This window comes from Nocardiopsis sp. B62 (genome assembly GCF_018070675.1).
GTDB lineage: Bacteria > Actinomycetota > Actinomycetes > Streptosporangiales > Streptosporangiaceae > Nocardiopsis > Nocardiopsis prasina.
On record NZ_JAGPXK010000037.1, the window covers coordinates 1 to 44,386 of the forward strand.

Here is a 44,386-nt window from a genome sequence, read left to right on the forward strand (position 1 = left end):
GGGGATGCTCCCCGGCCCCGCCTCTCAGTCCCCGGTCACCTGTGGGCATCCAGGTGGTAGACGGGCGCCCGTCCCGGGAAGGTGCGCAGGTTGGGCACCGAACCCGGGCTGTGGTTGCTCGGGGTCTCCGGTTCCGGCCGGGGTCCACGGGTGCCCCGATAGCGCAGGTAGCCGCCCACCGCGATCGCGAAGGCGGCCACGGCGAGCAGCCCGGCCACCACCCAGACCATCGGCACCACCCGCTGGACCTCGTGGACGGCGGAGGCACAGGAGGACAGCGACGCGTCCGCGGCGGGGCGCAGGCAGACGGTGGAGACCGGTTGCTGGGCACCCTCGGGCACCTCGGTGAGTTCGCCGACCACGGTGAGGGCCGCGCGCTCCCCCGGCTCGAGGGGCTGGACCCACTCGGCCCGCCCCTCCTCGACCCCCTCGGGGGCACCGGAGACGTAACGCATCGAGGGGGGCAGGAACTGCACCACACGCGCGTCCGGAAGCGCCTCGACTCCGGCGTTGCGCACCTTGACGGTGTACTCCACGCGGTCGCCCGGGCGCAGTCGATCCTCCGACCGCTCCTGGACGGTGACGTGCAGGCTCCCGGCACCGGGTACCGGCCCGTCGTCCGTCTGGACCGGCTGTCCGGGCAGCGCGATCAACGCGGCCAGGCCCAACGCCGACACCGCAGCTGGCACGGCCATGGTGTTCCCCCTCCACATGGCACCATTAATGACTTTCTGTGCATAATTAATAACACAGAGTAGTCAAACGGTGCGTAGGGCATGCGGCGGGTCCCGGACACGGCCGAGGGCGGGTGGCCCACGGCCACCCGCCCTCGGTACTGGTACGTCTCCTAGGCGCCGACGAACGAACGCAGCGCGGCGGCGCGGTCCGTGCGCTCCCAGGTGAACTCCGGCAGCTCACGGCCGAAGTGACCGTAGGCGGCGGTCCGGGAGTAGATCGGACGCAGCAGGTCCAGGTCGCGAACGATCGCGGCGGGACGCAGGTCGAAGACCTCCTTGACCGCCTTCTCGATCAGCTCCGGCGCCACCCTCTCGGTGCCGAAGGTCTCGATGAACACACCCACCGGGTGGGCCTTGCCGATCGCGTAGGCCACCTGGACCTCGGCGCGCTCGGCCAGCTCGGCGGCGACGATGTTCTTCGCGACCCAGCGGGTGGCGTAGGCGGCGGAGCGGTCCACCTTCGACGGGTCCTTGCCCGAGAAGGCGCCGCCGCCGTGGCGGGCGTAGCCGCCGTAGGTGTCGACGATGATCTTGCGGCCGGTCAGACCGGCGTCGCCCATCGGGCCGCCGATCTCGAAGCGGCCGGTCGGGTTCACCAGGAGGCGGTAGTCGTCCGCGTCCAGACCGTAGGCGGCGACCATGGGCTCGATGACGTGCTCCCGGATGTCCGGGGTCAGCATCTCCTCCAGGTTGATGTCCGCCGAGTGCTGGCTGGAGACCACGACGGTGTCCAGGCGGACCGGGGTCTGGCCCTCGTACTCGACGGTGACCTGGGTCTTGCCGTCGGGACGCAGGTAGGGGACGGTGCCGTTGCGGCGGACCTCGGAAAGGCGCTCGGAGAGCGAGTGCGCCAGCTTGATCGGCAGCGGCATGAGCTCGGGGGTCTCACGGTTGGCGTAACCGAACATGAGGCCCTGGTCGCCCGCGCCCTGCCGGTTGAGGACGTCGTCCTCGTGCTCGACGCGCGCCTCGTAGGCGGTGTCGACGCCCTGGGCGATGTCCGGGGACTGCGCGTCGATGGAGACGTTGACCCCACAGGAGTCACCGTCGAAACCCTTGGCGGACGAGTCGTACCCGATCTGGAGGATCTTCTCTCGCACGATCGCGGGGATGTCTACGTAGGTCTGAGTGGTGACCTCACCCGCGATGTGGACCTGACCAGTGGTGATCAGCGTCTCGACGGCGACCCGGCTGCCGGGGTCGGTGGCGAGCATCGCGTCGAGGATCGCGTCACTGATCTGGTCGGCCATCTTGTCGGGATGGCCTTCGGTGACCGACTCGGAGGTGAAAAGGCGGCGGGACACGTTAAGTGACTCCTTGCAGCGGCTGCTGGCTGACATGTGTCGGGACGGCAATACCGACCGACGCGGTTGGTTATCGGTCCACTGTAACGGGACTGGTGGGGGCGGATGCGCGGCGGCGGGCCTCCTCAGCCGTTCGTCGGCACCCGAACGAGTCTGTCGTACTCAGCGGTAGGAATCCAGCGCGCCGAGCGGAAGTTTTGCCGAGGTGACGGTGACGCTCACCCGGATCGCGCTGTACGGCGGGGTTCCCTCCCCGACCGTGACGCTCATCCCGGAAGTCGTTCGACCACGAGGTCCCACACGCGGTCGGCGAGGTCCTCCTTGGGCCCTGTGGGAATGTCCACGGCGCTTCCGTCGGAACCGAGCACCGTCGCCTGGTTGTCGTCGGTGCCGAAGGCGCGCCCGCCGCCGACCTGGTTGACCACGAGCAGGTCGCAGCCCTTGCGGGCCAGTTTGGCGCGGCCGTTGTCGATCACGTCGTCGGTCTCGGCCGCGAAGCCCACGATGGTCTGCTCTGTGCCCTCACGCGTCCGGGAGGCCACCAGACCGGCGAGGATGTCGGGGTTCTCCACCAGTTCGATCGGAGCCGGGGCGTCACCGGACTTCTTGATCTTGGAGGCCGCGCTGGTGACCGGACGGAAGTCCGCGACGGCCGCGCTCATGACCACGGCGTCGGCGCCGGTGCGCTCGGCCTCCATGGCCTCGGCCAGCTCCACCGCGGACTCCACGCGCACCAGGCGCACCCCGGCTGGGTCGGGAAGGGAGACGTTGGCCGCGACCAGGGTCACGTCGGCTCCCCGGGCGGCGGCGGTGCGGGCCAGGGCGTATCCCTGGCGGCCCGAGGAGTGGTTGCCCAGGAAGCGGACCGGGTCGATGGCCTCGCGGGTGCCGCCCGCGGAGACGACCACACGGCGGCCCGCCAGGTCGGAGCGGGTGGCGCCCCGCCGCAGGACCAGGCGGGCGGCCTCGAAGAGTTCGGCGGGGTCGGGCAGGCGCCCCCGTCCGGTGTCGGCGCCGGTGAGACGGCCCACGGCCGGGTCCAGGACGACGGCTCCCCGCGATCGCAGGGTGGCCACGTTGGCCTGGGTGGCGGAGTGCTCCCACATCTCGGTGTGCATGGCGGGGGCGAACACGACCGGGCACCGCGCGGTGAGGAGGGTGTTGGTCAGCAGGTCGTCGGCGAGTCCGGCGGCGGCCTTGGCGAGGAGGTTGGCGGTGGCCGGGGCGACGAGGACGAGGTCGGCCGACTGGCCGATGCGCACGTGCGGGACCTCGTGGACCTCGTCCCACACGCCGGTGGCGACGGGCTGGCCGGACAGGGCGGCCCAGGTGGGCTCACCGACGAAGCGCAGGGCGTCGGCGGTGGGCACGACCCGGACGCGGTGGCCGGACTCGGTCAGTCGGCGCAGCAGCTCGCACACCTTGTAGGCGGCGATACCCCCGCCGACGCCGAGGACCACCTGGGGAACGGATTCTGTGTCACTCACACATGGAGTTCTACCAGGCCGCGCCCGCCGCACGCCCCGGGTGGGGGGTGCGACGGGCGCGGTCGGTGTCGCCCGGACAGGGCGTGCCCCGTCGGGGCGCTGAGTCAGTTGCCCTCGTACGGCTCGGCGGTGAGCAGGCCGGACTTGACCTCGCGCAGGGCGATGGACAGGGACTTCTCCTGGACCTGGGTCTCGACCAGCGGGCCGACGTACTCCAGCAGGCCCTCGCCCAGCTGTGCGTAGTAGGCGTTGATCTGGCGGGCCCGCTTGGAGGCCATGGTGACCAGGCTGTACTTGCTGTCGACGCACGCCAGCAGGTCGTCGATCGGCGGGTTGGTGATGCCTTCGGCGACGGGCTCGGTACCAGCCACTTCGTTACCCCCAGGGACGGTCTCCGGCTCGTCGAAAGCCGTGACGTTGATTGGATGAAAAGGTTCTAGAGGCCCGGAACGGGGCGGATGCGGCCGCCGCCGGAGATCGGCGCGGCCCGATTCGCACCCGACTATCACACCTTGGGCGCTGTCATCAACGCTAGCAGCTCGTCGCACACTTCCTGTACGGACGTGTTGACGAGGGTGGTGTCGAACTCCTTCTCGGCGGCGAGCTCGACCTTGGCGACCTCCAGTCGGCGCTGGACCACCTCGTCGGACTCGGTGCCCCGGCCGGTCAGTCTGCGGACCAGCTCGTCCCAGGAGGGCGGTGCGAGGAAGACGTGCAGGGCGTCGTCCATGGACTCGCGCACCTGGCGGGCTCCCTGGAGTTCGATCTCCAGCAGGACGGGGACCCCCGCGCTGAGGCGCTCCTCGACGGGACCGCGCGGGGTGCCGTAGCGGTTGCCCGCGAACTGGGCCCACTCAAGGAGCTGGTCCTCGGCGACGAGGCGGTCGAACTCCTCGTCGGTGACGAAGTGGTACTGGACCCCGTCGCGCTCGCCGGGGCGGGGCGCGCGGGTGGTCACCGACACCGAAAGCCACACGTCGGGGTTGACCTGGCGCAGGTGGGCGACGACCGTGCTCTTGCCCACGCCGGAGGGGCCGGACAGGACGGTCAGTCGTTTCTCGGCCGGTCGGGTCTGGTCTGCGGTCTGCGCAGGCATGTGAGTATCAGGCTTCCATTCGGCTCTCCGCCACGCGGTGGGCCGTGGGCCTCGTGGGCGCTGCCCGGGCCGGACCCGAGGTCCGGCGAGCACCGCGCGGGCGGCTCGTGCTGGCGTACTGGCGCGCAGCGTACGGTCGCGGGAAGCTCCCTTTATATCACCGAGCCACGGTGGGGGCGGACGGGGTGTGACCTGGGGTCCACCCGCCCGCCCCACCGTGGCGTCGAGTTGTTGCTCACCGCTTGCCGTGACCATTGGTGCGGCGGCTCCGAGCGACTGTGGGGGACGCGTCGGGGGCGGTGCTGGCCGGTGTCTCCACCGGACCGGTGTTACTTGGTGAGGTCGCCGAACTCGCTCTCGAGGGCGGCACGCTGGTTGGTGCCCAGTCCTCGGACACGGCGCGACTCAGCGATGTTGAGCCGCTCCATGATCTGCTTGGCACGCACCTTGCCGACACCGGGGAGGGATTCCAGCAGAGCCGAAACCTTCATCTTGCCGATGACGTCGTCCTTGAGTCCGTTGGAGAGGACCTCGGACAGCGAGATGCCGCCGTTCTTGAGCTTGTTCTTGACCTCCGCACGCTCTTTTCTGGCCTTGGCGGCCTTCTCAAGAGCCGCGCTGCGCTGCTCGGGTGTGAGGGGAGGAAGGGCCACGCCGGGTCACCTCGGTTTTCTACTCGTTTGTAGAGGGCGGACGCCTGCGCAAGTTAGTAGGTCTGACCCCTGTTAGGCAACGTAAAGTGCCCTTTCAAGGGCTATTTCATCGAAGGAACTACCCAGAGTCACGATCCAATTGCGGTCGGACACGAAAATCAGGACTTTGGTCCCGATTGCCGAGCTGGGAAAGCGCACCACCTGCGCAGGTCACCCTGCGGTGACTCGGGTCACTCTTCGCCGTGGATTACCGGTTTCGGACACGCCTAATTGGTGACCGTCCGTGATCCACAACTGTGAGTGATGGGACAGATGCGACAAATGAGACGTTCCCGCCCTCACCTCCCCCGAGTCCGGGCAGCCCACGGGTGCCCGGACCCGACCCCGGGTTTCAGACACGGGCCCCGGCGCGCCGCACGGCCGCCGCGATCGAGGCCGCCGCGGCACCCGGGTCCGGGGCACGGGTGATGGGTCGTCCGATGACCAGGAGGTCCGCCCCGGCCTCGATCGCCGCCTCGGGGGTGGCGACCCGCGACTGGTCCCCGAGGTCCGCCCCGGCCGGACGCACACCCGGGGTGATGAGCGTGACGCCCGGGCCCACCTCGGAACGGACCATCGCGACCTCCTGGGGCGAGCACACCAGCGCCCGCGCGCCCGCGCCCACCGCGAGCACCGCCAGGCGCCGCACCGCGTCCCGCGAGGGACCGAGCAGCCCCACCTGCTCCAGGTCCGCCTCGTTCATGGACGTGAGCACCGTGACCGCCGCGATCCTGGTGTCCGGCGCGGCCTCGACCGCCGCGCGGACCATGTCCGCTCCCCCGGACGCGTGCACGGTCAGGATCGAGGGCCGCAGTCCCGCGACCGAACGGGCCGCCCCGGCGACCGTGGCGGGGATGTCGTGGAGCTTCAGGTCGAGGAAGACCCCGACCCGGTTGGCGCCCCGCACGGCACTGATCACGTCGGGGCCGTAGCGCAGGTAGAGCTCCAGCCCCACCTTCACCGTGCTCACGTGTGGCGCGACCGCGGAGGCCCAGGTGGCCGCCGTCTCGATCTCGTTGGCGTCGATCGCGACGGCGATGGGCGCTGAGGGCGCGGTCATGTCGGTATCTCCAATCGTGTGCCACCGGCGCCGGGCCGGTGCCGGAAAAACATCCGTTCGTGCCTTACGTCCGTACTTACGCCCGTGCTTACACACGCACCAGCCGATGCACGTTCGCTGTCATGTGCACACCACCATGGTGTGCGGTTCCCCGGATCGGGCGCTTCATGCGCCCAACCCGCGTCACTTCCCCGTAACGGCCGCTCAAACGGACGTAGGCGCACGTTCTCCGCGAACCCACCCACGTATCCCCGCAGCACGCGTTCGGGCACACAGAGCCATCTCAGCGCCGTTCAGGCCGGTCAGGGGCCCTGCGGGTGTGTGAACGGGCGGTCACAGTCCCGTTCCGGGACGGTGGGCGGCCCCCACCACCTCCGAGACCTTGGAGACGCCGCGCGCGTCCAGTGCCTCGGTGAACTCCCGCAGCACCCGCGTGCAGGCGGACGGATCGGAGAAGTTGACCGTCCCCACCGCCACCGCGCTGGCACCGGCGGCCATGAACTCCAGGACGTCCGTACCGGTGCGCACCCCGCCCACGCCGACGATCGGCACCTCGGGGAAGGCCTCGTGCACCCGGTAGACGCACCCCACCGCCAGGGGGCGGATCGCCGGACCGGACAGCCCGCCCATCCCCCCGGCCACCGCCGGGCGCAGCGTGCGCGTGTCCACGCTCATCCCCCGCAGGGTGTTGATCATGGTCAGCCCGTCGGCGCGGGCCGCCACACAGGCGCTGGCCAGCTCGACGACGTCGGGGACGTCGGCGGCGAGCTTGGCCAGGACCGGCACGTCGGAGCGGGCGTGCGAGCGCACCGTCTGCACCACCGTGGCGGCCTGGGCGGCGTCGTCGGCGAAGTACCGCCCCGTGGGGTCGGCCGGGTTCGGGCAGGACAGGTTGACCTCGATGGCGCCCACGCCCTCCGCCTCGGAGACGCGCCGCGCCAGCTCACCGAACTCACCCACGCCCGACCCCGCGATGGAGACGATCGCCCGCCCTCCCCTGGAGAGCAGCCAGGGCAGGTCCCGCTGGAGGAACACGTCCACCCCCGGGCCCTGCATGCCCGTGGTGCTGAGCATCCCGCTGGGGGTCTCCGCCATGCGCGGGGCGGGTCTGCCCGCACGCGGTTCCAACATCAACGACTTGGTGGTGACCGCGCCGATCTCCCCGATGTCGAAGAACTGCGACAGCTCACGCCCCGAACCCGCGCACCCGGCGGCGGTGACCACCGGGTTCGGGAGTTGGAGGGAGCCGAGCCTGGTCCTGAGGTCTGCGTTCACTGGCCTTCGCTCGCTCGCGGCCCGGCGCGGCACCGCGCCGGGCCCTCTCATGGCTCTGATGGGTCAGGCGATGTCGCGGGCCGACTCCGCCGCACGGGCCGCGCTGGACCCCTTCCACCCCGGGGCGCCCAGGGCGTCGAAGGGGATGGACCCGACGTCGTCGAAACGCACCTGCTCTCCCCGGAACACGGGGCCGTCCACGCAGGAGCGCACCATCCGGGTGATGCCGTCCTCGCCCACCACCGGGATCACGCAGGTCATACAGATCCCGATCCCGCACGCCATGGTCTCCTCGACCGCGACCTGCACCGGGACGCCGTGGGTGCCCGCCACCTGGGTGACGGCCCTGAGCATCGGCATGGGGCCACAGGCGTAGACCGCGTCCGAACGGGCCTCCTCGATCACGCGGCCCAGGACGTCGGTGACCCGTCCACGCGTGCCGAAGGAGCCGTCGTCGGTGGTGAAGGCGGCCGTCTCCGCGATGCGGCGGGCGGTGATGGCGCTGAACACGCGGTCGGCGGAGGCCGCGCCCAGCACGAAGTCCACCCGGCAGCCGCGCCTGCGCAGGGACTGCGCCAGCGGGAACAGCGGCGCGCTCCCGGACCCGCCGCCGACGAGGACGCAGTTGACGGGGTCACGGGGCAGGGGGAAGGGCCGCCCGAGCGGGCCCACCACGTCGAGCAGGTCGCGTGATCTTCGTTCCGCGAGCCAGGCGGTCCCGGTGCCGCGCACCGCGAACAGGAACTCGACGGTTCCGCCGTAGTCCGGCTTGACGTCGTGGATCGCGAAGGGACGGCGCAGCAGCGTGCTGGAGTGGTCCCCGCCGACCGCCACCGAGACGAACTGCCCGGAACGGAACCGTTCGGCTATGCCCGGTGCGACGACGGTGATGGCGTAGTAGGCGTCCACCCTGCGCACGTTCAGCACGGGGCACCTGGTCTGCACCGGTCCGTTGTCGCTCATGTCTGGTGGTGGCCTCTCTGGAACTCGGCTTCACTGTCCGGGTGCCGCGCGGTTCGCGCGGCACCCGGACAGTGCCTGCTGTGGGCCTCCGCTCCGCTTCAGCCCGTGTCCGGGTACCCGGAACTGCCGGGGATGTGGGTTGAGGCGAGCACAGCATCCTCGTCCACGCCTGGCTCGTTCCTCGCCGACGGCTCGACTCGTCCCGCACTTGCTGCGGGAGGTCGGCCCGGCGGTACCCGGACTTCTACAGCCTAGGAGTTCCGGCGGCTCTCCGTGAGCGACTGGGAGTGCTCCTGGAGGGAGCGCACCCCGAGGTCGCCGCGAACGCGGGCCTCGATCGCCTGCACGGCGGCGGCCAGGCCCTGCACGGTGGTGACGCTGGGCACCCCGCGGGAGATGGCCGCGGTTCGGATCTCGTACCCGTCCAGACGAGGACCGGACTGGCCCGCGCTGCCGAACGGGGTGTTGACGATCAGGTCCACTCCGCCGTCGTGGATGAGCTGCACGATCGTACGTTCGCCGTTGGGTCCGGTGCCCGCGCTGTGCTTGCGCACCACGGTGGCGTGGACGCCGTTGCGGCGCAGCACCACGGCGGTCCCCTCGGTGGCCAGGATCTCGAAGCCGAGGTCGGCCAGGCGCTTGACCGGGAAGATCATCGAGCGCTTGTCCCGGTTGGCGACCGACACGAACACCTTGCCCTGGGTGGGCACGTCTCCGTTGACCGCCAGCTGGGACTTGGCGTAGGCCGGGCCGAACCCGGTGTCCAGGCCCATGACCTCACCGGTGGAGCGCATCTCGGGGCCGAGGACGGTGTCGACGCCCTCGCCCTCCTTGTTGATGAACCGGTTGAAGGGCAGCACGGCCTCCTTCACCGACACCGGGGCGTCGGCGGGCATGTCGCCGCCGTCGCCCTTGGCGGGCAGCATGCCCTCGGCGCGCAGGTCCGCGATGCTGCTCCCGGCCATGACGCGCGCCGCGGCCTTGGCCAGCGGCACGGCCGTGGCCTTGGAGACGAACGGGACCGTGCGGGAGGCGCGCGGGTTGGCCTCCAGGACGTTGAGGACTCCGGAGGCCAGCGCGTACTGGACGTTGAGCAGGCCCCGGACCCCGGTGCCCCGCGCGATGGCCTCGGTGGAGTAGCGGATCCGCTCGATGTCCTCGCTGCCCAGGGTGATGGAGGGCAGGGTGCACGCCGAGTCGCCGGAGTGGATGCCGGCCTCCTCGATGTGCTCCATGACGCCGCCCAGGTACAGGTCCTTGCCGTCGTAGAGGGCGTCGACGTCGATCTCGATGGCGTCGTCGAGGAAGCGGTCGATCAGGACCGGGTGCTCGGGGCTGACCTCGGCGTTGCGCTCGATGTAGTCGGCGAGCATCCGCTCGCTGTAGACGATCTCCATGCCCCGGCCGCCCAGCACGTAGGACGGGCGGACCATGACCGGGTAGCCGATCTCGTCAGCGGCGACCTTGGCCTGCTCGAACGAGTAGGCGGTGCCGTACTTGGGCGCGGGCAGTCCGGCCTCGGCCAGGACCCTGCCGAACTCACCCCGGTCCTCGGCGAGGTCGATGGCCTCGGGGCTGGTGCCGATGATGGGCACCCCGGCGTCCTTGAGGCGGCGGGCCAGTCCGAGCGGGGTCTGGCCGCCCAGCTGGACGATGACGCCGACGACCGGTCCGGCGGCCTGTTCGGCGCGCACGACCTCCAGGACGTCCTCCAGGGTGAGCGGCTCGAAGTAGAGCCGGTCGCTGGTGTCGTAGTCGGTGGAGACGGTCTCGGGGTTGCAGTTGACCATGACGGTCTCGAAGCCGGCCTCGGAGAGGGCGAAGGAGGCGTGGACGCAGGAGTAGTCGAACTCCACGCCCTGGCCGATCCGGTTGGGGCCCGATCCCAGGATGATGATCTTGGGCCGGTCTCCGGTGGGGACCTCGGTCTCCTCGTCGTAGCTGGAGTACAGGTACGGCGTCTCCGCCTTGAACTCGGCCGCGCAGGTGTCCACGGTCAGGTAGACGGGGTGGATGCCCAGGGCGTGGCGGAGTTCGCGGACGACGTCCTCGGGCCTGCCGGTGATCTCGCCGATCTGGACGTCGGAGAAGCCGAGGCCCTTGACCTCGCGGAGCAGGGCGGCGTCGAGCTTGGGCGCGCTGGCCAGGGCGCGGGCGGTCTCCTCCAGACGCAGCATCTGGTCCAGGAACCACGGGTCGATCTTCGTGGCCTCGTGCAGCTCCTCGACGGTCGCACCGGCACGGAGGGCCTGCTGGACCTGGCGGAGGCGGTGCTCGGTGGGCTGGGCGGAGCGGCGCAGGAGCTCGTCCTTGTCGCCGGGGTCCCCGGCCCAGGTCAGGCCGACACCGGCCTTCTCCAGCGACCGCATGGCCTTCTGGAGCGCCTCGGGGAAGGACCGGCCGATGGCCATGGCCTCGCCCACCGACTTCATGGTGGTGGTGAGGGTGGGGTCGGCGCCGGGGAACTTCTCGAAGGCGAAGCGGGGGACCTTGACGACCACGTAGTCGAGCGTGGGCTCGAAGCTGGCCGGGGTCTCCTTGGTGATGTCGTTGGGGATCTCGTCCAGCGTGTAGCCGACGGCCAGCTTGGCGGCGATCTTGGCGATCGGGAAGCCGGTGGCCTTGGAGGCCAGGGCCGAGGAGCGGGACACCCGGGGGTTCATCTCGATGACGATGACCCGGCCGGTGGTGGGGTGGACGGCGAACTGGATGTTGCAGCCGCCGGTGTCCACGCCGACCTCGCGGATGACCGCGATGCCGATGTCGCGCAGCTTCTGGTACTCGCGGTCGGTGAGGGTCATGGCCGGGGCCACGGTGATGGAGTCACCGGTGTGCACGCCCATGGGGTCGAGGTTCTCGATGGAGCACACGACCACGACGTTGTCGTTGGTGTCGCGCATCAGCTCCAGCTCGTACTCCTTCCAGCCGAGGATGGACTCCTCCAGGAGCACCTCGGTGGTCGGGGAGAGCGCCAGGCCCTGGCCCGCGATGCGGCGGAGCTCGTTTTCGTTGTGGGCGAATCCGGAACCGGCGCCGCCCATGGTGAAGGACGGGCGCACGACGACCGGGTAGTCGAGATCCTCGGCCGCGTCCAGGCACTCCTGGAGGTCGTGGCAGATGCGCGAGCGGGCGGACTCGCCACCGATGCGCTCGACGATCCCCTTGAAGACCTCGCGGTCCTCGCCGGACTGGATGGCGTCGATGTTGGCGCCGATCAGTTCGACGTCGTACTTGGCCAGGATCCCGGCCTCGTGCAGGTCGACGGCGGCGTTGAGCGCGGTCTGCCCGCCCAGGGTGGGCAGGAGCGCGTCGGGGCGCTCCTTGGCGATGATCTTCTCGATCATCTCGGGGGTGATCGGCTCGACGTACGTGGCGTCGGCGATCTCCGGGTCGGTCATGATCGTGGCCGGGTTGGAGTTGACCAGGATGACCCGCAGGCCCTCGGCCCGCAGGACACGGCAGGCCTGGGTGCCCGAGTAGTCGAACTCGGCCGCCTGCCCGATCACGATCGGGCCGGAGCCGATCACGAGGACGGATGAAAGATCACTACGGCGCGGCATGCTCTGTTCCTCTTACTACTTGGCAGCCGGTGCGGGCTGGGCGGACATCAGGTCGACGAACTCGTCGAAGAGCTCGGACGCGTCGTGGGGGCCCGCGGCGGCCTCCGGGTGGAACTGGACGCTGAACACGGGTCGGTCCAGCAGCCGCAGGCCCTCGACGACCTGGTCGTTGAGGCCGATGTGACTGACCTCGGCCCGGCCGTAGGGGGTGTCGAAGGGTGCGTCGAGCGGGGCGTCCACGGCGAAGCCGTGGTTCTGGCTGGTGATCGCCACCTTCTTGGTGCGGGTGTCGATGACCGGCTGGTTGACGCCCCGGTGGCCGAAGGGCAGCTTGTAGGTGCCCAGGCCCAGGGAGCGGCCCAGGATCTGGTTGCCGAAGCAGATGCCGAAGAGCGGCTTCCCGGCGTCCAGGACCCCGCGCATGGCGTCGACCGAGCGGTCTGCGGTGGCGGGGTCTCCGGGGCCGTTACTGAAGAAGACGCCGTCCGGGTCCAACGCGAGGATGTCCTCGGCGGTGGCGGTGGCGGGCAGGACCGTGACCCTGCACCCGCGCTCGGCCAGCCGCTGGGGCGTCATGGCCTTGATGCCGAGGTCGACGGCGGCCACGTGGAGGCGGGTCTCGACTCCCTGGGGCGGCAGGACCTCGTAGGCGGCGTCGGTGCTGACCTCGGCGGCGAGGTCGGAACCGGCCATGCGGGGCTGCTCGAGGATGCGGGCGAGCAGCGCCCTGGGGTCGCTCTCCACGCTGCTGACCGCCGCGCGCATGGCGCCCCGGTCGCGCAGGTGGCGGGTGAGGGCCCGGGTGCCGGTCAGCGCGATGCCGACCACGCCCTGGCGGCGCAGCTCCTCGTCGAGGGTGCGCTGGGCGCGCCAGTTGGAGGGGATGCGCGCGGGCTCGCGGACGACGTAGCCCGCCACCCAGATCCGGCCGGACTCGGGGTCGTCGTCGTTGACCCCGGTGTTGCCGATGTGCGGGGCGGTCATCGCCACGATCTGGCGGTGGTACGAGGGGTCGGTGAGGGTCTCCTGGTAGCCGGTCATCCCGGTGTTGAAGACGGCCTCCCCGAAGGTCTCGCCGGTGGCGCCGAAGGAGCGGCCGTGGAACACACGACCGTCCTCAAGCACCAGGATCGCCGGACCGCCGGTCTCCTCGGACACGTTTTCCCCCTCTGCCGCACCAGGCTCGGCCTGGGCGTTCACTGCGTTCGGTGTACTCAATTGATCTTCCCCTCCAGGACGGTGGGCGCGCCGCGCAGGAACGTGGCGCGGACCCGACCGGGCAGGGTCATGCCCCGGAAGGGGGTGTTGTCGCTCTTGGACGCCATGGCCGCGCCGTCGACGTCGACCGGCGCCGCGGGGTCGTACAGGACGACGTTGGCGGGCTCGCCCACGGTGAGCTCACGGCCGTGTCCGCTGACCCGTCCGATGCGGGCGGGTGCCGTGGACATGCGATCGGCGACCTCGGCCCAGGTGAGCAGGCCGGTGTCGACCATGGTGCGCTGCACGACCGCCAACGCGGTCTCCAGCCCGACCATTCCCATGGCGGCGTTGGACCACTCGGTCTCCTTGGCCTCCGCGGGGTGGGGGGCGTGGTCGGTGGCGACGATGTCGATCGTGCCGTCCGCCAGTCCCTCGCGCAGCGCCTGGACGTCCTCGGCGGTGCGCAGGGGCGGGTTGACCTTGTAGATCGGGTCGTAGCCCTCCACCAGTTCGTCGGTGAGGAGCAGGTGGTGGGGGGTGACCTCGGCGGTGACGTCGCAGCCCCGCGCCTTGGCCCAGCGGATGATGTCGACCGAGCCCTTGGTGGAGACGTGGCACACGTGCAGGCGCGAGCCGACGTGCTGGGCGAGCAGGCAGTCGCGGGCGATGATCGCCTCCTCGGCGACCGCGGGCCAGCCGGGCAGGCCGAGGCGGTCGGAGACGCAGCCCTCGTTCATCTGGGCGCCCTCGGTCAGGCGGGGTTCCTGGGCGTGCTGGGCGATGACGCCGTCGAACGCCTTGACGTACTCCAGGGCGCGCCGCATCAGCAGGGCGTCGGAGACGCAGATGCCGTCGTCGGAGAAGACCCGGACCTGCGCGGCGGAGTCGGCCATGGCGCCGATCTCGGAGAGCTGCTGACCGGCGAGTCCGACGGTGACGGCACCGACGGGGCGCACATCGCAGTACCCGGCCTCGCGGCCCAGGCGCCAGACCTGCTCGACCACTCCGGCGGTGTCGGCGACGGGGTCGGTGTTGGCCATGGCGTGTACGGAGGTGTAGCCGCCCATCGCGGCCGAGCGGGAGCCCGAGGCCACCGTCTCGGCGTCCTCTCGGCCCGGTTCGCGCAGGTGGGTGTGGAGGTCCACGAGTCCGGGCAGGGCGACCAGACCGGTGGCGTCCACGACCAGGGCGTCCTCGGGGGCCTCCAGGTCCGGGCCGATCCCGGCGATACGGCCGTCGACGAACAGCAGGTCGACGGGGTCACCGCCGAGCGGGCGGGCGCCCCTGATCAGGTACGGTCCGGTGTTTTCGGGCATGAGGGTGTCGGCTTTCTCGTGTTTCGTGAGTTTCGTGGGGCGGCCTGGGCGGGGCCCCGAACAGCGCGGCTCGCTCCGGCGGCTCTCGCGTGCTCGGGGGCCGGTGCTCCTAGGAGCCGCCGAGCAGCAGGTAGAGCACGGCCATGCGCAGGCTGACACCGTTGGCGACCTGCTCGGTGACGGTGCAGCGCGGGGAGTCGGCGACCTCGGCGGAGATCTCCATGCCGCGGACCATCGGACCGGGGTGCATGACGATCGCGTCGGAGGGCATCCGGCCCAGGCGCTCGCCGTCGAGGCCGTAGTTGCGGCTGTACTCGCGGACGGAGGGGAAGAACGAGTCGCGCATGCGCTCGGCCTGGACCCGCAACATCATGACCACGTCGGACTTGGGCAGGACCTCGTCGAGGTCGTAGGAGACCTCGCACGGCCAGGTGTGCACCGAGACCGGCAGCAGGGTGGGCGGCGCGACCAGGGTGACGTGCGCGCCCAGGGTGGTAAGCAGCAGCACGTTGGAGCGGGCGACCCGGCTGTGCAGGATGTCGCCGACCACGGCCACGCGCAGGCCGTCGAGACGGCCCAGGCGGTCACGCATGGTGTAGGCGTCCAGCAGGGCCTGGGTGGGGTGTTCGTGGGTGCCGTCGCCCGCGTTGAGGACGGAGCCGTCCACCCAGTGGGCCAGGCGGTGGGCGGCGCCGGAGGCGCTGTGCCGGATGACCACGGCGTCGGCCCCCATGGCCTGGAGGGTGAGCGCGGTGTCCTTGAGGCTCTCGCCCTTGGAGACGCTGGAGCCCTTGGCCGAGAAGTTGATGACGTCGGCGGACAGGCGCTTGGCGGCCAGTTCGAAGGAGGTCCGGGTGCGCGTGGAGTCCTCGTAGAAGAGGTTGACCACGGTGCGCCCGCGCAGGGTGGGCAGCTTCTTGACGGAGCGGTCCCCGACCTGCGCCAGTTCGGCGGCGGTGTCCAGGATGAGCGTGGCCTCGTCGCGGCTGAGGTCGCCGGTGGAGAGCAGGTGGCGCATCAGGCGTCCCCTTCCTTGGTGTCGGCCGAGGTCGCGACCGCGCCGGAGCGCGGCTTCGAGGGACCGAGGAGGACCGCGTCCTGGCCGTCGGTCTCGGACAGAAGGACCGTGACGCTCTCGCGCAGGGAGGTGGGCAGGTTCTTGCCCACGTAGTCGGCGCGGATGGGGAGTTCGCGGTGGCCCCGGTCGACGAGGACGGCGAGCTGGACGGCGCGGGGGCGGCCGAGGTCGCCGAGGGCGTCGAGGGCGGCACGGACGGTGCGGCCGGAGAAGAGGACGTCGTCGACGAGGACGACCACGCGGTCGTCGAGGCCGCCCGTGGGGATCGCGGTCCGGCCCAGGGCGCGGGCCGGGGCCAGGTGCAGGTCGTCGCGGTACATCGTGATGTCGAGCGAGCCGTGGGGAACGCTGAGGTCCTCGACACGCTCGATGCGGCGGGCCAGGCGCTCGGCGAGCGGTACGCCCCGTGAGGGGATGCCCAGGAGGGTGACGTGTTCGCCGCCCTTGGTGCGTTCGAGCACCTCGTGGGCGATGCGGGTCAGGGCCCGGTTGATCTCGTTGCCGTCGAGGACGGCTCTGGTGCCTTCGGGTACGTCGGGGGTTTCCGGTACCTCGGGTGAGGGCGCGGGGACACCAGTACCCGTGTCACCCCTGGTTGGTTTTCGCGCACGCAAAGTAGTGACCCCTTCCCTGCCTCACAGAACAGGTCGTTAAAGGATGTCGATCGGAGCCACGCTACCAGCGCGGACGGTGAGGCCCTCTGGCGCGTTCCACGCTCCGAGACTGTAAGTGTGATGCTGACCACAAAGACCGTCGATGATTGCCCAGCTAAGAGTATCCGTATCATGACACTCCGGATTTGCACACCATTCGGATGAAACGCGAAATTCCCTGTAGGGACGGGCTTTCCGCCCTCCGTGCGTGCCCCACTCGCCCCCACTTCTCCCAAAATGAGAGGCGTCTCACCTACGCACGGTTTGGCCACTGATTAGTCGCGTTTCACACCAACAGCTTGACCTGGACACCAGCCCCCCTCTACCGTCACTGTCTGTAACCACTACCGGGTGGGGTTGCACCCCGTGACCATCCGCTGGACCGCTCAGGCGGCCCGCCGAGTACGAGCGGACGTCTCCCCACTCACGCCAGCCACCGTCACGGCCGGGAGCGACAAGAAAATGCCATCCGAATACGCCAAGTCCCTCGGTGCGCGACTGCGTGCCATCCGCACCCAGCAGGGCCTGTCCCTTCACGGGGTGGAGGAGAAGTCCCACGGACGCTGGAAGGCCGTCGTGGTGGGCTCCTACGAGCGCGGTGACCGTGCCGTCACCGTTCAGAAGCTGGCCGAACTGGCCGACTTCTACGGGGTGCCGATGTCGGAGCTGCTGCCCGGCGGCGCCGCCCCCACACCCCTTGGGCCCACACCCAAGCTGGTCATCGATCTGGAGCGCATGCAGCAGCTCCCACAGGAGAAGGCGGGCCCGCTCTCCCGCTACGTCGCCACCATCCAGAGCCAGCGGGGCGACTACAACGGGCGGGTGCTGTCCATCCGCCAGGAGGACCTGCGCTCACTCGCGGTCATCTACGACAAGTCGCCCGGCGACCTGACCGAGGAACTCATCAACTGGGGCGTCCTCGACCCCGAGGCGCGTCGCGCAGTCGACGCCTTCTAGGAATCTCCGGCTCCGGGAACCCCCGGAACGGGAGAAGGCCGGGTGCCCCCTTGGGGGAACACCCGGCCTTCAGTGTGTCCGGACACGGGAACGCCGCACGGCGCTCCCGCGTGAACGCACGCGGCCGGGCAGGGGCTTCCCCTCCCCGACCCGGCCGCGCCGTGCCCCGTCGGACGAACCGACGGAGCCAGTCGAACTCGTGTTCGACAGAGCACAGTTAACACTCCACCCGGGGGACTCGTCAAGGAGCGGCGCGCACGGCGCACGCCAGGACCAGCGGCGACCGGTGGACACGCCCTAGTGTGGGGGCGTGGCAGCCCGTACCGAGTTACGCGAACTCGCTCCCCCCGCCTTCACCCACTCCGTGCCCGCCCTGCTGGAGATCTACGAGGCGGCCATGCGCCCACCGCCCGACCAGCTCCCCGGGCGGGCCGCCGTGATGGCCTCCCACGCCGGTTACCCCGGGTTCGGTTGCGTGGTGGCCATGGACGGCGAGCGCCCCCTCGGCTTCGCCTACGCCTTCCACGGCCGCGAGGGCCAGTGGTGGCACGACGTCGTCACCGAGGGGCTGAGACTGCATGGGCGCTCACGGCACGCGCGCCGGTACCTGACGGACCCGCTGGAGATCGCCGAGGTCCACGTGCTCCCGGACGCGCAGAACCGGGGACTGGGCCGTTCCCTGCTGCACGCGCTGTGCGCGCGGAGGCCGGAGCGCACCGCCGTGTTGTCCACCCGCACGGGACCCACCGCGGCGCGCCACCTCTACCGCTCGTGCGGGTTCGTCGAGGTGCTGGAGTCCTTCTCCTTCCCCGGCTCCCCCGAGCAGCCCTTCTCGATCATGGCCGCTCGACTGCCGCTCCTCGGACCCGGTGCCCGGCGACCTCGCGGTAGATCTCCCTTGTGGCCGTGGACTGGTTGAACGTGATGAAGTGGATGCCCGGGGCGCCCTCGGAGAGGAGCCGCTCGCACATGCGCTGGGCGTGCTCGATCCCGAAGGCGCGCACCGCCTCCTCGTCGTCGCCGAACCGCTGGAAGCGCTCGGCCAGCGCGGAGGGGAACGGGGCTCCGGAGAGCTTCTCCGAGCGCGGGATGGAGGCGAGCTTCACCACCGGGAAGACCTCGGGGATGATCGGCACCTCACAGCCGCGCGCGGCCACCCGGTCGCGCAGGCGCAGGTAGTCGTCGGCGTCGAAGAACATCTGGGTGATGGCGTAGTCCGCCCCGGCCTCGCACTTGCGCACGAAGTGGTCGGTGTCGACCTCCACGTCGGCCGAGCGAGGGTGCTTGTAGGGGAAGGCCGCCACTCCGACGCAGAAGTCGCCGCTCTCCTTGAGGAGCCGGACCAGCTCCTCGGCGTAGGTGAGCCCGGCGGGGTGCTGGACCCACTCGCCGTCGGGGTCGCCGGGCGGGTCGCCGCGCACGGCCAGCATGTTTGACACGCCCGCGTCGGCCAGGCGGCCGATGAGGTGGCGCAGTTCGGCGACGGAGTGGTCCACCAGGGTCATGTGGGCGACCGGCATCAGGGTGGTGTCGGTCGCGATGCGCTCGGTGGTCTCCACCGTGAGGTCGCGGGTGCCGCCTCCGGCGCCATAGGTGACGGAGACGAAGGACGGGCCGAGGGCCTCGATCTCGCGGATCGCGCGCCAGAGTCGTTCCTGGGCCCTGGCGTTGCGGGGCGGGAAGAACTCGAAGGAGAACATCGGCTCGCCCGAGTCGAGGAGGTCGCGGATATGACGCGGCCTGGAAGCCGGGGTTCGGGGCGCCACGGGGCGGGTCGGTGCAGCCAACATGGCATCAACCTTAGGCGAGACCCCCTCGCAACCGGACGCCGCGTCCCACTTTCTGAGACAAAAACTGGAACCCGACTCCATTTCTCATAATGCGAGACAACAAATGCCACAATGGACAACACTGTCTCCCATTATGGGCAAAGTGGGTCTCACTCGCCCCCTCTGCCGGGACCGGACCCCATTACCTCGATCCGGGGCATCCTCGCGCGGACCAGCCGCTAATGTGCAGGGTATGGCCGTCTCCACATCTTCCTCAGCCACCTCAGCCGTGTCCGTCATCCGCTCCGACGTGGACCGCGAACTCTCCTCCTTCTGCGCCTCGCACCGCGAACGGCTCCTGGAGATCGGGGAGGAACTGGCCCCGGCCATGGACTCCCTGGAGGTGATGGTCTCCGCGGGCAAGCGCCTGCGTCCCACCTTCGCCTACTGGGGATGGCGCGGCGCGGGCGGCACCGCCGGTGACGAGCGCATGGTGCGGGCCGCGGCCTCCCTGGAGTTCCTCCAGGCCTGTGCCCTGGTCCACGACGACGTGATCGACAACAGCGACACGCGGCGCGGGCGGCCCGCCACGCACAAGCGCATGGCCGGCCTGCACGCCGACCACGGCTGGAACGGTGACAGCGAGGGGTTCGGCGAGGGCGCCGCGATCCTCATCGGCGACCTCTGCCTGGCCTGGTCGGACGAGATGTACCAGGGCAGCGGGTTCTCACCGGACACGCTCCAGGCCGGGCGGCCCCCCTTCGACGCGATGCGCACGGAGGTGATGGCCGGTCAGTACCTGGACACCCTGGAGCAGGTGCGGGGCACCGCCACCCGCGAGGCCGCCCTGCGCGTGATGCGCTACAAGTCGGCCAAGTACACGGTGGAGCGGCCGCTGCACCTGGGCGCCGCGCTGGCCGGGCGCCACGAGGAGCTGGCCGGCGTCTACACCGACTACGGCATCCCCCTGGGCATCGCCTTCCAGCTGCGCGACGACGTGCTCGGGGTCTTCGGCGACCCGGGCACCACGGGCAAGCCCGCCGGTGACGACCTGCGCGAGGGCAAGCGCACCCTGGTCGTCGCCGAGACCCTGGCCCGGTCCGGCGCGGCCGACGCCGAGCGCTTCCGGAGCCTGCTGGGCGCGCCGGACCTCGCCGTGGAGGCTGTGGACTGGATGTGCGCCCTGATCGAGTCCTCCGGGGCTCTGGCCGCCTGCGAGTCGATGGTCTCCGAGTACGCGGACCAGGCGCTGGCCGCACTGGAGAGCCCCGAGCTGGACTCGTCCGCCCGCGGGCCGCTCGGCGACCTGGTGGTGGCGGCCACGCGACGCTCGCACTGATCCGCCTCGGGTGGGTCGAACCGACCCACCCCCGGCGCTCACCCTCGAAGCCCCTAGGGGTCAACCCTGGCGACTTCGGGGGTTTTCTCACGCCTGGTACCTGTTGCGGCTTCTGCCTGACTCCCGATTGAATCGAGACTCACGATACATCTCGACACCGGAGTCCTCCCCATGTCCCGACAGACCCCCGTGCTCGGTCCGACCGGTGCCACGGACCGGGCGTTGGCGCCCGACCTCGCGCGCGGCTTCATGCTGTTGTTCATCGCCCTGGCCAACACCGTCTGGTACCTGTGGGCGGCCCCGAGCAACGGCCCGACCATGCATCCCACCCCCGAGGGCGGCCTGGACTCCGTCGCCCAGTTCTTCACGATCATGGCCGTGGACATGCGCAGCTATCCGATGTTCGCGTTCCTGTTCGGCTACGGGATGATGCAGCTGGCCCGCCGCCAGGAGGCGGCCGGAGCCGACGTGAGGAGCGTCAACGCCCTGCTGCGCCGCCGGAACCTGTGGCTGATCGTCTTCGGCTTCTTCCACGCCCTGCTGCTGTGGATGGGCGACGTCCTGGGCGCCTACGGCGTGGCCGGACTGGTCCTGGGCTGGCTGTTCTTCCGGCGCAAGGACGTGACCCTGATCGTGTGGGGCGCCGTGCTGACCTCGCTCATGACGTTGGTCAGCGCGTTCAGCCTCCTGGCCCTGCCGTTCGTCAGCGAGACCGACGGCGGCTCGGGCGGCTTCGACATCAGCGAGATGGCGGGCAACATCGGTGACCCGTCCATCGCCTCCGCCGCCGTGGACCGGGTGGCGAACTGGCCGCTGGTCAGCGTCGGCCAGGGACTGCTGGGCCTGGTCGTGCCCACCGCGATCCTGCTCGGTTTCTGGGCCGCGCGCCGCGGGTTCCTGGAGGAGCCCGGTCAGAACCTGCGGGCCCTGCGCTGGGTGGCGGTCCTCGGCATCGCCGTCGGCTGGATCGGCGGCCTCCCCGAGGCGCTGAACCAGGTCGGTGTCTGGGACCTGAACGCCGCCCAGGGCCTCATGCTCGCCTTCCCGCACATGCTGACCGGGCTCTTCGGCGGCCTGGGGTACGTCGCGCTGATCGCGCTGATCGCCCACCGCCTCCAGGAGCGCGGCCGGACCGGTGGGGTCGTGGTGACCGCTCTGGGCGCCACCGGCAGGCGTTCCCTCAGCGCCTACCTGGCGCAGTCCGTCCTGTGCGCGCCGATCCTGGCCGCGTGGGGTCTGGGCCTGGCCGCGTACCTCACCTCGTGGACGATGTTCCTGTACGCGGTCGCGGTGTGGCTGGTCACCGTGGCGGGCGCCTACGCCATGGAGCGCGCCGGACGACGCGGACCGGCCGAGGTGCTGCTGCGCAAGCTGTCCTACCGGCGTTCGACGAGGGCGGTCGCGGAGCCCTCCGGACCGCCCCGGGCGGACGAGCACCAAGAGCGCACCAGCGCCTGACCGGGGGGCGCAAAAAGGGGCGCGCCGGTCAGCGACCGGTGGACACTCGTACCCCAGGATGGGTTTCCATGGGCGACGATCACATGACAAACCACACCATAGGGGTGACCGGGGCCACCGGTGCGCTGGGCGGGCGTGTGGCCGCCCGGATCGCACGGCTCGGACTGGCTCAGCGCCTCATCGTGCGCGACATCAACCGGGCTCCGGAGTACCCGGAGAGCAGCGCGGCGATGGCGGTCTACGAGGACACAGCCGCCTTCGAGAAGGCCTGTCGTGGCGTGGACACGCTCTTCCTGGTCTCGGCGACGGAGTCCGAGGACCGGGTGGAGGCCCATCTGAGCGCCGTGGACGGGGCGGTCCGCGCCGGTGTGTCACGGATCGTCTATCTGTCGTTCCTGGGCGCGGGCCCGGCGTCCACGTTCACGTTCGCCCGCACGCACTTCTACACGGAGGCCCACATCCGGTCGACGGGTGTGTCCCACACGTTCCTGAGACCCAGCCTGTACCTGGACCTGCTGCCCCGTTGGGTGGACGAGAAGGGCGTGGTGCGCGGCCCGGCCGGGGAGGGCCGGGTCGCGTGGGTCTCGCGCGACGACGTGGCCGACGTCGCCGCGGCCGTGCTGACCGATCCGGTGGTGGCGGCGGCCTCGGAGGGCAGGACACACGACGTGACCGGGCCGGAGTCGTTGTCGGTGGGCGCCACCGTGGAGAAGCTGGGCCGGTTGACCGGGCGGAGCGTCCGGTACGTGCCCGAGACCTGGGAGGAGGCCCTGGAATCGCGTCGTCCGAGCGGGGCCGCCGAGTGGGCGATCGAGGGCTGGGCCTCCTCGTACGCCGCCATCGCCGCCGGGGAGCTGGACGTGGTCTCGCCCGTCGTTCCCGACCTGACCGGGCACCCGGCGCAGTCCATCGAGGGGTTCCTGCGCCGCCATCCGAGCGCCCTCTCCCACGTCGGGGGCTGACCGCCCCCTCCCCCGCCACCGCCGTGCCCCCGGCGCGGCGGTTCCCCTTGTCCGGGACGGCGGCCCTTGACCTCAACATTCGTTGAGGAACCAGTCTTGGCTCCGGGGGACACTCCCCCGCCGAAGGAGAGTGGTGGAGATGCGCGCGGTGCGAGTGGACGAGTTCGGTGGCCCGGAGGTCCTGGTGACGCGGGAGCTACCCGACCCCGAACCCGGCCCCGGCGAGGTGCTGGTCGAGGTCGGGGCGGCCAACGTGATCTACCTCGACACCCTGATCCGCAGCGGCGCCGCACAGGGCCACTTCCCCCAGGCCCCGCCCTACGTGCCCGGGGGCAGCGTGGTCGGCCGGGTCACCTCGGTCGGCCCCGGCAGCGACCCGGCCTGGACGGGCACGCGGGTCCTCACCCGCACGGACGACGGCGGATACGCCGATCGCGTCACCGTCCCGGCCGAGGGGCTGCTCCGGGTCCCCGAGGAGCTGCGCCCCCTCGACGCCCTGGCCCTGATGGTCGACGGGGCGACCGCGATGATGCTGGAGCGGGCCGCCCGCTTCGGTCCGGATGCCTGGGTCCTGGTCCTGGCCGCCACCGGCGGGGCGGGCAGCCTGGTCGTGCAACTCGCCCGTCTCGCGGGGGCCCGGGTGATCGGCGCCGCCCGGGGCGCGGAGAAGCTGGCGCTGGCCCGGTCCCTCGGAGCGGAGGAGGCCGTGGACTACTCGCAGCCGGGCTGGCTGGACCGGGTGCGCGGGATCACCGGCGGCGCCGGGGCCGCCGTGGTGATCGACGGGGCCGGCGGTGAGCTGGGATCGGCCTCCTTCGGGGCGGTGGCCGACGGCGGCCGGTTCCTCAGCTACGGCACGGCCGGAGGCTCGTTCGCCGAGGTGGACACGGCCGAGGCCGAGCGGCGCGGGATCACCGCCATGGGTCTGAACGAGATGCAGGCGCGGCCGGGAACGGACCGAGGCGACCTCACCAGGCTCGCACTGGAGGAGGCGCGGGCCGGACACCTGCGGCCGCACGTGGGGCTGATCCTGCCGCTGGAGCGGGCCGCCGAGGCACACGCCGCTCTTGAGGGCCGCCGTGTGCCGGGAAAGGTGCTCCTGGTCCCCTGAGTCGTGCCGGACCATTCCTCCCGCCCGCCACCCGCCGCCAACCTCGACGGACGCCTGCGGCCCGGTGTCCTCGCGTCACCACCGGGATGTGCCTGTGCGCCGTTGAAGCTCGGACAGCCACCCGGTCGGGTCCCACCGTGCGACACCGCGGAGCCCGCGTGGCAGCGCACAGCAGGGGAGACGGACGCTCACATCGATGGCGGCCGCGCCGCCACCGGCGGTGCGTCCAAGAGGGGACACACAGGGCCCTTCTTCTGGATCGATCCGCCCCGACGTCGCCCACCACCGCCCCACCAACTCCTACGGTGCGCTGGCGGCCAGGCCGCCGTCGGCGAAGGCACCCGAGAACCACGCCCTGGCCCCGTGCGGTCGCCGGCTCGAAGACGCCCCTGGGAGGGGCGGGGCATGGAGCGACCCCGGTCCCGTGCGGGGTCCCGGGGCCGTCGGTGTTCGTTCAGGCGAGTCGCGCGGTGAGCTTGGCCTTGAGGGCGCTGGCTGCCGCTCGCGGGTCCTGCGCCTCGGTGACGGCGCGCACCACGACCACGCGGGTGGCCCCGGCGTCCAGCACCCGGTCCACGTTCTCCAGGTCGATGCCGCCGATCGCGAACCAGGGCCGGTCGGTGCCCAGCGCGGCCGCGCGTTCCACCAGTTCGAGCCCGGCCGCCGGGCGTCCCGGCTTGGTCGGGGTCGCCCAGGTCGGGCCCACGCAGAAGTAGTCGCTCCCGGGTTCCTCCGCCGATCGCGCGGCGGCCTCGGGGTCGTTGTTGGAGCGGCCGATCAGGGGGTCGGCGCCGATGACGTCGCGGGCCAGGGGTACCGGCAGGTCGCGCTGGCCCAGGTGCAGTACGTCGGCGCGCACCGCGCGGGCGATGTCGGCGCGGTCGTTGACCGCGAGCAGGGCGCCGTGGCGTTCGCACGCCTCCCTCAGGACTTCCAGGGCGGCCAGTTCCCCGCGCGCCTCCAGCCCCTTGTCCCGGAGCTGGATGATGTCCACACCGCCGGACAGGGCGGCGTCCGCGAACTCCGCGAGATCACCGCTCCCGGTCCGGGCGTCGGTGCACAGGTACAGAAGGGATGCGTCCAGGCGCTCGCGCAGGCTGGTTCCGTGGCTCGTCCTCACGCGCCCCACCATAACCAACGGCCCGGGGACGTCACCGAGGTGGTGCGTCCCCGGGCCGTGGACGGCTCAGAAGGCCATGCCCTGCGCCCGGCGGCGGACCTCGGTGCCCCGGTTCTCGCGCATGGCCTGGATCGGCGTGCCCGGCAGGGTGTCGTCCGGGGTGAACAGCCAACGCAGGGCCTCCCCGGTGGAGAATCCGGCGTCGGTCAGCAGCACGATGGTGCCCGGCAGGCCCTTGACCAGGTCCTGGCCGTCCAGAAAGGCGGCGGGAATGGAGAGCTCACCACCACGCACCACGCCCATCAGGCGGTTCTCGCGGATGAGGGTCTTGATGCGGTTGGGGCTCACGCCCAGCGGGGCGGCCGCCTCACGCAGGGTCAGCCATTCGCCGACGAGTTCGTCGAGTTCACGATCGCTTTGTGTCACCTCACCAATCTGCCACACCCGACCGGGCCCCGGAGACCATCGCGCCGCCCTGGGGGCTCCCTGCCTGGGAGATCCCCGCCACGGCCGGTCCGGACGGGTTGTCCTACGATGGGTGGACAGACATGTCCCGCGGGAGCCGGGTGGACCCGGCTGAGAGGGAGGCTCGCGGCCTCCGACCGCACGAACCTGATCCGGGTCATACCGGCGAAGGGAGTGGAACACGGCGCCGTGCGCACCAACGACGTTCCCCCGCAGAAGACGATTCATCCCACCACTACCGTGGTCGTGGTCGGCGGCGGTGTCGTCGGCCGGGTCACCGCCTGGCGGGCCGCCCAGCGCGGCCTCGCCGTCACCCTCGTCGAACCCGACCCCGTCACCGAACCCTCCGCCGCCCGCGCCTCCTCGACCGTCGCCGCGGGCATGCTCACCCCCGCCACCGAGGCGGTCTTCGGTGAGGAGGAGCTGATGGAGATCGGGGTGCGCTCCGCGCGCCTGTACGACGACTTCGTCGCCGAACTGGAGGAGGCCAGCGGGGTCGACGTCGGCCACCGCCGCACCGGCACCCTCCTGGTCGCCTTCGACAGCGACGACCTGGCCGTCCTCACCGACCTGCACGCCCTCCAGGAACGCCTGGGCATCCCCACTCAACGGCTGACCAGCCGCGAGTGCCGCCGCCTCGAACCCACCCTCGCGCCCGGCGTGCGCGGCGGGGTACTGGCCCCCGAGGACCACTCCGTGAACCCGCGCGCCCTGCTCCTGGCCCTGGCCCGGGCCGGGGAGCGCGCGGGCGTGCGCGAGGTCTCCGGGTACGCGGAGGAGGTCGCCTCCCCCGGCCCCGACGGGGCGCGACTGGGCGTGCGCCTGGCCGACGGCTCCGCGCTACCCGCCGAACAGGTGGTGCTCGCCGCCGGGTGCTGGGGCGACCGGGTGCGGGTGCCCGAACCCGTGGTGCCGCCGCTGCGCCCGGTCAAGGGGCAACTGTTGCGCGCCCGGGTCCCCGCGGGGGAACCACCGCTGGTCACCCGCACCGTGCGCGGCCTGGTGCGCGGGTTCCCCGTCTACCTGGTGCCCCGCGCGGACGGCGAGGTGATCGTCGGCGCCACCCAGGAGGAAATGGGCCACGACACCTCCCTGACGGTGGGCGGGCTCTGGCAGGTCCTGCGGGACGCGCGCGAACTCGTCCCGGGGGTGAGCGAGCTGGAGGTCGTCGAGACCTGTGTGGGGCTGCGGCCGGGCTCACCCGACAACGAACCCCTCCTGGGCCCGACCCGGGTCCCCGGACTACACCTGGCCGCCGGGCACTTCCGGCACGGGGTCCTGCTGGCCCCGGTGACCGGGGAGGTCATGGCCGAGGCCCTCACCACCGGCGCGCTGCCCCCGTACGCGCGCCGGTTCGCAGCCAGCAGATGGACGCGTGAGCAGACGTGGGAGTAGCAGTGGAACTGATCATCAACGGACAGGCCCAGGACAGCGCGGCGACCACCGTGGACGGGGTCGTGCGCGCGCTCACCGACGCCGGGGACGGCGCCGTCCCCGGGGGGATCGCCGTCGCGGTCAACGACGAGGTGGTGCGCCGCACTGCCTGGACGGACACCGCGCTCCGCGCGGGCGACCGCGTGGACGTCCTCACCGCCGTACAGGGAGGCTGAACCATGACACAGACGCACGAGTCCGTGACCGTCGCGGAAAGCGCCCCGGAGGACCCGCTCGTCATCGCGGGGGTCTCCTTCGGCTCCCGCCTCATCACCGGTACCGGCGGGGCGCCCTCCCTGGAGGTCCTGGAGGAGGCGCTCCTGGCGTCGGGGACCGAACTCACCACCGTGGCGATGCGCCGGATCAGCCCGGGCACCCAGGGGTCGGTGTGGGACGTCCTGGACCGCAACGGCATCCGCCCGCTGCCCAACACCGCCGGGTGCTTCACCGCCGTGGACGCCGTGCGCACGGCGAAGCTCGGCCGCGAGGCGCTGGGCACCGACTGGGTGAAGCTGGAGGTGGTCGCCGACGAGCACACCCTCCTGCCCGACCCGGTGGAACTGCTGGACGCCGCGGAGGCGCTGGTCGACGACGGCTTCACCGTGCTGCCCTACACCAACGACGACCCGGTGCTGGCGCGTCGCCTGGAGCAGCTGGGCTGCGCGGCCGTGATGCCGCTGGCCGCGCCGATCGGTTCCGGTCTGGGCATCCGCAACCCGCACAACCTGGAGCTGATCGTCGAGCAGGCCGACGTCCCGGTGATCGTCGACGCGGGCATCGGCACGGCCAGCGACGCCGCCCTGGCGATGGAGCTGGGCTGTGACGCCGTGTTGTTGGCCACGGCCGTGACACGCGCCCGGGAGCCGGTCCGGATGGCCACGGCGATGCGCGACGCCGTGCGCGCCGGACGCGGCGCCCGGCTGGCCGGACGCATCCCGGTCCGGCGCCACGCCAGGGCGTCCAGCCCCGACGTGGTCTGAGCGTCCCCAGAGGACACCGCCACGGTGGGGGCCGGGGGCCGGGGCCGCCGCCTGCGCGGACACACCACCCTGGACATGGGGTCACGACACTCGAACACACCGTGAAAACCGGGTTTGGTGCCGTCCCCTACCGTGGGAGGGGTGTGCGTGCCGCGCGGCGGCACCGCACCCACATACCGCCCAGGCGCGAACGCCCCGAACCGGCTCCGGTCGGCTCCACGACGGTGGACACGAGGGCCGCCGCGACCGTGAACCGCGGGGCAAACCTGACACCGGCTTCCGCTATCGTGTCGGATCGACACCAGGTGTCGGGTACGCGCCACCGGCAGCGAACGCCCGCGCTCCCCGCAGCAAGGACACAATCCCGCCGTGGACATGACGACTTCCGACCCGCTTGTAGGCGCGACGCTGGACCGTCGCTACTTCGTCGAGTCAAGGATCGCCGGTGGCGGCATGGCGACGGTCTACGTCGCCCACGACCTGAGGCTGGACCGACGGCTGGCACTCAAGGTCATGCACCCCTCCCTGGCCCAGGACCCGACCTTCGTCCAGCGCTTCATCAACGAGGCCCACTCGGTCGCCAAGCTCTCGCATCCCAACGTCGTGCAGGTCTTCGACCAGGGTGAGGACCAGGGACACGTCTTCCTGGCCATGGAGTACGTCCCGGGCCAGACCCTGCGCGACCTCCTCAAGGAGCACGGTCGGCTGGGCCCGCAGCAGGCCCTGAACTTCATGGCCTCGGTGCTGGCCGCGCTCGGCGCCGCCCACCAGGCCGGCATGGTGCACCGCGACGTCAAGCCCGAGAACGTCCTCATCAGCAAGGACGGCCGGGTCAAGGTGGCCGACTTCGGTCTGGCCCGCGCGGTGGAGCAGTCCAACCAGGGGTTGACCCGTACCGGCACGCTCATGGGCACCGCCGCCTACCTGGCGCCCGAGCAGATCGAGAAGGGCACCGCCGACGCGCGCAGCGACGTCTACGCCGCCGGGATCATGCTCTACGAACTGCTGACCGGCGGCCAGCCGCACACCGGTGAGACGCCGATCGCGATCGCCTACCAGCACGTGACCGAGGACGTCCCGCGTCCCTCGCACTTCCTGCCGAACCTGCCGCCCGAGGTCGACGGCCTGGTCACCAAGGCCACCGAGCGCGACCCCCGGTACCGTCCGAGCAACGCGGGCCAGTACCTGGCCAAGGTCCTGGAGGTCCTGCGCACCCTGCCGGACACCGGCTCGGCTCCGGCCGCGCCGTTGGCCCCCGTGGCCCCGCAGGCCAACTCGGCCGCCACCATGACCGCGCCCCAGCTGATCGCGGGCGGCGCAGGTCCGGGTACCGAGAACGCCACCATGGTCGTGGACATGAACGGCGCCGACCTGGGCCGGGACGACTACGACGACGACGGTTACGACGACTACCCCGTGAGGGGCGGGTCGTGGTTCTCGCGCAACCGTCTCCTGGTGGTCGGGGCGCTCGTGACGGCCCTGGTCGTGGGTGTGGCGGGCTGGTGGTTCCTGCTCGGCCGCTACGAGTCCGTCCCCGACGTGATCGGGCTGTCCCCCGAGGCCGCCAGCGAGCAGATCCGCGGGGCCGGTCTGGTGGTCGATCTGTCCGACGACACGGTGTACAGCGACGACGCCGCCGCCGGTGAGGTCGGCGATACCGATCCGGAGGTGGACGACCGCCTCTCCCCGGGTGACACGGTGACGGTGTTCCTGTCCAAGGGCCCGCAGAACGTGTCCATGCCCGACCTCGTTGGCGACGACGTCGCCAACGCGCTCAAGGCCATGGAGGACCTCGGCTTCGACGACGAGAGCGTCGTCCAGGAGGAGCAGGACTCCCCGGACAACGCCCCCGGCGAGGTGCTGGCCACCAGCCCCGAGGCCGGGGCGGAGGCGGACCGGGAGGGGACGGTGACCATCACCGTCAGCAGCGGTATCCCCGTTCCGAGCCTGGCCGGGGAGAAGCGCGAGGACGCCGAGAAGACCCTCAGCGACCTCGGCCTGACTGCCGAGATCGTGGAGGAGGAGAGCGAGAACATCGACGAGGGCCTGGTGATCAGCCAGTCCCCCGACACCGGCACCAACGTCGGCCCCGGGGCCAGCGTGACGCTGACCGTCTCCAGCGGCCCGCCCGAGGTCGACATCCCGGACGTGGTCGGCGACTCCGTCCGCGACGCCCGCAAGGAGCTGGAGGAGGCCGGGTTCGAGGTCGAGGTCGAACGGATCTTCGGCGGCCGCGTGGTGGCGCACCAGTCGCACACCGGCAGCGCGCCGGAGGGCACCAAGATCAAGCTCACCGCCACTCCCGGCGGGATCGACCTGGGCGACCTCGACGAGGACGACGACGACTGACCGGACTCCGCGCCACCGCGCGCCGCCCGGATGACCGCCGCCCCTTCCCTGTCCGGGAGGGGGCGGCGGTCAGGGCGTGTTCGGTGGGTGCTGCCCGTCGCGAGCGGTGCGTCCAGTGGTGCTGGCGCAAGGCCGAAGAAGGAGTCAGCCCGGGTTTGGCTGTCGACTGGAGAACGCAGTGTAAGTGCCGCTGGGGCGACCTGTAGCAGGGCGTGTGCCCGCCGAACACGCCCTAGTAGTGTCGGCCGCATGAGCGGTGACGAGATCCGGGTGATGGTCGTGGACGACCACCCCATGTGGCGTGACGCGGTGGCGCGGGACCTGGCCGAGGCCGGGCTCCAGGTGGTGGGGACGGCGGGCGACGGCGCCAAGGCCCTGCGGATCGCCCCGGCTGTCCGGCCCACCCTGGCCGTGGTGGACCTGCACCTGCCCGACACCAACGGGGTGGAGCTGACCGCGGCGCTGGTGGCGCTGCCCGAGCCGCCGCAGGTGCTGGTGCTCTCGGCCAGCGGCGAGAGTGACGACGTGCTGGCGGCGGTCAAGGCCGGTGCCACCGGCTACCTCGTGAAGTCGGCCGGGCGGGAGGAGCTCCTCGACGCCGTCCGCCGGGTGCACACCGGCGAGGCCGTGTACACGCCGGGACTGGCCGGACTGGTACTCGGCGAGTACCGGCGGTTGTCGGCCGAGGACGACCGCTCCGACGACGGCCGGGAGCGGGCACCCGAGCTGACACCCCGGGAGACCGAGGTGCTGAGACTGGTGGCCAAGGGACTGGCCTACAAGCAGATCGCCCGCCGTCTCACCATCTCCCACCGCACGGTCCAGAACCATGTCCAGAACACCCTGACCAAGCTCCACCTGCACAACCGGGTGGAGCTGGTGCGCTACGCCATCGACCGGGGCCTGGACGAATGACTCCGTGAAGACTCCCTCCGACGGCGGCCGTAACGCGGGGTTTCGGATGGTGTTCTCCGGGCGGGGTTGGCCTGGGCTACCCCCGCCCACTATGGTCTAGACCATAGGGCGCCCAGCGCCCGGAACACCCACCAACGTCGAGGAGAAGTCGTATGCGAGTCGGGGTGCTGACCGGCGGTGGAGACTGCCCTGGTCTGAACGCGGTCATCCGCGCCGTGGTCCGTAAGGGCATCAAGGACTACGGATACGAGTTCGTCGGCTTCCGGGACGGCTGGCGCGGCCCTCTGGAGGGCGACACCATGCCCCTGGACGTCTCCGCCGTGCGCGGCATCCTTCCCCGGGGCGGCACGATCCTGGGTTCCTCCCGCACCAACCTCATGAAGATCGAGGGCGGTGTCGAGCGGGTCAAGGACAACATGGCCGGTCTGGGCGTTGACGCGCTGGTGGCCATCGGCGGCGAGGACACCCTGGGTGTGGCTCGCCAGCTGCACGACCGCGGCGTCAACGTGGTGGGCGTGCCCAAGACCATCGACAACGACCTCAACGCCACGGACTACACGTTCGGGTTCGACACCGCGGTCAACATCGCCATGGAGGCGATCGACCGCCTGCACACCACGGCGGAGTCGCACCACCGCGCCCTGGTCGTGGAGGTCATGGGCCGCCACGCCGGATGGATCGCCCTGCACTCGGGCATGGCCGCGGGTGCCAACGTCATCCTCATCCCCGAGCGCCCCTTCGACATGGACGTGGTCGTCAAGCACGTCGAGAGCCGTTTCGAGACCCAGTACGCGCCCATCATCGTGGTCGCCGAGGGCGCCCACGCCAAGGAGGGTCAGCTGGAGCTGGCCACCGGCGAGACGGACGCCTTCGGCCACGTGCGCCTGGGCGGGATCGGCCAGACGCTCGCCGAGGAGATCGAGCGGCGCACCGGCAAGGAGGCCCGTTCGGTCGTGCTGGGCCACGTCCAGCGCGGCGGCACCCCCACCGCCTTCGACCGGGTGCTCGCCACCCGCCTGGGCGTGAACGCCATCGAGGCCGTGCACGACAAGTCCTTCGGCAAGATGGTCGGCCTCCAGGGCACCGACATCGTGCGGGTGGACCTGGCCGAGGCCACCGACACCCTCAAGACCGTGCCCGCGGAGCGCTACGAAGAGGCCGAGGTCTTCTTCGGCTAGGGCGTGACCATAGCGTGTGCCGGGCCCCTCCCACGTCAGGGAGGGGCCCGGCCGTGTCCGGGGTCTCACCCGGATGCCGTGTACACGGGGAATGGACCGAGCGGTCCGGGGATTGTTCGATACTGGAAGGCATCGTTCCATCGCCCACCCCAGGTATCACCCTCCGGAGGTAGCACCATGTCCGCGTCGCTTGAGTCCGCGCCGCTCCCCGTAACCGAGGTCGGAGCCGACGCCGGGCTCGGCGAGCTCTGCGTGCTCATGAAGCTCGGCGAGATCGTTCTCAAGGGCTCCAACCGCAAGCTGTTCGAGCGCCGCCTGCACAACAACATCCGCTCCTCCGTGCGCGACCTGGGCGACATCCGCCTCTCCCAGCGCGGCGCGGGCGTGATCATCGTGCGCAAGCCCGGCGCCTCCGACCTGGAGATCGCGGAGATCGCCGACCGCATGGCCAACGTCATGGGCGTGGTCTGGGTGCACCTGGTGCGCCGCGTGGCCAAGGACCTGGACGCCATCGTCGACATCGGTGTGCGCTCCATGGCGGGCCGCGAGGGCACCTTCGCGGTGCGCGCCCGTCGCCGCGACAAGCGCTTCGAGATGAACTCCGGCGACCTGGCCGGGTACCTCGGATCCAGGATCATCGAGGCGCACGGCTACAAGGTGAACCTCAAGCGGCCCGACAACACCCTGTACGTCGAGGTCGACAAGGACGAGGCGTTCGTCTTCACCGACGGCATCCCCGGCCAGGGCGGGCTGCCCGCCGGGATGAGCGGGCGCGGCCTCGTACTGATGTCCGGCGGCATCGACTCCCCCGTCGCGGCCCACCGGATGATCCGGCGCGGGCTCAAGGTGGACTTCCTGCACTTCTCCGGGATGCCCTTCACCGGGCCCGAGTCCATCTACAAGGCCTACAGCCTGGTCCGCCAGCTGGACCGCTACCAGGTGGGTTCGCGCCTGTTCGTGGTGCCGTTCGGCAAGGCCCAGCAGCAGCTGAAGAGCTCCGGCATCGAGCGGCTCCAGATCGTGGCCCAGCGGCGGCTGATGCTCAAGACCGCCGAGGCGCTGGCCGACGACCTCAAGGCGGAGTGCCTGATCACGGGTGACGCTCTGGGCCAGGTCTCCAGCCAGACGATGACCAACCTGACCGCCCTGGACGACGCGGTGGACCTGCCGATCCTGCGGCCGCTCATCGGCATGGACAAGACCGAGATCATGGACCAGGCCCGCCGGATCGGCACGCTGGCCATCTCGGAGCTGCCCGACGAGGACTGCTGCACGATGCTGACCCCGCGCCAGGTGGAGACGGCCGCCAAGATCCCCGACCTGCGCCAGATCGAGAAGCGTCTGGACGCCGAGGAGCTGGCCGAGCACCTGGTGACCACCGCGCAGCTGCACCGCCCCAGCTTCCTGGGTGAGGCCGCGCCCGCCCAGGTCGCCCCCTCCGCCGCCAAGGCCGTCACCTCGGCCGTGTAGGACCGGTCGGGCCCGCTCCGGGTCCGTGGACGGTACGTGCCCCGGACGCTCGTGAGCGTCCGGGGCACCGTCGTCTCACCCCGGGGCCGAAGCCTCAGGGGACCGCGTTCACCTGTCGGCGAGCTCGCGCGCGGGCGCCGGGGTGAGGGTGCGGCCGCTCAGGGTGGCCAGGGTGCCCGCCAGGTCGCGGAGCTGGGGCAGGTCCTCCTCCAGCAGCGCCTGCGGACCGTCGCACAGCGCGGTCTCCGGGCTCGGGTGCACGTCCACGATCACGCCGTCGGCGCCGATCGCGATGGCCGCGCGGGAGAGCGGGAGTACCAGGTCGCGCTTGCCTCCGGAGTGCGACGGGTCGACGATCACCGGGAGGTGGGTCAGCCCCTGCGCGACCGGGACGGCGCTGATGTCCAGCGTGTTGCGGGTGGCCTTCTCGAAGGTGCGGATGCCGCGCTCGCACAGGACGATGTCGAGGTTGCCGCGCTGGGCGATGTACTCGGCGGCCATCAACCACTCCTCGATGGTGGCGCTCATGCCGCGCTTGAGCAGGACCGGCTTCCCTGCGTCACCGACCGCCTGGAGGAGGGCGAAGTTCTGCATGTTGCGGGTGCCGACCTGGAGCATGTCCGCGTAGGAGGCGACCAGCGGGACGTCGGCGGCGTCCACGACCTCGGTGACGATGGGCATGCCGGTCTTCTCACGCACGTCGGCGAGGATCTTCAGGCCCTCCTCGCCCAGCCCCTGGAAGGCGTACGGGGAGGTGCGGGGCTTGTAGGCGCCGCCGCGCAGGAGTGCGGCCCCCGCGGCCCTGGCCATGAGGGCCGCTTCGAGGGTCTGCTCGGGGGTCTCGACGGCGCAGGGGCCCGCGATGACCGTCATGTTGTCGCCGCCGATCGGCACGCCGCGGACGCTGACCACGGTGCGGCTGTCGTGGTTCTCGCGGCTGACGAGCTTGTACGGCGCCGAGATGCGCAGCACCTCGCTCACACCGGGCTTGGCGGCCAGACCGAGGTCCTGGAAGCGCTCGACGTTGCCGACCAGGCCGATGATGGTGCGGCTGACGCCGCGTGTCACGTACGCCTCGCCTCCGGCGGAGGTGACCAGCTCGACGAGGGCGTCGATGTTGTCGGCGGTGGCGCCCGGCGCCATAACGATGACCATGTGGTTTTCCCTGTGTGTCGGTTGGGTGGCTGAGCCGCGCGGTTGTCGCGCCGAAGCCGGGGGCTTCGACCCCGGGCGAAAACAAAGGAGCCCCGGGCCGTTACCGGCCCGGGGCTCCTGGGAAGTCGTCTGTGTCAGCGCAGGGCTTTACAGGCGACCGGGGAGATGGGCCGGTAGCCATAAAAGCGCCAAAAGTTCTGCTGCATGGCAGTGACTATAGCGCAAGGTGAGCGCTCCCCCACACAACCGGGGGGAGTGACGTGGCTCTCGCCGAGGCCTGGCAGGATGACAGGACGCCGTCGTCCACCCCTGCGCGGGGGGACGTACCAGGGCCCGCGGGGCCGGATCGAAGGGACGGGAGGACGGGTTGTCCGAGGGCGAGGAGGCCGGGGGCACGGGCGCGGAGCATCGACCGCGACTGCCGCCGGGCCAGGCGGTGCGCCACGAGCACAGGCCCCTGCACTACGGCCGGGTGCCCACCTTCCGACCGGAGCGGTGGGACTTCCGCGTGTTCGGCGCGACCGAGTCCCTGGGCACCTACCGGTGGACCTGGAAGGAGTTCGGCGGCCTGCCCCGCACGGACGTGGTCCGCGACTTCCACTGCGTGATGCGGTTCACCGTGCCCGAGGTTCCCTGGGGCGGACTCCTGGCCACCGACCTCGTCCGGCTGGCCCCGCCGTCACCGGAGGTCACGCACGTGATGGCGTGGGGCGAGTACGGCTACAGCGCCAACCTGCGGGTGGACGACTTCCTTGACGACGGGGTGCTGCTCGCCACGCACCGCGACGGCGTGGCGCTGGCCCCCGAACACGGGTTCCCCGTGCGCCTGGTGGTGCCGCACCTGTACGGGTGGAAGAGCGTGAAGTGGCTGCGGTCCGTGGAGTACATGGTGGGTGACCGCCGCGGGTTCTGGGAGGAGCGCGGCTACCACAACAGGGCCGACCCCTGGAACGAGGAACGCTTCTCCCACCAGGAGGAACCCGGGGACGGGCCGCCGCTCCGCTGACGCCGCGCCCGCCCCCGGGGGTTCAGTCGCGGGGGACGGACATCTCGATCTCGGTGCCCTCACCGGGCTCCGAGTACAGCTCGGTGGTGCCGCCCAGATCGCGGACCCGGCCGACGACCGACTGGGCGACCCCGAGGCGGCCGTCCGCGCGGGCCCGCTCCAGACGCCCGGGCTCGATGCCGGGGCCGTCGTCGCGCACGGTCACGGTGACCGCGTGCCCCTCGTCCTCCAGCAGGACCCACACCCGGGTCCCGGGCGGGCAGTGCCGTTCCACGTTGTCCAGCGCGGCGGCCACGGCGGCGGCGAGTTCGGCCGCGGTGTTCCCTGGCAGGAGCACCGGGGTGGCCGGGGCCGACACCGAGACCCGCACGGACTCCAGGCGGCGCAGCGCCTCCCTGAGGTCCGCCGGGGAGTCCGGGGCCGCCTCGGCCCCGGGCTCGGTCGGCACCGACGCCGCCGCGTCCAGTCCGTCGGTGAGCAGGGACCGCAGCCGCACCTCCTGCTCACCGGCCATCCGGCCCAGTTCGGCGGCCTGGCCACCGATCTCGTCGCCTCGACGGCGCACCAGGGCCAGGACCTGGAGGACCGAGTCGTGGATGGAACGGGCGAGCTGCTCGCGTTCGCGGATGCGCGCCTCCAGGGTCACCGCCTGGGCGAAGCGCCGCTCGGCCTGCTCGGCGACCCGTGCCATGTAGCCCACGGCCAGGCAGGCCAGCAGGAGCAGTGCCACCCCGCGCACGGTGGCGGCGGTGATCTTGGCGTCCATCAGCACACGCAGGGTGATGTCGGCGAAGCCGTAGGCCAGGGCGACCGTGGCCGCGCCTCGGCGACCCCAGATGACGCTGGCCGACAGCGCGGCCCCGGCGAACCAGTAGGAGCTCAGCGGGGGCGCCTGGGTGAGGTAGTGGGGCGTGGCCGCCAGACCGGTGGCGAACATGCAGCCGAAGGCCACGGCGAGGTCGGCGACCAGCAGGCGCGACGTCCGCCAGGCCGGGTGGGCGTAGGCGTAGGTCGTCACCACGGTCCAGCAGGCCATGACGACCAGCACCGCCCACGCGAGCCAGGGCCTGGTCAGGTACTCGTGGTGCTGGGCGAGCGGCACCAGGGCGTAGACCAGGGCGACGGCGCGGAAGAGGGCGAAGGCGCGCCAGAGGGGGACGTCGAAGCCCAGGGGTCAGACCACCGCCCCGTTGTCGGGACCGTTGTCACCGGGCGGCCTGGAGTCGGTCATGCGCAGGATGAGCACGACGAAGCTGGTCAGGAAGGCCGCGACGGCCAGGAACATGACCCAGTTGGGTAGCGCGATGCCCATGAAGGCGGCGCCGAACAGCAGCACCGGACCACCCAGGAGTCCGAACCAGGCGGCGATGCCCACCCGGTCGCCCTGGAGCAGGGGCGGCGGGGGCGGGGGCTCGTAGTGGCCCTCCAGTTCCGCCTCGGCCCGGCGGCGGTCCTCCTCGCGGGACTCCTCGTCGTCCTCGCCCGAGTCCCTGGGCAGGTTGGCGAGAATGTCCCCGAGCCGCGTCTGGTGCTCGTCGGGGGCGCTGAGGTTCTCGACGTCGGGCCAGGCGACCCGGTCCCGCTGTTCGCTGGAACCCTCGGAGTCGTCGTAGAAGCGGGCGACCAGATCGTTCCAGACGTCGTCCTCGTCGTTGGCGCGCGCCCGGGAGGCCTCGGCTTCGGCGTTGGCCGGGGGGCCGTCCAGGAGGTCGCCGCCGACGGGTGCGTCGTTGCCCTCGTGCCCGGCGGAGGCCTCCTGGGCCTCCTCGCCCTCGGCCTCGGGTCTGACCTCGGCGCGCGGGGCCAGCAGGTCGGGCCCGGCTGCGTTCTCGCTCAGGTCGGGCAGTTCGGAGCCGAGCACCCGTTCCGCGGCGCCGCGTTCCTCGGCGTCGACGTAGAGGTGGTCGGTGGGTGGGTCCTCGACCTGGCCGCCGGTCGGCTCCAGGACGTCCTCCGCCAAGGGGACCGCGTAGGCGGCGATCCCGCTGCGCCGGAGCGCCTCCAGCATGAGGTCCGCGTGGGAGGGCGCGAGAAGGATCAGCGGAACGTAGGCGTCGGCGAGCAGGCCGTTGCCCCGACGTTGCGTCATCGGTCGGTTCCTTCCCCGCTTCTACTGCGCTCGCGCACGAACGCGAGGCTTCCTTCGAAGATGGTGGCGGCGTCGTGGTCGAGAGTCGCGACGTGGTAACTGTCGTGGAGCAGGTGGATCGTCAGCCGGGTGTTGACCGCCCTCTTAGCGAGGATACGCAGACTGTCCGGTCCGACGACGTGGTCCTGGGGGCTCCGGTAGGCCAGAACAGGCGCCCGCAAACCGGACATGCCGTCCTGAACCGCGCGCCACAGCTTCGGGAGTGTCGCGGCGGCCGCGGTGGGCACCCGGTCGTACCCGCCCTCGGTGGCGGTCTCCAGCGCGACGTCGCTGGACAGGCCCGGAGTGGAGGGCATCAGGCGGGCGGCGAGGTGGCGGATCGGGGCGATGATCGGGAGCCTGTGGTCCTCCACGGTCAGGGAGGGGTTGACCACGACCACCCCCCGGACGATGTCGGGGTGTTCCTGGGCCAGGCGCAGGGTGAGCGCGCCACCCATGGACAGGCCCATGACGTGGACCTCGTCGCATCTGTGCGCGAGGTCGAGCAGGGCCGCCTCCACCTCCGCGTACCAGTCGTCGCTGGTGGTGGTGGCCATGTCCTGCCAGGTGGTGCCGTGCCCGGGCAGGCGCGGGAGTTCCACCGTGAGTCCCGCCCGCGCCAGGTACTCGGCCCAGGGGCGCATCGAGTACGGCGACCCGGTGAACCCGTGGCAGAGCAGGACTCCGACGCCCGAACCCGTGTGGCTGTAGGGGTCCGCCCCCGGGATGAGGGGGATGGCGCTGGTCGGTCTCACAGATCTGCTCCCGGGATCGTTCGGCGGGGAACCGGTCGGGACGGCGGCCCCAGCCGTGAGGCTAGTCGCTCGGGTGAGCGTTTGTCATCGAGTGAACGGTAGCGTTCTCCTGCCCGAACCCCGGGAGCGCCCGGCGTGTTCCCGGGTGTCCCGGGGCGGACCTGCCGTGAGACCCCCACCGGTCGTGAGTATCCTCGACAGTGCCCCGCGGCGCGTTCTGCTCCTGACCCGCGAAGAACGGTATGGGTCCGTTCTGGACGCTTTTGGTGGAGACCCGCACGTGGTGGGAAGATGGCGCTCGTCAGCCTCCCCGTGTCCGCGGTGGGGGCCTTCCGGACAATGTCAGCCGAGCGGGACAGTGAGACGTGGCAGGCCCTGCCCAGTGCTCCCCGCGTGTGCAGGGGTGATCTGAAGCGATGTTCTACTGGGTGGTCAAAGCGATCCTGGGGCCGGTTCTGGCCGTGTTGTGGCAACCCCGCGCGGAGGGCGTGGAGAACGTGCCGCGGCGCGGTCCGGCCATCATGGTCAGCAACCACCTGTCGTTCTCCGACCACTTCTTCGGTCCGCTGCCGCTCCCGCGCAGGATCACCTTCCTCGCGAAGTCCGAGTACTTCACCGGCACCGGCGTGAAGGGATTCGTCAGCCGGGCGTTCTTCACCGGTGTCGGGCAGATCCCGATCGACCGTTCCGGCGGCAAGGCGAGTGAGGCGGCCCTGCGCACCGGCCTGCGCGTGCTCAAGCGCGGGGAGCTGCTCGGCATCTACCCCGAGGGCACCCGCTCCCCCGACGGGAAGCTGTACCGGGGTCGCACCGGTGTGGCCCGTCTGGCCCTGGAGGCGAAGGCCCCGGTCGTGCCGATGGCGATGATCAACCTGGAGAAGATCATGCCTCCCGGCCGCACCGTTCCCAAGCTGGGTGTGCGCCCCAAGGTGGTCTTCGGCAAGCCGCTCGACTTCTCCCGCTACCACGGGATGGAGAAGGACCAGCGGGTCCTGCGGGCGATCACCGACGAGATCATGTACGCGCTCATGGAACTCTCCGGCCAGGAGTACGTGGACCGTTACGCGCAGGCGGTCAAGGCCGAGATCGAGGCCGAGGAGAAGGAGGCCCGGCGCGAGCAGCAGGCCAGTGCCAAGGACGAGCGCCGGACCCGCCGCGCCGAGCGCCGGACCGACCGCAAGGCCCGCAAGGAGGCCGCTCGCGAGGAGAAGCGCGCCCGGAAGGCCGCGGAGCGGGCCGACGCCGAGCAGGCCGAGGGGAAGCGGGACGACGACGCGTAGCGTCGCACCGCACAGGACACGAGGGGGCGGTCACCGGGATTCCCGGTGACCGCCCCCTTCACGTCGGCTGGGCGCGGTGCTCGACGCGGTCGCTCAGTGCCGGGCGAGGTCGCCCGCGCCGACGATGCCCGCCTCGCCGCCGAGCTCGGCGACGCGCACCTCGGCCAGACGGCGGTCGGGACGTCCGGAGACGTGCCGCGCGAACGAGGAGCGCACCGGGTCGAGGATGATGTCCCCCGCGTCGGAGACCCCGCCACCGAGCACGAAGCACTCGGGGTCCAGGATCGCGGCGAGGTCGGCCAGGCCGAGCCCGGCCCAGTCCCCCACGATCCGGAAGCACTCCAGCGCGGCCGGGTCGCCCTCCATCGCGGCGCGGGTGATGACCTCGCCCTCGATCCGCTCCACGTGGCCGTCCGCGAGCTTGAGCATGCGCTCGCCCCTCTCGGGGTCCGTGCGGGCCAGGTCCTGTCCCTCGGCCACCAGCGCGCGGCCACTGGCGTACTGCTCCCAGCAGCCGTGGTTCCCACAGGCGCAGCGGCGGCCGTGCGGGACCATCCGGTAGTGGCCGACCTCGGCGGCGACGCCGTGGCGGCCCCGGTGCAGGGCGCCGCCGAGGACGAGGCCGCCACCGATCCCCGTGCCAAGGGTCACGCAGACGATGTGGTCGCTGCCGCGCCCCGCTCCGAACCGGGCCTCGGCCCAGGCGGCGGCGTTGGCGTCGTTCTCGATGACCACGGGGAGGTCGACGTGCCGCTGCACGCGTTCCTTGAGGGGTTCGTCGTGCAGACCGAGGTTGACGGCGATCTGGACGGTGGCGCGGTCCTCGTCCACGAACCCGGCCACGCCCACGCCCACCGCGCTGACCCCGCGTTCGGGTCGGCGCTCGCGGAGCTCCCGCACGGCCCGGCCCACGACCTCGGCCAGGGCGCGCGGGTCGTTGGCCGGGGTGGGGTACTTGACCTTGTCCAGGATCTGCCCGTCGTGGTCGACGACGCCGGCGGCGACCTTGGTTCCGCCGATGTCTACGCCAATGGTCAGCATGGGGGCAGCTCCTTCTACTTACGCCCGAACTCTGACATAAGTCTCAAGGTTCATGGCAGATGGTTTTCAAATGGTGTAAACCATTCGATTAAACCAGGCTCGGACGGCGGGGCACACCCCGAGAGCGACCGCTGTCCTCTTTGCCCTAATCCCCCGCTGTGACCTGCGGATCCGCACCTCCCTCGGCCTGCCCACCAGGCCGGGAATCCCCCTCCGGACCCTCCGGCGAGTCACGGCGGGCACGCGCGTCCCGCTCGCGGTCCTCGCGATCACGATCCTCCTGCTCCTCGCGCGCCCGGGCGGCCTCCTCCCGCCCCTGCTCGAAGGAGCGCTCCACGACCCCCCAGGTGCGCCCCACGGCGTCCGCGAAGGACAGACCGGCCCGCCCGAGGTGCCCGGCGACCTCCGGCGCGCTCCTGCGCACGATCTCGACGAACTCCTCCAGCGGGGGGCGCTGCTCCTGCGTCTCCACGCGGATCGCCTCCTCCCACACATCACCCTTGGCAGGGGGGTTGGTGACGGCGCTGACGCCGCGTTTGACCCCGGCGACCAGGAGCCTGCGCTGGAGGGTGTCGACCAGGCGCAGCGCGTCGTCGACGAGGTCGGGGTTGTCGGGACGTCCGCCGCCCGACCGCTCCGAGCGCCCGGTGTTGTTGTCGGTCATGTCCGTGAGCCTCCTGTAGGTGCGTCTGGCATCACGTTAACCGCCCCGACCCGGCGCCGACAGGCACGGCCGGGGAGGTTCAGGGAAGAGCCAGGGACCCCCGGGGGCCTGACCGGGGATGACCCCGGGGGTCCGTCGCGTTACGGAGACCGGGAGGAGGGACCGCGCCCTGGGAACGGCGCCTGAAACGGACACCCGTCCGCTTTAGGCGGAAACGACGCGAACCTCACCGGATGTGCACGAAGAACGCGGCGCGCGATAGTCTCGGCTCCGCGCGAGCAGCAACCGGGATCACCCGCTTGACCTGCGCGTTCCCGGACGGACCGACAGGGGGCGACCCGCTCCCCGGCGGCCACGACCACGCCGACAACATCACAGGAGAAGGCCGACCCGACCACGTGCGACCGCCGGTGGACACACGACGAGCAGCGTGTTCGCCCCGCGAGACGCGTCGGGCCAGGATCACCGTTGGATACCGAACGGCAACCTGTTCTACTCACGAGTAGGATGGTGTTGTTACGGTCGTCACGTCCCCACCACCCAGAACCCGTACACGTCCAGGAGCATCACGTGCGCGAATACAGCTCTCCCGCGAAGGCTGAGATCTCCGATGACGCGCGGCTGACCGACACGCTCTTTGCGCGCGCGGCCAGCGAGCCGAACGCCGTCGCCGCCCGCCGTCAGGAGGAGGCCGGGGCCGGCCAGTGGCGCGACGTGACCGTCGAGCAGCTGCACGGCGACATCGTCGGATACGCCAAGGCCCTGATCCACGCGGGCATCGGGCAGGGCGACCGCGTCGCCCTCATGTCGCGCACCCGCTACGAGTGGACCGCGGTCGACTACGCGGTCTGGTCGGTCGGCGCCGTCACCGTACCCATCTACGAGACCTCCTCCGCCGAGCAGATCGAGTGGATCCTCTCCGACTCCGGCGCCAAGGCCGCGTTCGTGGAGACCGAGGACCACGCCAAGCGCGTCGAGGGCATCCGGGCCACCACCCCCGAGCTGGCCCACCTGTGGCGGTTCGACGGCGACGACCTCACGACCCTCACCGCCACCGGTACCGACGTCTCCGACGAGGACCTCGAGACCCGCCGCACCGCGGTGGGCGCCGACGACCTCGCCACCCTCATCTACACCTCCGGCACCACCGGCCGCCCCAAGGGTTGCGAGCTCACCCACCGCAACTTCCTCTTCATCGCCCGCTCCGCGCTCGAGGGCCCGGCCAAGCCGATCATCCTGGACCACGAGGGCGTTCCCTCCACTCTGCTCTTCCTCCCCCTGGCGCACGTCTTCGCGCGCTTCGTCCAGGTCATGGTCATCGAGGGCAAGGCCGTGCTGGGCCACTACCCCAGCACCGGCCCGGACCTGATCGACCAGTTCTCGGTCTTCAGGCCCACGTTCCTCCTCGCGGTCCCCCGCGTCTTCGAGAAGGTCTTCACCAAGGCCCAGCAGAAGGCCGAGGGCGAGGGCAAGGGCAAGATCTTCAACGCCGCCGCCGACACCGCCATCGAGTACAGCAAGGCGCTGGCCACGGGGAACGTGCCCTTCACCCTCAAGCTCAAGCACGGTCTGTTCAAGAAGCTGGTCTACGGGAAGATCACCGCCCGCCTCGGCGGCGAGGCCAACTACGCGGTCTCCGGCGGCTCCGCCCTCGGCGACCGTCTCGGGCACTTCTTCCGCGGCGTCGGCCTGACCATCGTCGAGGGCTACGGCCTCACCGAGACCACCGCCCCGACCTCGGTCAACAGCCCCGGCTTCAACAAGATCGGGACCGTCGGCCAGCCCATGCCCGGCACGACCGTGCGCATCGCGGACGACGGCGAGATCCTGCTCAAGGGCGACCACATCATGGTCGGCTACTGGCAGAACGAGAAGGCCACCAAGGAGGCGTACGAGGACGGCTTCTACCGCACCGGCGACCTCGGCTCCCTCGACGCGGACGGCTTCCTCAGCATCACCGGCCGCAAGAAGGAGATCATCGTGACGGCGGGCGGCAAGAACGTCGCCCCGGCCGTCCTGGAGGACCGCATCCGCTCTCACGCCCTGGTCAGCCAGTGCATGGTGGTCGGTGACAACCGCAAGTTCATCGCGGCCCTGGTCACGATCGACCCCGAGTCCTTCGAGCTGTGGAAGACCTCGAACAACAAGACGGGCGAGATCGCCGACCTGACCGGTGACGCCGACCTCATCGCGGCCATCCAGGGGGCCGTGGACGACGCCAACAACGCGGTCTCCAAGGCCGAGGGCATCAAGAAGTTCAGGATCCTGCCCAGCGACTTCACCGAGGAGGACGGCCAGATGACCGCCTCCCTGAAGGTCAAGCGCCACGTCGTCAGCAAGCAGTGGAGCAAGGAGATCGACGACATCTACGCGGGCTGAGCCCGACGCTCCCCATGACTGAGGGGGCCGACCGCCACGGGCGGTCGGCC

The 44,386-nt window shown here is 71.2% G+C and carries 39 protein-coding genes and 1 riboswitch; of the genes, 16 read left to right on the forward strand and 23 right to left on the reverse strand.

What is annotated here, in order from left to right; translation table 11 throughout:
* Nucleotides 1-35 precede the first annotated feature (35 nt).
* From KBX21_RS24445 to pyrR, 14 genes are all read right to left on the reverse strand, one after another.
* Entirely contained in the window at nt 36-695 is a 660-nt protein-coding gene (locus KBX21_RS24445) for a DUF11 domain-containing protein (protein WP_049565690.1), read from the reverse strand.
* 152 nt (nt 696-847) lie between these two features.
* A complete protein-coding gene (metK, locus tag KBX21_RS24450; protein WP_049565687.1) occupies nt 848-2,041 on the reverse strand; it encodes a methionine adenosyltransferase in 1,194 nt (397 codons plus the stop codon).
* Nucleotides 2,042-2,307: 266 nt separating this feature from the next.
* The gene (gene coaBC, locus KBX21_RS24455) at nt 2,308-3,501 is read right to left on the reverse strand and encodes a bifunctional phosphopantothenoylcysteine decarboxylase/phosphopantothenate--cysteine ligase CoaBC (RefSeq protein ID WP_210843993.1); all 1,194 of its coding nucleotides are present in this window, start codon (nt 3,499-3,501) and stop codon (nt 2,308-2,310) included.
* A gap of 131 nt (nt 3,502-3,632) precedes the next feature.
* Entirely contained in the window at nt 3,633-3,899 is a 267-nt protein-coding gene (gene rpoZ, locus KBX21_RS24460) for a DNA-directed RNA polymerase subunit omega (protein ID WP_049565681.1), read from the reverse strand.
* Nucleotides 3,900-4,033: 134 nt separating this feature from the next.
* Complete coding sequence (gene gmk / locus KBX21_RS24465) at nt 4,034-4,624, reverse strand: guanylate kinase (protein WP_049565678.1); 591 nt, start codon at nt 4,622-4,624, stop codon at nt 4,034-4,036.
* 329 nt (nt 4,625-4,953) lie between these two features.
* Nucleotides 4,954-5,277 carry an integration host factor, actinobacterial type gene (gene mihF, locus KBX21_RS24470; RefSeq protein ID WP_017546565.1) on the reverse strand — a complete coding sequence of 108 codons (324 nt, stop codon included), beginning with the start codon at nt 5,275-5,277 and terminating at the stop codon, nt 4,954-4,956.
* Nucleotides 5,278-5,668: 391 nt separating this feature from the next.
* On the reverse strand, nt 5,669-6,376 hold the full coding sequence (gene pyrF, locus KBX21_RS24475) for an orotidine-5'-phosphate decarboxylase (RefSeq protein ID WP_210843946.1): 708 nt from the start codon (nt 6,374-6,376) through the stop codon (nt 5,669-5,671).
* A gap of 333 nt (nt 6,377-6,709) precedes the next feature.
* Nucleotides 6,710-7,651, reverse strand: a complete 942-nt coding sequence (locus KBX21_RS24480) for a dihydroorotate dehydrogenase (RefSeq protein WP_049565670.1) — start codon at nt 7,649-7,651, stop codon at nt 6,710-6,712.
* Nucleotides 7,652-7,714: 63 nt separating this feature from the next.
* A complete protein-coding gene (locus KBX21_RS24485; protein ID WP_049565667.1) occupies nt 7,715-8,614 on the reverse strand; it encodes a dihydroorotate dehydrogenase electron transfer subunit in 900 nt (299 codons plus the stop codon).
* A 251-nt stretch (nt 8,615-8,865) separates the two neighbouring features.
* Nucleotides 8,866-12,174: a carbamoyl-phosphate synthase large subunit gene (carB, locus tag KBX21_RS24490; protein ID WP_210843952.1), complete on the reverse strand. Its 3,309-nt coding sequence runs from the start codon at nt 12,172-12,174 to the stop codon at nt 8,866-8,868.
* 15 nt (nt 12,175-12,189) lie between these two features.
* A complete protein-coding gene (gene carA / locus KBX21_RS24495; RefSeq protein WP_210843954.1) occupies nt 12,190-13,332 on the reverse strand; it encodes a glutamine-hydrolyzing carbamoyl-phosphate synthase small subunit in 1,143 nt (380 codons plus the stop codon).
* Between the two features lie 56 nt (nt 13,333-13,388).
* Nucleotides 13,389-14,690: a dihydroorotase gene (locus KBX21_RS24500; RefSeq protein WP_049565485.1), complete on the reverse strand. Its 1,302-nt coding sequence runs from the start codon at nt 14,688-14,690 to the stop codon at nt 13,389-13,391.
* A gap of 109 nt (nt 14,691-14,799) precedes the next feature.
* The gene (locus KBX21_RS24505) at nt 14,800-15,708 is read right to left on the reverse strand and encodes an aspartate carbamoyltransferase catalytic subunit (protein ID WP_017546558.1); all 909 of its coding nucleotides are present in this window, start codon (nt 15,706-15,708) and stop codon (nt 14,800-14,802) included.
* Nucleotides 15,708-16,382, reverse strand: a complete 675-nt coding sequence (gene pyrR / locus KBX21_RS24510; RefSeq protein ID WP_049565496.1) for a bifunctional pyr operon transcriptional regulator/uracil phosphoribosyltransferase PyrR — start codon at nt 16,380-16,382, stop codon at nt 15,708-15,710. Before pyrR ends, KBX21_RS24505 begins: the two co-directional genes overlap by 1 nt.
* 501 nt (nt 16,383-16,883) lie before the next feature.
* Between pyrR and KBX21_RS24515 the strand changes: the two genes are divergently transcribed.
* Both KBX21_RS24515 and KBX21_RS24520 read left to right on the forward strand, forming a co-directional pair.
* A complete protein-coding gene (locus KBX21_RS24515; RefSeq protein ID WP_013154123.1) occupies nt 16,884-17,378 on the forward strand; it encodes a transcriptional regulator in 495 nt (164 codons plus the stop codon).
* A gap of 310 nt (nt 17,379-17,688) precedes the next feature.
* Nucleotides 17,689-18,297: a GNAT family N-acetyltransferase gene (locus KBX21_RS24520; protein WP_307869274.1), complete on the forward strand. Its 609-nt coding sequence runs from the start codon at nt 17,689-17,691 to the stop codon at nt 18,295-18,297.
* On the opposite strand, the gene metF is transcribed toward KBX21_RS24520, so the two are convergent.
* Complete coding sequence (gene metF / locus KBX21_RS24525; RefSeq protein WP_210843998.1) at nt 18,215-19,144, reverse strand: methylenetetrahydrofolate reductase [NAD(P)H]; 930 nt, start codon at nt 19,142-19,144, stop codon at nt 18,215-18,217. The genes KBX21_RS24520 and metF overlap by 83 nt on opposite strands.
* Before the next feature lie 256 nt (nt 19,145-19,400).
* Here metF and KBX21_RS24530 point away from each other — a divergent pair, with 256 nt between their 5' ends.
* From KBX21_RS24530 to KBX21_RS24545, 4 genes are all read left to right on the forward strand, one after another.
* Nucleotides 19,401-20,486: a polyprenyl synthetase family protein gene (locus tag KBX21_RS24530; RefSeq protein WP_210843963.1), complete on the forward strand. Its 1,086-nt coding sequence runs from the start codon at nt 19,401-19,403 to the stop codon at nt 20,484-20,486.
* 171 nt (nt 20,487-20,657) lie between these two features.
* Complete coding sequence (locus KBX21_RS24535) at nt 20,658-21,944, forward strand: DUF418 domain-containing protein (protein WP_210843965.1); 1,287 nt, start codon at nt 20,658-20,660, stop codon at nt 21,942-21,944.
* 68 nt (nt 21,945-22,012) lie between these two features.
* Nucleotides 22,013-22,906: an SDR family oxidoreductase gene (locus KBX21_RS24540; protein WP_210843968.1), complete on the forward strand. Its 894-nt coding sequence runs from the start codon at nt 22,013-22,015 to the stop codon at nt 22,904-22,906.
* Nucleotides 22,907-23,045: 139 nt separating this feature from the next.
* Entirely contained in the window at nt 23,046-24,017 is a 972-nt protein-coding gene (locus tag KBX21_RS24545; protein ID WP_210843970.1) for a zinc-binding dehydrogenase, read from the forward strand.
* A 454-nt stretch (nt 24,018-24,471) separates the two neighbouring features.
* Here KBX21_RS24545 and thiE read toward each other — a convergent pair whose 3' ends face one another.
* Both thiE and KBX21_RS24555 read right to left on the reverse strand, forming a co-directional pair.
* Nucleotides 24,472-25,137 (reverse strand): thiamine phosphate synthase, encoded by a 666-nt coding sequence (gene thiE / locus KBX21_RS24550; protein WP_210843971.1) that lies wholly within the window; start codon nt 25,135-25,137, stop codon nt 24,472-24,474.
* Nucleotides 25,138-25,203: 66 nt separating this feature from the next.
* Nucleotides 25,204-25,563, reverse strand: a complete 360-nt coding sequence (locus KBX21_RS24555; RefSeq protein WP_026129616.1) for an Rv2175c family DNA-binding protein — start codon at nt 25,561-25,563, stop codon at nt 25,204-25,206.
* A 119-nt stretch (nt 25,564-25,682) separates the two neighbouring features.
* Nucleotides 25,683-25,793: riboswitch (TPP riboswitch) on the forward strand.
* Between KBX21_RS24555 and thiO the strand changes: the two genes are divergently transcribed.
* From thiO to thiI, 7 genes are all read left to right on the forward strand, one after another.
* Nucleotides 25,792-26,997 carry a glycine oxidase ThiO gene (gene thiO / locus KBX21_RS24560; protein ID WP_210843973.1) on the forward strand — a complete coding sequence of 402 codons (1,206 nt, stop codon included), beginning with the start codon at nt 25,792-25,794 and terminating at the stop codon, nt 26,995-26,997. It overlaps the preceding riboswitch by 2 nt.
* Nucleotides 26,998-26,999: 2 nt before the next feature.
* Nucleotides 27,000-27,212 carry a sulfur carrier protein ThiS gene (gene thiS, locus KBX21_RS24565; protein WP_210843975.1) on the forward strand — a complete coding sequence of 71 codons (213 nt, stop codon included), beginning with the start codon at nt 27,000-27,002 and terminating at the stop codon, nt 27,210-27,212.
* Between the two features lie 3 nt (nt 27,213-27,215).
* The gene (locus KBX21_RS24570; protein ID WP_210843977.1) at nt 27,216-28,016 is read left to right on the forward strand and encodes a thiazole synthase; all 801 of its coding nucleotides are present in this window, start codon (nt 27,216-27,218) and stop codon (nt 28,014-28,016) included.
* Nucleotides 28,017-28,385: 369 nt separating this feature from the next.
* Nucleotides 28,386-30,365, forward strand: coding sequence for a Stk1 family PASTA domain-containing Ser/Thr kinase (gene pknB, locus KBX21_RS24575; RefSeq protein ID WP_049565530.1), 1,980 nt, complete (start codon nt 28,386-28,388; stop codon nt 30,363-30,365).
* Nucleotides 30,366-30,614: 249 nt separating this feature from the next.
* Nucleotides 30,615-31,280 carry a response regulator transcription factor gene (locus KBX21_RS24580; protein ID WP_210843980.1) on the forward strand — a complete coding sequence of 222 codons (666 nt, stop codon included), beginning with the start codon at nt 30,615-30,617 and terminating at the stop codon, nt 31,278-31,280.
* A 152-nt stretch (nt 31,281-31,432) separates the two neighbouring features.
* Nucleotides 31,433-32,458 carry a 6-phosphofructokinase gene (locus tag KBX21_RS24585; protein WP_017546543.1) on the forward strand — a complete coding sequence of 342 codons (1,026 nt, stop codon included), beginning with the start codon at nt 31,433-31,435 and terminating at the stop codon, nt 32,456-32,458.
* Nucleotides 32,459-32,635: 177 nt separating this feature from the next.
* Nucleotides 32,636-33,928: a tRNA uracil 4-sulfurtransferase ThiI gene (thiI, locus tag KBX21_RS24590; RefSeq protein WP_210843983.1), complete on the forward strand. Its 1,293-nt coding sequence runs from the start codon at nt 32,636-32,638 to the stop codon at nt 33,926-33,928.
* Between the two features lie 108 nt (nt 33,929-34,036).
* Here the strand turns inward: thiI and aroF are convergent, their stop codons facing one another.
* Nucleotides 34,037-35,083 carry a 3-deoxy-7-phosphoheptulonate synthase gene (aroF, locus tag KBX21_RS24595; protein ID WP_049565537.1) on the reverse strand — a complete coding sequence of 349 codons (1,047 nt, stop codon included), beginning with the start codon at nt 35,081-35,083 and terminating at the stop codon, nt 34,037-34,039.
* 367 nt (nt 35,084-35,450) lie between these two features.
* Between aroF and KBX21_RS24600 the strand changes: the two genes are divergently transcribed.
* Entirely contained in the window at nt 35,451-36,089 is a 639-nt protein-coding gene (locus tag KBX21_RS24600; protein ID WP_199776437.1) for a molybdopterin-dependent oxidoreductase, read from the forward strand.
* Between the two features lie 22 nt (nt 36,090-36,111).
* Here the strand turns inward: KBX21_RS24600 and macS are convergent, their stop codons facing one another.
* From macS to KBX21_RS24615, 3 genes are all read right to left on the reverse strand, one after another.
* Nucleotides 36,112-37,191, reverse strand: a complete 1,080-nt coding sequence (gene macS, locus KBX21_RS24605; protein ID WP_210843985.1) for a MacS family sensor histidine kinase — start codon at nt 37,189-37,191, stop codon at nt 36,112-36,114.
* 72 nt (nt 37,192-37,263) lie between these two features.
* A complete protein-coding gene (locus tag KBX21_RS24610) occupies nt 37,264-38,178 on the reverse strand; it encodes a hypothetical protein (protein WP_210843987.1) in 915 nt (304 codons plus the stop codon).
* A complete protein-coding gene (locus tag KBX21_RS24615) occupies nt 38,175-38,972 on the reverse strand; it encodes a carboxylesterase (RefSeq protein WP_210843989.1) in 798 nt (265 codons plus the stop codon). The genes KBX21_RS24610 and KBX21_RS24615 overlap by 4 nt, the downstream gene beginning before the upstream one ends.
* Nucleotides 38,973-39,388: 416 nt before the next feature.
* Between KBX21_RS24615 and KBX21_RS24620 the strand changes: the two genes are divergently transcribed.
* On the forward strand, nt 39,389-40,252 hold the full coding sequence (locus tag KBX21_RS24620; RefSeq protein ID WP_049565546.1) for a 1-acyl-sn-glycerol-3-phosphate acyltransferase: 864 nt from the start codon (nt 39,389-39,391) through the stop codon (nt 40,250-40,252).
* 93 nt (nt 40,253-40,345) lie between these two features.
* Here KBX21_RS24620 and KBX21_RS24625 read toward each other — a convergent pair whose 3' ends face one another.
* Together KBX21_RS24625 and KBX21_RS24630 are read right to left on the reverse strand one after the other, a co-directional pair.
* Nucleotides 40,346-41,293 carry an ROK family glucokinase gene (locus tag KBX21_RS24625; RefSeq protein ID WP_049565549.1) on the reverse strand — a complete coding sequence of 316 codons (948 nt, stop codon included), beginning with the start codon at nt 41,291-41,293 and terminating at the stop codon, nt 40,346-40,348.
* A gap of 145 nt (nt 41,294-41,438) precedes the next feature.
* On the reverse strand, nt 41,439-41,957 hold the full coding sequence (locus KBX21_RS24630) for a hypothetical protein (protein WP_210843991.1): 519 nt from the start codon (nt 41,955-41,957) through the stop codon (nt 41,439-41,441).
* 570 nt (nt 41,958-42,527) lie between these two features.
* Between KBX21_RS24630 and KBX21_RS24635 the strand changes: the two genes are divergently transcribed.
* The gene (locus tag KBX21_RS24635) at nt 42,528-44,336 is read left to right on the forward strand and encodes a long-chain fatty acid--CoA ligase (protein WP_049565557.1); all 1,809 of its coding nucleotides are present in this window, start codon (nt 42,528-42,530) and stop codon (nt 44,334-44,336) included.
* The last annotated feature ends 50 nt before the right edge of the window (nt 44,337-44,386 follow it).

Excerpts from the sequence above, each read along its gene's own strand:
- KBX21_RS24515 (WP_013154123.1), top strand. The coding sequence starts at position 16,884 with ATGCCATCCGAATACGCCAAGTCCCTCGGTGCGCGACTGCGTGCCATC.
- KBX21_RS24610 (WP_210843987.1), bottom strand. The coding sequence starts at position 38,178 with ATGACGCAACGTCGGGGCAACGGCCTGCTCGCCGACGCCTACGTTCCG.
- KBX21_RS24445 (WP_049565690.1), bottom strand. The coding sequence starts at position 695 with ATGGCCGTGCCAGCTGCGGTGTCGGCGTTGGGCCTGGCCGCGTTGATC.
- KBX21_RS24585 (WP_017546543.1), top strand. The coding sequence starts at position 31,433 with ATGCGAGTCGGGGTGCTGACCGGCGGTGGAGACTGCCCTGGTCTGAAC.
- KBX21_RS24630 (WP_210843991.1), bottom strand. The coding sequence starts at position 41,957 with ATGACCGACAACAACACCGGGCGCTCGGAGCGGTCGGGCGGCGGACGT.
- KBX21_RS24625 (WP_049565549.1), bottom strand. The coding sequence starts at position 41,293 with ATGCTGACCATTGGCGTAGACATCGGCGGAACCAAGGTCGCCGCCGGC.
- carB (WP_210843952.1), bottom strand. The coding sequence starts at position 12,174 with ATGCCGCGCCGTAGTGATCTTTCATCCGTCCTCGTGATCGGCTCCGGC.
- KBX21_RS24620 (WP_049565546.1), top strand. The coding sequence starts at position 39,389 with ATGTTCTACTGGGTGGTCAAAGCGATCCTGGGGCCGGTTCTGGCCGTG.
- thiI (WP_210843983.1), top strand. The coding sequence starts at position 32,636 with ATGTCCGCGTCGCTTGAGTCCGCGCCGCTCCCCGTAACCGAGGTCGGA.
- KBX21_RS24580 (WP_210843980.1), top strand. The coding sequence starts at position 30,615 with ATGAGCGGTGACGAGATCCGGGTGATGGTCGTGGACGACCACCCCATG.
- KBX21_RS24485 (WP_049565667.1), bottom strand. The coding sequence starts at position 8,614 with ATGAGCGACAACGGACCGGTGCAGACCAGGTGCCCCGTGCTGAACGTG.
- aroF (WP_049565537.1), bottom strand. The coding sequence starts at position 35,083 with ATGGTCATCGTTATGGCGCCGGGCGCCACCGCCGACAACATCGACGCC.
- KBX21_RS24530 (WP_210843963.1), top strand. The coding sequence starts at position 19,401 with ATGGCCGTCTCCACATCTTCCTCAGCCACCTCAGCCGTGTCCGTCATC.
- gmk (WP_049565678.1), bottom strand. The coding sequence starts at position 4,624 with ATGCCTGCGCAGACCGCAGACCAGACCCGACCGGCCGAGAAACGACTG.
- KBX21_RS24535 (WP_210843965.1), top strand. The coding sequence starts at position 20,658 with ATGTCCCGACAGACCCCCGTGCTCGGTCCGACCGGTGCCACGGACCGG.
- KBX21_RS24505 (WP_017546558.1), bottom strand. The coding sequence starts at position 15,708 with ATGCGCCACCTGCTCTCCACCGGCGACCTCAGCCGCGACGAGGCCACG.
- KBX21_RS24540 (WP_210843968.1), top strand. The coding sequence starts at position 22,013 with ATGGGCGACGATCACATGACAAACCACACCATAGGGGTGACCGGGGCC.
- KBX21_RS24570 (WP_210843977.1), top strand. The coding sequence starts at position 27,216 with ATGACACAGACGCACGAGTCCGTGACCGTCGCGGAAAGCGCCCCGGAG.
- KBX21_RS24545 (WP_210843970.1), top strand. The coding sequence starts at position 23,046 with ATGCGCGCGGTGCGAGTGGACGAGTTCGGTGGCCCGGAGGTCCTGGTG.
- KBX21_RS24500 (WP_049565485.1), bottom strand. The coding sequence starts at position 14,690 with ATGCCCGAAAACACCGGACCGTACCTGATCAGGGGCGCCCGCCCGCTC.
- pyrF (WP_210843946.1), bottom strand. The coding sequence starts at position 6,376 with ATGACCGCGCCCTCAGCGCCCATCGCCGTCGCGATCGACGCCAACGAG.